The sequence below is a fragment of the Pseudomonas sp. P7779 genome (genome assembly GCF_013386315.1).
Lineage (GTDB): Bacteria > Pseudomonadota > Gammaproteobacteria > Pseudomonadales > Pseudomonadaceae > Aquipseudomonas.
Genome location: NZ_JACARZ010000026.1, coordinates 1 through 57,671 on the forward strand (window position 1 = coordinate 1; position 57,671 = coordinate 57,671).

General features: G+C 59.4%; 50 protein-coding genes and 2 tRNA genes (1 of these 52 running past the window's edge). 19 read left to right on the forward strand and 33 right to left on the reverse strand.

The window, feature by feature from the left end; translation table 11 throughout:
• Positions 1 to 139: 139 nt before the first annotated feature.
• The 9 genes from msrQ to mrcB all read right to left on the reverse strand — a co-directional run bounded on the left by msrQ (position 140) and on the right by mrcB (position 9,966).
• Complete coding sequence (gene msrQ, locus HX869_RS09335; protein WP_177021513.1) at positions 140 to 760, reverse strand: protein-methionine-sulfoxide reductase heme-binding subunit MsrQ; 621 nt, start codon at positions 758 to 760, stop codon at positions 140 to 142.
• Positions 760 to 1,773 carry a protein-methionine-sulfoxide reductase catalytic subunit MsrP gene (gene msrP / locus HX869_RS09340; RefSeq protein ID WP_003212121.1) on the reverse strand — a complete coding sequence of 338 codons (1,014 nt, stop codon included), beginning with the start codon at positions 1,771 to 1,773 and terminating at the stop codon, positions 760 to 762. Before msrP ends, msrQ begins: the two co-directional genes overlap by 1 nt.
• A 63-nt stretch (positions 1,774 to 1,836) precedes the next feature.
• The gene (gene pssA, locus HX869_RS09345) at positions 1,837 to 2,694 is read right to left on the reverse strand and encodes a CDP-diacylglycerol--serine O-phosphatidyltransferase (RefSeq protein WP_003212123.1); all 858 of its coding nucleotides are present in this window, start codon (positions 2,692 to 2,694) and stop codon (positions 1,837 to 1,839) included.
• Between the two features lie 144 nt (positions 2,695 to 2,838).
• Positions 2,839 to 3,855, reverse strand: coding sequence for a ketol-acid reductoisomerase (gene ilvC, locus HX869_RS09350; protein ID WP_003212125.1), 1,017 nt, complete (start codon positions 3,853 to 3,855; stop codon positions 2,839 to 2,841).
• Positions 3,856 to 3,905: 50 nt separating this feature from the next.
• Positions 3,906 to 4,397, reverse strand: coding sequence for an acetolactate synthase small subunit (ilvN, locus tag HX869_RS09355; protein WP_003176102.1), 492 nt, complete (start codon positions 4,395 to 4,397; stop codon positions 3,906 to 3,908).
• 2 nt (positions 4,398 to 4,399) lie between these two features.
• On the reverse strand, positions 4,400 to 6,124 hold the full coding sequence (locus HX869_RS09360) for an acetolactate synthase 3 large subunit (protein WP_008436892.1): 1,725 nt from the start codon (positions 6,122 to 6,124) through the stop codon (positions 4,400 to 4,402).
• Positions 6,125 to 6,555: 431 nt separating this feature from the next.
• Positions 6,556 to 6,885, reverse strand: coding sequence for a YqcC family protein (locus tag HX869_RS09365; protein ID WP_003212129.1), 330 nt, complete (start codon positions 6,883 to 6,885; stop codon positions 6,556 to 6,558).
• Positions 6,885 to 7,625: a M48 family metallopeptidase gene (locus tag HX869_RS09370; protein ID WP_177021514.1), complete on the reverse strand. Its 741-nt coding sequence runs from the start codon at positions 7,623 to 7,625 to the stop codon at positions 6,885 to 6,887. Before HX869_RS09370 ends, HX869_RS09365 begins: the two co-directional genes overlap by 1 nt.
• A 16-nt stretch (positions 7,626 to 7,641) precedes the next feature.
• The gene (gene mrcB / locus HX869_RS09375; protein ID WP_102604517.1) at positions 7,642 to 9,966 is read right to left on the reverse strand and encodes a penicillin-binding protein 1B; all 2,325 of its coding nucleotides are present in this window, start codon (positions 9,964 to 9,966) and stop codon (positions 7,642 to 7,644) included.
• A gap of 118 nt (positions 9,967 to 10,084) precedes the next feature.
• On the opposite strand from mrcB, the gene HX869_RS09380 reads away from it, so the two are divergent.
• From HX869_RS09380 to HX869_RS09390, 3 genes are all read left to right on the forward strand, one after another.
• Positions 10,085 to 11,641 carry a bifunctional aminoglycoside phosphotransferase/ATP-binding protein gene (locus HX869_RS09380; RefSeq protein WP_003212136.1) on the forward strand — a complete coding sequence of 519 codons (1,557 nt, stop codon included), beginning with the start codon at positions 10,085 to 10,087 and terminating at the stop codon, positions 11,639 to 11,641.
• A gap of 94 nt (positions 11,642 to 11,735) precedes the next feature.
• Positions 11,736 to 12,080 (forward strand): pentapeptide repeat-containing protein, encoded by a 345-nt coding sequence (locus tag HX869_RS09385; RefSeq protein WP_003212138.1) that lies wholly within the window; start codon positions 11,736 to 11,738, stop codon positions 12,078 to 12,080.
• Positions 12,081 to 12,280: 200 nt separating this feature from the next.
• Positions 12,281 to 12,553 (forward strand): TfoX/Sxy family protein, encoded by a 273-nt coding sequence (locus HX869_RS09390; protein ID WP_003212140.1) that lies wholly within the window; start codon positions 12,281 to 12,283, stop codon positions 12,551 to 12,553.
• 249 nt (positions 12,554 to 12,802) lie between these two features.
• On the opposite strand, the gene HX869_RS09395 is transcribed toward HX869_RS09390, so the two are convergent.
• Genes HX869_RS09395 through HX869_RS09405 form a run of 3 tightly spaced genes read right to left on the reverse strand, consistent with a single transcriptional unit; the run spans position 12,803 to position 15,482 of the window.
• Positions 12,803 to 13,570, reverse strand: a complete 768-nt coding sequence (locus HX869_RS09395) for a heme ABC transporter ATP-binding protein (RefSeq protein ID WP_134325723.1) — start codon at positions 13,568 to 13,570, stop codon at positions 12,803 to 12,805.
• Positions 13,570 to 14,607 carry an iron ABC transporter permease gene (locus HX869_RS09400; RefSeq protein ID WP_003212144.1) on the reverse strand — a complete coding sequence of 346 codons (1,038 nt, stop codon included), beginning with the start codon at positions 14,605 to 14,607 and terminating at the stop codon, positions 13,570 to 13,572. Before HX869_RS09400 ends, HX869_RS09395 begins: the two co-directional genes overlap by 1 nt.
• Positions 14,604 to 15,482: a hemin ABC transporter substrate-binding protein gene (locus HX869_RS09405; RefSeq protein ID WP_177040627.1), complete on the reverse strand. Its 879-nt coding sequence runs from the start codon at positions 15,480 to 15,482 to the stop codon at positions 14,604 to 14,606. The genes HX869_RS09400 and HX869_RS09405 overlap by 4 nt, the downstream gene beginning before the upstream one ends.
• Positions 15,483 to 15,689: 207 nt before the next feature.
• Between HX869_RS09405 and HX869_RS09410 the strand changes: the two genes are divergently transcribed.
• Complete coding sequence (locus HX869_RS09410; protein ID WP_003212149.1) at positions 15,690 to 16,007, forward strand: Rieske (2Fe-2S) protein; 318 nt, start codon at positions 15,690 to 15,692, stop codon at positions 16,005 to 16,007.
• On the opposite strand, the gene sfsA is transcribed toward HX869_RS09410, so the two are convergent.
• Both sfsA and HX869_RS09420 read right to left on the reverse strand, forming a co-directional pair.
• On the reverse strand, positions 16,004 to 16,717 hold the full coding sequence (gene sfsA / locus HX869_RS09415) for a DNA/RNA nuclease SfsA (RefSeq protein WP_178903011.1): 714 nt from the start codon (positions 16,715 to 16,717) through the stop codon (positions 16,004 to 16,006). The genes HX869_RS09410 and sfsA overlap by 4 nt on opposite strands.
• The gene (locus HX869_RS09420; protein WP_008436881.1) at positions 16,717 to 17,889 is read right to left on the reverse strand and encodes a pyridoxal phosphate-dependent aminotransferase; all 1,173 of its coding nucleotides are present in this window, start codon (positions 17,887 to 17,889) and stop codon (positions 16,717 to 16,719) included. The genes sfsA and HX869_RS09420 overlap by 1 nt, the downstream gene beginning before the upstream one ends.
• Before the next feature lie 321 nt (positions 17,890 to 18,210).
• Here HX869_RS09420 and dksA point away from each other — a divergent pair, with 321 nt between their 5' ends.
• The 14 genes from dksA to HX869_RS09490 all read left to right on the forward strand — a co-directional run bounded on the left by dksA (position 18,211) and on the right by HX869_RS09490 (position 37,683).
• The gene (gene dksA / locus HX869_RS09425) at positions 18,211 to 18,645 is read left to right on the forward strand and encodes an RNA polymerase-binding protein DksA (RefSeq protein WP_003212154.1); all 435 of its coding nucleotides are present in this window, start codon (positions 18,211 to 18,213) and stop codon (positions 18,643 to 18,645) included.
• Positions 18,646 to 18,729: 84 nt separating this feature from the next.
• Complete coding sequence (gluQRS, locus tag HX869_RS09430) at positions 18,730 to 19,617, forward strand: tRNA glutamyl-Q(34) synthetase GluQRS (RefSeq protein WP_177037051.1); 888 nt, start codon at positions 18,730 to 18,732, stop codon at positions 19,615 to 19,617.
• Positions 19,618 to 19,679: 62 nt separating this feature from the next.
• Positions 19,680 to 19,856, forward strand: coding sequence for a hypothetical protein (locus tag HX869_RS09435; RefSeq protein WP_003176118.1), 177 nt, complete (start codon positions 19,680 to 19,682; stop codon positions 19,854 to 19,856).
• Complete coding sequence (locus HX869_RS09440) at positions 19,840 to 22,794, forward strand: sensor histidine kinase (RefSeq protein WP_023659379.1); 2,955 nt, start codon at positions 19,840 to 19,842, stop codon at positions 22,792 to 22,794. Before HX869_RS09435 ends, HX869_RS09440 begins: the two co-directional genes overlap by 17 nt.
• A gap of 22 nt (positions 22,795 to 22,816) precedes the next feature.
• Positions 22,817 to 24,256 (forward strand): sigma-54 dependent transcriptional regulator, encoded by a 1,440-nt coding sequence (locus tag HX869_RS09445; protein WP_003212159.1) that lies wholly within the window; start codon positions 22,817 to 22,819, stop codon positions 24,254 to 24,256.
• Positions 24,257 to 24,966: 710 nt separating this feature from the next.
• Positions 24,967 to 26,373 carry a polynucleotide adenylyltransferase PcnB gene (locus HX869_RS09450; RefSeq protein WP_003212161.1) on the forward strand — a complete coding sequence of 469 codons (1,407 nt, stop codon included), beginning with the start codon at positions 24,967 to 24,969 and terminating at the stop codon, positions 26,371 to 26,373.
• A 4-nt stretch (positions 26,374 to 26,377) separates the two neighbouring features.
• Entirely contained in the window at positions 26,378 to 26,875 is a 498-nt protein-coding gene (gene folK / locus HX869_RS09455) for a 2-amino-4-hydroxy-6-hydroxymethyldihydropteridine diphosphokinase (RefSeq protein WP_177037053.1), read from the forward strand.
• Positions 26,876 to 27,090: 215 nt separating this feature from the next.
• Positions 27,091 to 27,891 carry a 3-methyl-2-oxobutanoate hydroxymethyltransferase gene (gene panB / locus HX869_RS09460; protein WP_008436874.1) on the forward strand — a complete coding sequence of 267 codons (801 nt, stop codon included), beginning with the start codon at positions 27,091 to 27,093 and terminating at the stop codon, positions 27,889 to 27,891.
• A complete protein-coding gene (panC, locus tag HX869_RS09465; RefSeq protein WP_178903012.1) occupies positions 27,888 to 28,739 on the forward strand; it encodes a pantoate--beta-alanine ligase in 852 nt (283 codons plus the stop codon). The genes panB and panC overlap by 4 nt, the downstream gene beginning before the upstream one ends.
• Positions 28,740 to 28,964: 225 nt before the next feature.
• Positions 28,965 to 30,629: a glucose-6-phosphate isomerase gene (gene pgi, locus HX869_RS09470; RefSeq protein WP_003212168.1), complete on the forward strand. Its 1,665-nt coding sequence runs from the start codon at positions 28,965 to 28,967 to the stop codon at positions 30,627 to 30,629.
• A 126-nt stretch (positions 30,630 to 30,755) separates the two neighbouring features.
• Complete coding sequence (gene acs / locus HX869_RS09475; protein ID WP_177122333.1) at positions 30,756 to 32,693, forward strand: acetate--CoA ligase; 1,938 nt, start codon at positions 30,756 to 30,758, stop codon at positions 32,691 to 32,693.
• Positions 32,694 to 32,699: 6 nt separating this feature from the next.
• A complete protein-coding gene (locus tag HX869_RS09480) occupies positions 32,700 to 33,575 on the forward strand; it encodes an oxygenase MpaB family protein (RefSeq protein ID WP_178903013.1) in 876 nt (291 codons plus the stop codon).
• 43 nt (positions 33,576 to 33,618) lie between these two features.
• Complete coding sequence (locus tag HX869_RS09485) at positions 33,619 to 34,635, forward strand: class I SAM-dependent rRNA methyltransferase (protein WP_102368082.1); 1,017 nt, start codon at positions 33,619 to 33,621, stop codon at positions 34,633 to 34,635.
• A gap of 108 nt (positions 34,636 to 34,743) precedes the next feature.
• A complete protein-coding gene (locus HX869_RS09490) occupies positions 34,744 to 37,683 on the forward strand; it encodes a DUF748 domain-containing protein (protein ID WP_003212176.1) in 2,940 nt (979 codons plus the stop codon).
• 330 nt (positions 37,684 to 38,013) lie between these two features.
• Here HX869_RS09490 and HX869_RS09495 read toward each other — a convergent pair whose 3' ends face one another.
• The 16 genes from HX869_RS09495 to rlmE all read right to left on the reverse strand — a co-directional run bounded on the left by HX869_RS09495 (position 38,014) and on the right by rlmE (position 54,284).
• Complete coding sequence (locus tag HX869_RS09495) at positions 38,014 to 38,634, reverse strand: BON domain-containing protein (RefSeq protein ID WP_003212178.1); 621 nt, start codon at positions 38,632 to 38,634, stop codon at positions 38,014 to 38,016.
• Between the two features lie 295 nt (positions 38,635 to 38,929).
• Positions 38,930 to 41,035: a polyribonucleotide nucleotidyltransferase gene (gene pnp, locus HX869_RS09500; RefSeq protein WP_003212180.1), complete on the reverse strand. Its 2,106-nt coding sequence runs from the start codon at positions 41,033 to 41,035 to the stop codon at positions 38,930 to 38,932.
• Between the two features lie 194 nt (positions 41,036 to 41,229).
• Positions 41,230 to 41,499: a 30S ribosomal protein S15 gene (gene rpsO, locus HX869_RS09505; protein ID WP_003177875.1), complete on the reverse strand. Its 270-nt coding sequence runs from the start codon at positions 41,497 to 41,499 to the stop codon at positions 41,230 to 41,232.
• A 159-nt stretch (positions 41,500 to 41,658) separates the two neighbouring features.
• Positions 41,659 to 42,576: a tRNA pseudouridine(55) synthase TruB gene (gene truB, locus HX869_RS09510; RefSeq protein ID WP_102368080.1), complete on the reverse strand. Its 918-nt coding sequence runs from the start codon at positions 42,574 to 42,576 to the stop codon at positions 41,659 to 41,661.
• Positions 42,577 to 42,579: 3 nt separating this feature from the next.
• Positions 42,580 to 42,981: a 30S ribosome-binding factor RbfA gene (gene rbfA / locus HX869_RS09515; RefSeq protein WP_003212184.1), complete on the reverse strand. Its 402-nt coding sequence runs from the start codon at positions 42,979 to 42,981 to the stop codon at positions 42,580 to 42,582.
• Between the two features lie 159 nt (positions 42,982 to 43,140).
• Positions 43,141 to 45,663, reverse strand: a complete 2,523-nt coding sequence (infB, locus tag HX869_RS09520) for a translation initiation factor IF-2 (protein WP_003212186.1) — start codon at positions 45,661 to 45,663, stop codon at positions 43,141 to 43,143.
• A gap of 27 nt (positions 45,664 to 45,690) precedes the next feature.
• Positions 45,691 to 47,172 (reverse strand): transcription termination factor NusA, encoded by a 1,482-nt coding sequence (nusA, locus tag HX869_RS09525; protein ID WP_003212187.1) that lies wholly within the window; start codon positions 47,170 to 47,172, stop codon positions 45,691 to 45,693.
• 47 nt (positions 47,173 to 47,219) lie between these two features.
• Positions 47,220 to 47,678, reverse strand: coding sequence for a ribosome maturation factor RimP (gene rimP, locus HX869_RS09530; RefSeq protein WP_003235029.1), 459 nt, complete (start codon positions 47,676 to 47,678; stop codon positions 47,220 to 47,222).
• A 140-nt stretch (positions 47,679 to 47,818) separates the two neighbouring features.
• Positions 47,819 to 47,895: transfer RNA gene (locus tag HX869_RS09535), tRNA-Met, on the reverse strand.
• Positions 47,896 to 47,991: 96 nt separating this feature from the next.
• A tRNA-Leu gene (locus HX869_RS09540) sits at positions 47,992 to 48,077 on the reverse strand.
• A 21-nt stretch (positions 48,078 to 48,098) separates the two neighbouring features.
• Positions 48,099 to 48,482, reverse strand: a complete 384-nt coding sequence (gene secG, locus HX869_RS09545) for a preprotein translocase subunit SecG (RefSeq protein ID WP_026078118.1) — start codon at positions 48,480 to 48,482, stop codon at positions 48,099 to 48,101.
• A gap of 4 nt (positions 48,483 to 48,486) precedes the next feature.
• Positions 48,487 to 49,242, reverse strand: a complete 756-nt coding sequence (gene tpiA / locus HX869_RS09550) for a triose-phosphate isomerase (RefSeq protein WP_003212194.1) — start codon at positions 49,240 to 49,242, stop codon at positions 48,487 to 48,489.
• Between the two features lie 66 nt (positions 49,243 to 49,308).
• Entirely contained in the window at positions 49,309 to 50,646 is a 1,338-nt protein-coding gene (gene glmM, locus HX869_RS09555; protein ID WP_003212196.1) for a phosphoglucosamine mutase, read from the reverse strand.
• Between the two features lie 16 nt (positions 50,647 to 50,662).
• Positions 50,663 to 51,514 (reverse strand): dihydropteroate synthase, encoded by an 852-nt coding sequence (gene folP / locus HX869_RS09560; RefSeq protein WP_178903014.1) that lies wholly within the window; start codon positions 51,512 to 51,514, stop codon positions 50,663 to 50,665.
• Positions 51,515 to 51,522: 8 nt separating this feature from the next.
• A complete protein-coding gene (gene ftsH, locus HX869_RS09565) occupies positions 51,523 to 53,433 on the reverse strand; it encodes an ATP-dependent zinc metalloprotease FtsH (RefSeq protein WP_008436840.1) in 1,911 nt (636 codons plus the stop codon).
• A gap of 200 nt (positions 53,434 to 53,633) precedes the next feature.
• Entirely contained in the window at positions 53,634 to 54,284 is a 651-nt protein-coding gene (gene rlmE / locus HX869_RS09570) for a 23S rRNA (uridine(2552)-2'-O)-methyltransferase RlmE (RefSeq protein ID WP_003212203.1), read from the reverse strand.
• A gap of 105 nt (positions 54,285 to 54,389) precedes the next feature.
• Here rlmE and yhbY point away from each other — a divergent pair, with 105 nt between their 5' ends.
• The gene (yhbY, locus tag HX869_RS09575; protein ID WP_003212205.1) at positions 54,390 to 54,698 is read left to right on the forward strand and encodes a ribosome assembly RNA-binding protein YhbY; all 309 of its coding nucleotides are present in this window, start codon (positions 54,390 to 54,392) and stop codon (positions 54,696 to 54,698) included.
• 8 nt (positions 54,699 to 54,706) lie between these two features.
• Here yhbY and HX869_RS09580 read toward each other — a convergent pair whose 3' ends face one another.
• The 3 genes in view from HX869_RS09580 to carB are tightly spaced (at most 28 nt apart) and all read right to left on the reverse strand, a layout consistent with a single transcriptional unit that may run on beyond the window.
• Positions 54,707 to 55,111 carry an MFS transporter gene (locus HX869_RS09580; RefSeq protein ID WP_178903015.1) on the reverse strand — a complete coding sequence of 135 codons (405 nt, stop codon included), beginning with the start codon at positions 55,109 to 55,111 and terminating at the stop codon, positions 54,707 to 54,709.
• A 28-nt stretch (positions 55,112 to 55,139) separates the two neighbouring features.
• On the reverse strand, positions 55,140 to 55,616 hold the full coding sequence (greA, locus tag HX869_RS09585; protein ID WP_003212209.1) for a transcription elongation factor GreA: 477 nt from the start codon (positions 55,614 to 55,616) through the stop codon (positions 55,140 to 55,142).
• Positions 55,613 to 57,671 carry the 3' portion of a carbamoyl-phosphate synthase large subunit gene (carB, locus tag HX869_RS09590; protein WP_003212212.1) on the reverse strand. 1,163 nt of this gene lie beyond the right edge of the window, so only the last 2,059 of its 3,222 coding nucleotides appear in the window; its start codon lies beyond the right edge, outside the window; its stop codon occupies positions 55,613 to 55,615. The genes greA and carB overlap by 4 nt, the downstream gene beginning before the upstream one ends.

Genomic DNA, 57,671 nt, shown 5'->3' on the forward strand with positions numbered 1-57,671 from the left:
CTCCTTCTGGGCTTCGATGACCTGAAGCAACTCGCTGTCGAAACCTACATAACTCTTTGTTTGCCAAGGAGTTTTCCGTTTCGACTGCGCCGGAAGTGGGGCGAATTATAGACTTCCAGAATCTGCCGTCAAGGGTTAATTACGCTTTTGTTGCAGAAGATGGTTTTTTAGCAATAAGACGGGGAATTCGGCGCGTCACCGGTGGTATACGCAGGACCAGAAGCAGCGCCCCTATAGATGCATAGATAGCCCACTCCTTGAGATCTGCCCGCACGATCCACAGCATATGCAGCAAACCAAGCCCGAGAATCACGTAAACCAAACGATGCAGTTTCTTCCAGCGCACACCAAGGCGACGCTGGCTGTATCGGTTGGAGGTGACTGCCAGCACCAATAGAGAAAGGAATCCCAAGGTACCCACAATAATGTAAGGCCGCTTCCGTAGCTCAACCCCCAACTGCGACCAATCCAACCCAAGGATAAACACGCAGTAAGCAGCGAGATGCAAAACCACATAGGCAAAGCACCACAATCCCAGTTGCCGTCGCACGGCGATCCACCCCGCCCAACCACTGAGCTTCTGCAACGGTGTCATACCCAGGGTTATTAACAACAGAATCAAGGTGCCAAGCCCGAGCCGATCCATCAGCACCTTGCCCGGGTCAGGTCCCAGCGCAAAGCTCCAGGCCTCGTACAGCCAGAACAGCGGCCACACCGCCGCTGCTATAAAGACGCCGATGCGCCAGATCGGATAGCGCATCAATAGTTCTTCCGCAGATCGAGGCCCGTATAAAGAGAAGCGACTTCATCGGCGTAGCCGTTGAACATTTGTGTCTCACGCACATTGGGACTGAACAGCCCGCTGGGCAACCGCCGCTCCCGCGCCTGGGTCCAACGCGGATGGTCGACGGTAGGATTCACATTTGCGTAAAACCCATACTCACTCGCGGCAATACTTTGCCAGGTGGTTTTCGGCTGCTCGCTGACCAGGCTGATGCGCACGATCGACTTGACGCTCTTGAATCCGTACTTCCACGGCACCACCAACCGCAACGGCGCGCCGTTCTGGTTCGGCAGCTCCCGCCCATACATGCCCACCGCAAGGATCGCCAGGGGATTCATCGCCTCATCCAATCGCAGCCCTTCTACATAAGGCCAGTCGATCAAGGCGAAGTTGGACCGCTGCCCCGGCATGCTCTTGGGGTCCTGCAGGGTTTCAAAACGAATGTACTTGGCGTTCGAGGTCGGCTCGACGTGCTTGAGCAGTTCCGATATAGGGAACCCTATCCACGGAATGACCATCGACCAGGCCTCTACACAGCGCAGTCGATAGATTCGCTCTTCCAACTGATAGGGCTTCATGAAGTCTTCAAGCGCATAGCGCCCAGGTTTGGCGACCTCACCATCTATCACCACACTCCACGGCTCAGTCTTCAGAGACCCGGCATTGGCTGCAGGGTCACCCTTATCCGTACCGAACTCATAGAAGTTGTTGTAGTGGGTTGCGTCCTTGAAAGGGGTGATGGCCTCGTCCTTGACGGTAATCGCCTGCCATTTGGTACCCGGGAGCTTTTCGGCAAACCAGCCAGGTGCATTGCCCGGCTCGACATCGGCATAACGTGCCGCATCATCCGCACTGGCCCAACGCGGCAGGCTGCTGGCAGCCAGGCCGGCAAGCGCACCACCGAGCAAGCTGCGGCGAGAGAAATAGAGGGATTCAGGCGTGACATCCGATTCTTGGCAATCAGACGCTTTGGGAAACTTGATTAACATGGCAACTCCGCAGCTTTGGAGGACAGATGCACCAATAGACTGCGGAGTATGGGGGAAATTACATTAAGGCAACGTTTTGCGCTGACGAAGATGCAGAAGGTACTGCACCGGGCCGGACGCGGCATACACAAGGAAAGCCAGCAGCAGGATTCGCGGCGGATCACTGAAGACCACGGCAAACACCAGCACCACTGCCAGGATAGCCACAAACGGCACACGCCCTTTGAGATCCAGCTCCTTGAAGCTGTTGTACTTGATATTGCTGACCATCAGCATGCCGGCCGCCGCAACCATCAAGGCCACCAGGAACGACATCTTGGAACCCTGGATACCGTAGTCGCTGAATGCCCAGACAATACCGGCTACCACACCCGCCGCAGCCGGACTGGCCAAGCCAATGAAGTAGCGCTTGTCGGCAGTCCCCACCTGGGTATTAAAGCGCGCCAGACGCAATGCCGCGCCCGCCACATAGATGAAGGCAACCATCCAGCCAACCTTGCCCATATCACCCAGCGCCCAGGCAAATGCGAGCAACGCCGGCGCCACACCGAAGGCAACCATGTCCGACAGCGAGTCATACTCGGCGCCAAAGGCACTCTGGGTGTTGGTCATCCGCGCAACCCGGCCATCCAGGCCATCAAGGACCATGGCGACGAAGATCGCTATCGCGGCAAAACCAAAGTACTTGCTGGCCCCGGCCGCATCGCCGGCCGCCAACGCACTCTGGGCACTCATGGAATTGATGATGGAGTAGAACCCCGCGAACAGGTTCGCAGTGGTGAACAGATTGGGCAGAAGATAGATGCCACGATGCCGGACTTTACGGCCTTCAGCATCGTGCCCTTCTTCGACATGTTCATCGATCGGTAGCAGGCTTTCGGCGTCAGAGGCCTGGTTTGGCTCTTCGGGACGTTCGCTCATGGACTTTACCTTGCAACGGTGTGAAAAATTTCGACAGAAACTTGCGGCGAGTGTTCGCCCGCAAACGATGCAGCTTTATACCAGAACCTGCCCCGCAAACGAAAAAACGCGGCCTAAGCCGCGTTTTCCCTTGATCCGTACGACTTAGTTTTTGGCTTTGTCGACGATCTTGTTGGCACCGATCCACGGCATCATGGAGCGCAGTTGCTCGCCGATGATCTCGATACCGTGAGCGGCGTTGTTACGACGCTTGGCGGTCATCGAAGGGTAGCCGGTTGCACCTTCGCTGATGAACATTTTGGCGTATTCGCCGTCCTGAATACGTTTCAGGGCGTTGCGCATGGCCTGACGGGACTCGGCGTTGATCACTTCCGGGCCAGTCACGTACTCGCCGTATTCGGCGTTGTTGGAGATCGAGTAGTTCATGTTGGCGATACCGCCTTCGTACATGAGGTCAACGATCAGCTTCAGTTCGTGCAGGCATTCGAAGTAGGCCATTTCTGGCGCGTAGCCAGCTTCAACCAGGGTTTCGAAACCGGCCTTGACCAGTTCAACGGTACCGCCACACAGAACGGCTTGTTCGCCGAACAGGTCGGTTTCAGTCTCGTCCTTGAAGGTGGTTTCGATGATGCCGGTACGACCGCCACCCACGCCAGCAGCGTAGGACAGTGCAACGTTCTTGGCGTTGCCCGAGGCGTCCTGGTAGATCGCGATCAGGTCAGGGATACCGCCGCCTTTGACGAACTCGGAGCGCACGGTGTGGCCCGGTGCTTTCGGCGCGATCATGATCACGTCGAGGTCGGCGCGCGGCACAACCTGGTTGTAGTGGATCGCGAAGCCGTGGGAGAAGGCCAGGGTGGCGCCCTTCTTGATGTTCGGCTCGATTTCGTTCTTGTACAGCGCGGACTGGAACTCGTCCGGGGTCAGGATCATGACCAGGTCGGCAGCAGCAACAGCAGAAGCAACGTCAGTCACTTTCAGGCCGTGGGCCTCAGCCTTGGCAACAGTGGCCGAGCCTTTGCGCAGGCCAACGGTCACGTCAACGCCGGAATCTTTCAGGTTGCACGCTTGAGCGTGGCCCTGGGAACCGTAGCCGATGATGGCGACTTTTTTGCCCTGGATGATCGACAGGTCACAATCTTTATCGTAATAAACTTTCATGAGGTTCCTCTATATATCCAGGCCGTTTAAGGCCATTCGCTAAATTTGAGTTAGATGCTGAGTACTTTGTCGCCACGAGCAATCCCGGTGACGCCACTGCGTACAGTTTCCAGAATCGAGGCCGTCCCGATCGACTGGATGAAGCTGTCCAGCTTGTCGCTTGTACCGGTCAGTTGAACGGTATAAACGCTGGCGCTCACATCGACGATCTGCCCGCGATAAATGTCGGTAGTGCGCTTGATCTCGGCCCGTTGTGCCCCCGTGGCCTTGACCTTGACCAGCATCAGCTCACGCTCGATGTGGGCACTCTCCGACAAGTCGACCAGCTTGACCACTTCGATCAGCTTGTTGAGGTTCTTGGTGATCTGCTCGATCACCTCATCATGGCCAACGGTGGTCAGCGTCAGACGCGACAAGGTCGGGTCTTCGGTCGGCGCCACCGTCAGGCTTTCGATGTTGTAGTTGCGTTGCGAAAACAGTCCGACCACACGTGACAGAGCGCCCGGTTCGTTCTCCAGAAGCAGGGAGATAATGTGCCGCATGATTAGGTACGCTCCGTCTTGTTCAGCCACATATCGCGCATGGAGCCGTCTTTGATCTGCATCGGGTAGACGTGCTCGCTGGTGTCGACCTGAATATCGAGGAACACCAGGCGGTCCTTCATGGCGAACGCCTCTTCCATCATCGGCTTCAAATCCTTCAGATCGGTGATGCGCATGCCGACATGGCCATAGGCTTCAACCAATTTGACGAAGTCAGGCAGAGACTCCATGTAGGAATGGGAGTGACGGCTGCCGTAGCTCATGTCCTGCCACTGGCGAACCATGCCCAGTACACCGTTGTTCAGGCAGACGATCTTCACCGGCAAGCCATATTGCAGGCAGGTCGACAGTTCCTGGATGTTCATCTGGATACTGCCTTCGCCGGTGACGCACGCAACGTCAGTATCCGGAAAGCTCAGCTTCACACCCATGGCCGCAGGGAAACCAAAGCCCATCGTGCCCAGGCCACCGGAGTTGATCCAGCGGTTAGGCTTGTCGAACTTGTAGTACTGCGCCGCGAACATCTGGTGCTGGCCCACATCGGAGGTCACAAAGGCATCGCCCTTGGTCACTTCGCACAGGGTTTCGATCACGGTCTGTGGCTTGATGACGCTGCCATCACCCTTGTCGTAAGGGAACAGGCCGCGATCACCGCGCCACTCGTCGATCTGCTTCCACCAGCTGGCAACGGAATCCTTGTTCGGGGCTTCGCCGATTTCCTTCAGCGCAGCGACCATTTCGGTCAGCACGCTTTCCACAGGACCAACGATAGGCACGTCGGCCTTGATGGTCTTGGAGATGGATGCCGGGTCGATATCGATGTGGATGATCTTGGCATTCGGGCAGAACTTGCTCGCGCCATTGATCACCCGGTCATCGAACCGCGCACCGACGGCGAGGATCACGTCAGCATGGTGCATGGCCAGGTTGGCGGTGTAGCTGCCGTGCATGCCGAGCATGCCGACGAACTGACGGTCCGAACCCGGGAACGCGCCAAGGCCCATCAAGGTGTTGGTGACTGGCAGGTTGAGCAGCTTGGCCAGTTCGGTCAGCGGTGCAGAACCGCCGCCCAGAATCACCCCACCACCCGAGTAGAGCACTGGACGCTTGGCCGCCAACAGCATTTCTGCCGCCTTGCGGATTTGCCCCGAGTGCCCGCGAACGGCCGGGCTGTAGGAACGCAGCTTGGCTTTCTTCGGGAAGATGTATTCGAATTTTTCCGCCGGGTTGGTCATGTCTTTCGGGATATCGACCACTACAGGACCCGGGCGACCGGACTGTGCGAGGTAGAACGCCTTCTTCATGACTTCCGGGATTTCCGAGGCATGCTTGATCATGAAGCTGTGTTTCACGATCGGCCGGGAAATACCGATCATGTCGGTTTCCTGGAATGCATCGGTACCGACCATGGTGCTCGCCACCTGGCCGGAAATGATCACCATCGGGATGGAGTCCATATAGGCCGTCGCGATGCCGGTAATGGCATTGGTCGCGCCAGGGCCGGAAGTCACCAGTACCACACCGGCTTTACCGGTGGCACGGGCGTAACCGTCAGCCATATGGGTAGCAGCTTGTTCGTGGCGAACCAGGATGTGGGTAACAGCCGGTTCCTTGAACAGTGCGTCGTAGACATGCAGCAGAGCACCACCTGGGTACCCGTAGATATAGTCGACGCCTTCGTCACGCAAAAAGCGGACGAGCATCTCACCGCCAGATAAAAGCTCCACGTTGTTCACCTCTAAAACGCCAGAATACCGTCCGTTAAAAACCGACGGGTCTTAATAGGTTTACTTCTCAGCAGAGCATGAGCGACGGTGGTCGCCGACTACGTCAGCACTGACTGAGCAAGTATTGGGAGCGTCCCAAGTGTTGCGGGATTTTCCCACCCAGCGCGAGGTAACGCGTTGCGGGTGTAACAGGTCGGCGCGGGTATGCGCCTCATGATCTGCTGAGTGGGTCTGCTTCTGGCAGTCCCTCTACAGCGGACTTTGGATTCTTCTGTTTCAGCCCCTCCAAGTCAAGCAATAATTGCGCTTTTTTCCAACTAAGCGCATGAGAACGTAGAAGAAAGGGGCTTGAGGAGGGATAAAACTCGCCTGAATGGCGCAAAGCGGTAGAAATATGCGCAAGACTGCCGGAAAAACCGGCAGCCAGGCAATTAACGAGCGTCGACGATCAGTTGATCGAACTTTTTCAGCGCAGTCCGCAGGCCAAGGCTCTCAAGTGGCCGATCGGCGTAAACCATCTCGGCCATCTCCAGAATTCCAGACGCATTGGGCAATGGCAGGTCCTGTTCGAGGATTTGCTTCATCCGTGTCAGGAAAATCCATTGCAGCCACTGGTGAAAGTCCAGTGTGTCGACGGAAAACGGCTCAACACTGCTCAAGGCTTCAGCACTGGGGGACACTTCGTCCCACCAGCCCTGCAAGCGCAGTTCGCGCTCGATCAACAACAACTGTTCGGCAATCGCCGGAAAGCGTGCATCCATCAGAGGCTTACCTTGGCTTTTTGCCGAGCCTGAGCGGCGCCGGCAGCATCGCCTTGCTTCTCGCGGGCATCACCGATCAAGTTCCACAGGCTGGCCTGCAGGTCTGGACGGCCATTGGCCAGGGTCAGGCCGCGACGGGCAAATTGTTCAGCTTGCGGGGCATCGCCCTGGGCCATGCGAACCTGAGCCAGGCGGTATAGCACTTGCGGTTCACGCGGTGCCACGCGCTGGGCGCGCTCAAGGCTCGACGATGCGCCGTTCAGATCGCCGCCCGACTGCTGCTGTTGGGCAGTGGTGAGCAACGCCAGCACCGGGCCATCCAACTGCTCATCGGCTGACAGGCCGCCGGCACTGCTGGCGGAAGGAATTCCACTCGGCGTCGACGGCATGTTGTAGGTGCCCTGGTTGATCGGTGCCGTTTGAATCGGCGTGGCGTCGATCGGGCCCGATGTACTTGGGCCTGGGGTCCACGGCTGAGTACTGATCGGAGCCGAGGTGGCAGCGCCGCCACCCGGGATCATCACCACTACACCAGAGTCCTGAGGCACGGCTTGCGCCTGGGGCCGGGCCTGGGCAGGGCGGTTGGTAACGGTTTGGCGGAAGCCGCCGTTGGCCGAGATCCGGTCGTTGTTGGACACCGTTGTACTGGAGTCCACCACCGGAATAGAGCCCCGCTCCACGCTGGCGCAACCACCGAGCAATGCCAAAACTGTAATAGCTGGAATCAACAACTTGTTCACGTGAAACCCTCTTTGCTTAATTCATCCAGCCCTTGACCCAATCCATCACCGATTCAGCACTGGCGGGCGCACTGGCTCCGCACGCTGCACCGGGTGGTGGCTCGCTGCCGCGAATATACGGCATCTGCACCGCGCCCGGACAGTTGGCATCGGAACCCTGGCCGGTGTGCGGATCGATCCAGGCCTGGACGATATTGTCCGGCTGCGGCATGTTCAGCGGCAGTGGATCGGCCTTTTTCATGAAACTGGTCCATACCTGCAACGCGCCGGTGGCACCGGTAAACGGCGTCTTGCCGTTGTCATCACGCCCCAGCCAAACCACTGCCAGCAGGTCCTGGCTGAAACCTGCGAACCAGCTGTCCCGCGAATCGTTACTGGTACCGCTCTTGCCAGCCAGTGTCAGGTTGGCCGGCAGCACGTTGTAGGCCGAGCGCCCGGTACCTTCGCGCATCACGCGCTGCATGGCGTTCTGGATCAGGTAGATCGAGGCCGGGTCAAAGCGTTGCTGAATCTGGAACGGATAGCGCTTGAGCGGTTCGCCTTCGGCCGTCAACACGCTCCGGATCCCACGCATCGGCGTATTGAAACCACCGTTGGCCAGGGTCTGGTACATGGTCGCCACTTCCATCGGACTCATCGCGCCCGCACCCAACAGCATCGATGGGAACGCCGGGAACTCACGAGTGATGCCCAACCGGCCGAGCGTCTTGAGCACGTTCGGCACGCCCAGTTCAAGGCCGAGGCGGGAAGTCGAGATGTTGTAGGAATGCGCCAAGCCCTGGTACAGGAAAATCGTACCGTGGGAGCGACGATCAAAGTTATGCGGCGTCCACATCTGGCCATCAGCCCCTTTGACCGACAGCGGGTCATCGGACAGCCAACTGGTCAGCGTGTACTTGCTCGGTTTTTCCAGCGCGGTCAGGTACACCGCCGGCTTGACCAGCGAGCCAATCGGCCGCACCGCGTCCAGCGCCCGGTTGAACCCGGCAAAGCTGGCCTGGCGACTGCCGATCATGGCCTGGACTTCGCCGGTTTCCGGGTTGGTCACCACCATCGCAGCCTCGACGTCGTCAGAGCCTTTACGACCTGTCAGGCGTTTGAAGGTGTCATTGACCGACGCTTCGGCCTTCATCTGCAGGATCGGGTCGAAACTGGTGAAGATCCGCAGGCCTTCTTCGGTCAAGTCTTCGTCGCGGTAGTCTTCACGCAGTTGGCGTTTGACCAGGTCGATAAAGCCCGGGAAGGAGCTGTCGGCGAGCTTGCCGCGGGTGGTTACACCCAGTGGCATTTTCTTCGCGGCGGCCACTTGTTCAGGGGTGGCGACACCTTGCTGCTCAAGTACATCCAGCACCAGGTTACGGCGCTCCAGCGCCCGCTCCGGGTTGCGACGCGGGTTGTAGTAGGACGGCCCCTTGACCATGCCCACCAGCAGCGCCACCTGGTGCAACTTCAGCTCGGACAACGGCTGGCCGAAGAAGAACTGGCTGGCCAGACCAAAACCGTGGACGGCACGCTGACCATCCTGGCCAACGAATACTTCATTGAGGTACGCCTCAAGAATTTCCTGCTTGCTGTAGTGCAGCTCCAGCAGCATCGCCATCATGGCTTCGGTCAGCTTGCGGGTCAGGCTGCGCTCGTTGGTCAGGTAGAAGTTCTTGACCAATTGCTGTGTCAGCGTACTGCCGCCCTGGGTCATCTTGCCGCCGGAGGTGTTGACCCAGATGGCGCGCGCGATGGACTTCGGTGATACGCCCCAGTGGCTGTAGAAATCCCGGTCTTCGACGGCGATCAGGGTATCCAGCAGGTAAGGCGGCACCTGATCGATCTTGATCAGGATGCGGTCTTCCAGGTTTTTCGGATAAATCCCACCGATCATTAAGGGTTCCAGGCGCACCACCGGCAACTTCGAGCCGTTGAGCGAGGACAGTTCGGCTACGTAGTCGCCAGAGAAACGCACGCGCACCGGCTGGGGTTTTTCCAGGCCTTCATAGAACTGGAAGCCGCGGGTGTTCAGGTCAACCGTGTTGCCGCTGACGGCAGCGGCGCCGGGGCCATTGCTCACGGGTTCGCGGCGATAGCCCAGGGCATCGAGCTCGGTGAGGAAGTCATCCTTGCTCAGCTTCTGGCCGCTGAACAGTTCCAGCGGGCGCGCGTAGACCTTGGCCGGAATGGTCCAGCGCTTGCCGGAGAACTTCTCCTGGACCACGGCATCGAGGTAAACCGCGAAGCCGGCGATCACGACAAGCCCTACCAGGCTGAGCTTAAGCGCCCAGCCCAGCCAAGGGCGCAGGCCGCGGGAAGGAGGTTTTTTACGGGAACGGGGAGATCGGGTACGAGTCATGGCGGCGGATTATACGCACTTTATTGATGACCAACATGAGCCGGACAGCGGTTTGCACGACCGCCTGTAGGAGCCATAATGCCCGCCATGAATTTTCCCAGACTCTGAAGGATCGCCCGTGAGCCAGTCCCTGATTGCTGCCCTGCAAAACCCGGCCCTGTTTCCCCATCCGGTGGATCAGTTCCAAGTCATCGAGACCCATATTTCCTGGGTCCTGCTCACTGGGCCCTATGCTTACAAGATGAAGAAGCCGGTGAATTTCGGCTTCCTCGATTTCACCACCCTGCAAGCCCGCGGACACTTCTGCAATGAAGAGCTGCGCCTCAACCAGCGCCTGACCGATGATTTGTATCTTGAAGTGTTGCCGATCACCGGTAGCGCCGAGGCACCGCAGTTGGGCGGCGACGGTCCGGTGGTCGACTACATGCTGAAAATGCGCCAGTTCCCGCAAAGCCAACTGCTCAGCACTCTGCAGGCCAACGGCGAACTGACCAGCGCGCACATCGACGAAATGGCCAGGCAGATCGCGCATTTTCACCTGAATGCCCCGAAAGTGCCGGCCACTAACTCTGCTGGCACGCCGCACGATGTCATGGCACCGGTGCTGCAGAACTTCGAGCAGATCCGTCCGTTCCTCAGCGACAAGGCCGACCTGGCACAACTGGACGCCTTGCAGGCCTGGGCCGAAAGCAGTTTCGAGCGCCTCAAGCCACTGTTCGAACAACGCAAGCTCAATGGCTTCACCCGTGAATGCCACGGTGATATCCACCTGGGCAACGCCACGATGATTGATGGCCACGTGGTGATCTTCGACTGCATCGAGTTCAACGAGCCGTTCCGCTTCACCGACGTGTATGCCGACACCGGCTTCCTGGCGATGGACCTGGAAGACCGCGGCCTCAAGAGCCTGGCACGACGCTTCATCAGCCAATACCTGGAGCTGACCGGCGACTATCAAGGCCTGGAAGTACTGAACTTCTATAAAGCCTACCGCGCTCTGGTACGCGCGAAGATCGCGCTGTTCAGCATGCCTTCCGAGGCGGACGCGGTGCAGCGCGCTACCACCCTGCGCCAGTACCGCAACTACGCCAACCTGGCAGAAAGCTACAGCACCATCCCGTCGCGCTTCCTGGCCATCACCCATGGGGTATCGGCCGTTGGCAAAAGCCATGTATCCATGCGCCTCGTAGAAGCATTGGGGGCGATTCGCCTGCGTTCGGACGTAGAGCGCAAGCGCCTGTTCGGCGAGCAGAAGGTCGAGAACACGCCGCAGGCCGGGATCTACGCCGCAGACGCCAGCGCCGCGACCTACGCGCGCCTGAACGAAATCGCCGACACCGTACTGCGCGCCGGTTTCCCGGTGGTATTGGACGCGACCTTCCTCAAGCGAGAACAACGCGACGCGGCGGCCAAGATCGCCGAGGCCACCGGCGCGCCATTCCTGATCCTTGACTGCAATGCGCCACAGGCGGTAATCGCCGCTTGGCTGGCACAACGTCAGGCAGACAAGAACGACCCCTCCGACGCCACCCTGGCCATCATCGAAGAACAGCAGGCCACCCGTGACCCGCTCAGCGCCGAGGAGTTGCTGCTCAGCAAGCGCGTGGAGACCAATGAAAGCGGGACCCTGGACGCATTGGTGGCACATATTCGCCAGCGTCTGCCGGGGCTGTAAGAAATATTTCTTGGTCGTGCAGCCTTCCGGGGCTCACGGCCGAGAAATAGTGGCACTATAATGGCGCCATAATTCCAACACGGGAGTCGCCATTGTGAGCCAGCCGAAGCTACTTGATACCCCGCTGTACGCGCTTCTGCATAAAGATGATATCCGCGGCTTCAACCAGGAGCGTCCGAAAGACGGCACCATCGATATGCGCGGTGGCGACTTTCGCGGCCTGGACCTGCGCGACCTGAATGCCGATGGCGTGGATTTCACCGACGCTTATTTCCGCTCCGCCGACTTGCGCGGCCTGGATTTGCGTGACTGCCCACTGGAAGGGGCGAGCCTGGCGCATGCCCAGATCTCCGGCACTTATTTCCCCCCTGAGTTAAGCGCCGATGAGATCCTGATGTCCGTCAATTTCGGCACACGCCTGCGCTACCGCACTCGCTAAGCCGCTGCATCGGCTCCCGGCTACGCACAGGGCGTACCGGGGGCTTCACCCTTTCCTACGCTAAAACCCCCGCCTGCCTTAGAAGCTTTTAGGTCGTTGCCGACCAAAGAACTACGCTTTTCCTACTGAGCGCTACACTCCTTTCAGGCTTGCCTGGTCACGATACCCACCGAACCATTCGGCCGTCGCAAGGAGGCTTGATGAATGATGAGCTGCAACACCTGAAAAACCTTGGCAAGACGTCGGCGCAATGGCTGCATGCGGTGGGCATCCACAGTGCGTCCGACCTACGCCGCCTGGGGGCAGTCGACGCGTACCGTGCCGTACGCACCCGCGGTTTCAGGGCATCCAAAGTGTTGTTGTATGCCATTGAAGGCGCGCTGATGGATGTGCACTGGAATGACATTCCCGTTGAACGCAAGGAAGCTTTAAATCGTCAGCTGGACGCTCTGACGGCACGCCAAAAGAATTGAGATGCCAACTTGCACCCGCGTTTACGGGGATTCCAAACAGAAGTTTGAGGAAATTCGAAGAGACCGCAAAAACAAATGTTGACTCTCAAATGAGAATCGTTATGATTATCACAACTGGTCGCGAGATCAGCCGATAACTGAAAGACCATTGGTTCGGACTCTCAGATTATCTCCTCATCAGGCTAATCACGGTTATTTGACCCGGCTCTTGCCGGGTCTTTTTTTGCCCATAAAAAACTGCGGCGATTTTCAGCGGGCAATGATCAACGGATGGCCGCGCTCCGGATGCGGCTGCACCAACACATCCAGCCCGAATACCGCCTTCAGCGGCTCAGGCCGCAACACCTGTGCCGGTGTGTCCAACGCATGGGGCCGGCCATCCTCCAGCAACAGGATGCGATCACAGTAGCGCGCCGCCAGGTTCAGGTCGTGAAGGATCACCAGCACCGCCGCGCCACGGTCGGCAAAGCGGCGGATCGCCTGCAAGGTGGTGTGCTGGTGCAGCGGGTCAAGCATTGACGTCGGCTCATCCAGCAACAAGGTCTGCCCCGCTTCACCCGGCCATAGCTGCGCCAGCACCCGTGCGAGGTGCACACGCTGCCGCTCGCCGCCCGACAACGCCAGATAGCTGCGCCCGCTCAAATGGCTAACGTCGGCAGCCTGCAAGGCAGCATTGATGATTTCATCGTCACGCACCCGGCCCGTCTGATGAGGCAAGCGCCCCATGCCCACCACCTCTTCGACGCGAAAGGCAAAGTCCAGGGTCGAGGTCTGCGGCAACACCGCCAGCCGCTGGGCACGCTGCGCTCCGCCCCAGTCTTTCAACTCACGCTGATCCAGCCACACACGGCCTTGGTCGGGCTGCAACTCGCCGCATAACGCACCGAGCAATGTACTTTTTCCCGCACCGTTGGGGCCCAATACGCCGAGCACTTCTCCTGGCAACAGGTCCAGGGTGATGTCCGCCAGCACAGTTTTGCGCCCACGGCAGATCTGCAGGTCTTCTACTCGCAGCATCAGGCGCGCCCTCGTAACAACAGGTAGAGGAAAAACGGCGCACCGATAAACGCGGTAACAATGCCGATCGGTAATTCCGCCGGCGCCAAGGCCAGGCGCGCCACCAGATCGGCAAACAACAGCAAACTCGCCCCCGCCAGCACCGAGGCTGGCAGCAGCACCCGATGATCCGGCCCCGCCAGCAGGCGTACCAGATGCGGCACCACCAGCCCGACAAAGCCGATCATCCCCGCAGCCGCCACGGCCGCGCCCACGCCCAGCGCGGTGCAGAACACCAGTTCGCGCTTGAGGCCTTCAACATCAATGCCCAAGTGACTGGCTTCCGACTCACCCAGCAGGAGTGCATTCAGCGCCTTGGCCCGGCGTGGCAGCCACAGTGCTACGCCGGCGCTGACCAGCAGCAGCGGCCATAAGCGCGAGTAGCTGGCGCCATTCAGGCTGCCCAGGTTCCAGAACGTCAGGGTGCGCAAGGTAGCGTCATCTGCCAGGTAGGTGAACAGGCCCACCGCCGAACTGGCGAGCGCCGTCAGGGCGATACCCGCCAGCAACATGGTCGCGACGTTGGTTTGGCCGTTGCGCCGCCCCAGGCGATAGACCAGCGCTGTTACCCCCAAACCGCCGAGGAAGGCACACAACGACAGCAGATAAGGCCCGAGGGCATCCGGCAAACCACCAAAAAACGAACCACCGACAATCGCAATCGCCGCGCCCAACGCTGCACCGCTGGAAACCCCGACCAACCCGGGATCAGCCAATGGATTGCGAAACAGCCCCTGCATTGCAACGCCGGAAAGTGCCAGAACCCCACCAACGGCCAAGCCCAGCAACGTACGCGGCAGGCGAATCTGCCCGAGGATCAACTCCGCCTGCTCCAGGCCTTGGGCCTCGATTGGCACACCCATCAAGCGTAAGGCTGCCCGCAGTGTGTCCATTAACGGCAAACTCACCGGTCCAAGGGCCAATGACAACCAGATCGCCAATACACACAGCAGACTCAAGCCGATAAAAAGGGTTCGCGGTTTAACCAGAGTGGTCATGGGGCGGTATTAGCCTGAGACGGATAGAACCCGGCAGACAGCCTCACCAGGCTTTGCGGCAAGCGTGGCCCAAGCCCACCCACCAGCAGCGTCGGGTCCAGTTCATAGACGCGTCCATTCTTGGCCGCTGGCGTCGAAGCCAGGATCGGGTTTTCCTTGAACAACGCGGCGCGGGCCGCATCCCCGGTCAAAGCGCGATCGGCAAACACCAGCACCTCAGGATTGAGCCCCGCCAGCGACTCTACGGAAAACGGCTTGTAACCATCGTGGGTCGCCAGGTTATGGCCGCCGGCCTGCTGCAACATCCAGTCAGCCGCCGTGTCTTTGCCCGCAATCAGCGGTTTGCCGCCGGCATGTCCCAGCAGCAACAGCACTCCAGGCGCCTTTTGAGTGGCCTGGGCCTTGGCCACCCAGTTCTTTTGGTGGTCAAGTTGTTGCTGATAGTCACTGAACAGTTCTGCAGCCTTCGCTTCGTTACCCAGCAGCTTGCCCAAATGCTGAAGGTTGCCCTGCAGCGTCGGCAGATCCGGCTCGGCTGAAAACAGCTCCACTTTCACACCGGCATTGCGGATTTGCGCCAACACCGGTGGCGGCCCCATTTCCTCGGTGCCCACCAGGATTTGCGGGCGCAGGCTCAGAATGCCTTCCGCCGACAACTGACGCTGGTAACCAATGCTCGGCAACGCCTTGAGGGATTCCGGATGCTGGCTGGTGGTATCCACGCCCACCAGCTTTGACTCACCGCCCAGGGCCGTCACCCATTCCGACAACGCACCACCGGCGCTGACCCAGCGTTGTGGCAGTTCAGAGGCCTGGGCCCCAGCGTTGACCAGCAGTCCGACAACGAGCGCGATAGCACTGGCACTCAGGCGCATAAAAGGGTTTCCTTCCAAGGGGTGAGCCCGCTGAAACACTCGCAATGTGACAGATCAAGGCTGCCGGACATCGTACAGAGCGCCCAGTCAGCTTACGGGCGAAGCCGGCATTTGATAATTGTTTGCATTTGCACGTCAAGCACCGGGCTCTGCGGCAAAAATCAGGATAGCCTTGCAGCCCGCAAACGGCGGCACTTAAGGATCGATATGAAGTTTCTCTGCGCCTCCAGCGAACTCGCACCCAACGCCAGCCTCGGTTTCGATATCGACGGCCGCAAGCTGTTTGCCGTGCGCCGCGAAGGCATTGCCTACTTCTATATCAACCGCTGCCCACATCGCGGGGTGCCGCTGGAATGGCAGCCGCACCAGTTTCTCGACCCCAGCGCCAGCCTGATCCAGTGCGCCACCCATGGCGCGCTGTTCCTGATCGAAAGCGGTGAGTGCGTCGCCGGCCCTTGCGCCGGCCAGAGCCTGACAGCCCTGCCCGGCCGCGAGGACGAACAAGGCCTGTGGGTACAACTCTAGTCGCCGAGCAATACTTCCAGCCGGCGATCGACGCAGATTTCCTCTGACGTCACTCGCACGCCATAGGCCAGCACCTCGACGCCCGCCGCCTTGGCCTCACGCAACGCTGCCGCATAACCGGCATCAATTTCTTCGGCAGGACGCACCGCATCGATCCCCGAGAGGTTGACGCAGTACAACTGCACTGCCCGTACACCTTCACGCGCCAGATGCGCCAGCTCACGCAGATGCTTGGCACCGCGCTGGGTCACGGCATCGGGAAACGCCGCCGTCGAGGTCCCGTCAAACCCGAGGGTGACGCTTTTGACTTCGACATACGCCGCGCCCGCCAGGTAGTCCAGGCGGAAATCGATCCGGCTGTTTTCCTGGCCGTAGGCGACTTCGCGTTTCAAGGCAGTAAAGCCATTGAGCTCGGTGATAACCCCCGCGCGCAGCGCTTCTTCAATCAACTGATTGGCCCGCGCCGTGTTCACACACGCCAGGCGCCCTTGTGGGGTTTCGCTGATTTCCCAGGTGCCTGGCAGCTTGCGCTTGGGGTCATTGGAGCGGCTGAACCAGACCTGGCCACCTTCCACCATGCAGTTGAACATCGAGCCGGTGTTCGGGCAGTGAATGGTCAACAACTCGCCGGTAACGGTTTCGATATCGGCGAGAAAACGCTTGTAGCGGCGGATCAGCCGGCCTTCTTCAAGGGGAGGATTAAAGCGCATCAGCCTTGCCAACTCCGCAGTCCGCGGGCAATCCGTTCAACGGCTTGCTGTAGGCGATCAAGGTTTTGCGTGTAGGCAAAACGCACATGGTGACCGGCTTGATAACGGCCGAAATCCAGGCCCGGCGTGAACGCAACGTGCTCGGTTTCGAGGAAGTGCCGGCAGAACGCGAAGGCATCGCCGCCGAATGCGCTGATATCGGCATACAGGTAGAACGCGCCTTCCGGCTCCACGGCAATACCGAAACCCAACTCGCGCAATGCTGGCAGCAGGAAGTCGCGACGCCGGCCAAACTCGGCCCGGCGATCTTCAAGAATGTTCAATGTTTGCGGGGTGAAGCAGGCCAGGGCCGCATGCTGGGCCATGCTCGGCGCGCTGATGTAGAGATTCTGCGCCAGTTTCTCCAGCTCACCCACCGCAGCAGGCGGCGCCACCAGCCAGCCCAGGCGCCAGCCGGTCATTCCGAAATACTTCGAAAAACTATTTAGAACGAAGGCTTCATCGTCAACTTCCAGCACGCTGGCGGCATCGGTGCCGTAGGTCAGGCCGTGGTAGATCTCATCCACCACCAAATGCCCATTGCGCGCCTTGATGGCGCTCGACAACCCCGCCAACTCGTCCCGCGTCAGGATGGTGCCGGTAGGGTTGGCAGGCGACGCGACCAACGCGCCCACGCTGTCCTGATCCCAATGGCGCGCCACCAGGTCGGCGGTCAGTTGATAACGCACCTCGGGGCCGACCGGGACCAGTTGGGCCGCGCCCTCCACCAGCCGCAGGAAGTGGCGGTTGCAGGGGTAGCCTGGGTCTGCCAGCAGCCAGTGCTTGCCAGGATCCACCAGCAGGCTGCTCGCCAGCAACAAGGCTCCCGAGCCGCCGGGAGTAATCAGAATTCGCTCGGGATCGATGCTCAACCCGTAGCGCTGCTGGTAGAAACCGCTGATGGCTTGCCGCAACTCCGGCAGCCCGCGGGCCGCGGTATAGCGGGTCTTGCCATTGGCCAGCGCCGCCTGCCCGGCCTTGATGATGGGCTCGGCGGTGGTGAAGTCCGGCTCGCCGATTTCCAGGTGAATCACGTCGTGACCGGCGGCCTGCAATTCATTGGCCCGCGCCAGCAACGCCATGACATGGAAAGGTTCGATAGCGCGGCTGCGCGCACTGTAGGGCTGAGCCATTAGCCTTCCTTAACTCTGAGGACAAACCCCGATTCTACCCAACCCGCCGCGCAAAACCTGCTCTATTGCCCCAAGACATGTAGCAAGCACGGCAAGCAACTACCTGCAAAACAGCTAAAATCAACATTCGAGACCGTACAAGCCCGCCCTGCTGGGGCCTGCGGCGGTTTGCAAGCCTCAGGAGACGGTGCCTCGACAACCGGGAGTGGCGCACCCCGAATCTATCTGGTAAGTTCGCCCGCTTGCAGCCGCAGGGCCGGCAGGTGTCGGTGATGTTGCAATCCTGCGCAATGGATTAGAAGAGTGAGAGGCGGTCCATTCATGCCCACCCAAGCAAAGCAACAGAGCATCAGCGGCTTCCAACCCTACGTCGAGGCGAAGGGTGAGGAATACATGGGCAAGCCCATGCGCGAACACTTCTCCAAGATCCTGAAGCAGTGGAAACAGGACTTGATGCAAGAGGTTGACCGTACCGTTGACCATATGAAGGACGAAGCGGCCAACTTCCCGGACCCGGCAGACCGTGCCAGCCAGGAAGAAGAGTTCGCCCTTGAACTGCGCGCCCGTGATCGCGAGCGCAAGCTGATCAAGAAGATCGACAAGACCCTGCAACTCATCGAAGACGAAGAGTACGGCTGGTGCGAGTCCTGCGGCGTCGAGATCGGTATTCGCCGCCTGGAAGCGCGTCCTACCGCCGACCTGTGCGTGGACTGCAAGACCTTGGCTGAAATCAAGGAAAAACAGGTCGGCAAGTAATCATTGCCGGGCTGAACAAATGGGGCGTGCGAACGCCCCATTTTTGTTTCTGGCGTTTGCTGGTTTTCCAGTAATATCCGGCCCATGACAGCCTCCTCCTATATCGGGCGTTTCGCCCCCACGCCCAGCGGACACCTGCACTTCGGTTCCCTGGTCGCCGCCCTCGCCTCCTACCTCGACGCCCGTGCCAACCAAGGCCGCTGGCTGATGCGCATGGAAGACCTCGATCCGCCACGGGAAGAGCCCGGCGCCCAGGCCGCCATCCTGAATGCCCTGGAACGCTATGGTTTTGAATGGGACGGGGAGTTGGTCCGACAAAGCGAGCGGCACGATGCCTACGCTGACGTGCTCAACCGCCTGTTCAATCACGGCCTGGCCTACGCCTGCACCTGTTCGCGCAAACAACTGGAACCCTACAACGGGATTTATCCCGGCCTGTGCCGCAATGCCGGGCATGACCAGCAAGATGCTGCCATTCGTCTGCGGGTGCCGGAGTTGGAGTACCACTTTACCGACCGTGTACAAGGCGAATTCCGACAGCATCTGGGTCGCGACGTAGGCGACTTCATCATCCGCCGTCGCGACGGCCTGTATGCCTACCAACTGGCGGTAGTCCTCGATGATGCCTGGCAAGGTGTGACCGACATCGTGCGTGGCGCCGACCTGCTCGACTCCACGCCACGCCAACTGTATCTGCAAGAATTGCTGGGCCTGCGCCAACCGCGTTACCTGCATGTGCCGTTGATCATCCAGCCGGACGGTAACAAGCTGGGCAAATCCTACCGCTCACCGCCCTTGACCACTGACCAGGCCACGCCTTTGCTGTTAAGAGCACTGCGCGCCCTGGGCCAGCCGGCGGGCGACGAACTGCACCACGCCAGCCCACGGGAACTGCTGGATTGGGGCATTCAACACTGGGATGCCACACAGATCCCGCGCACACTCACGCTGGCCGAAGCGCAATTGCGCTGAAGGCGCTTGCAGCTTGCGAGCCATCCGTTACCATCGCCGCAGTTTTTCAATCAGAGGCCAACATGTACATCTATCGATTGGTCCTGCTGCTGGTCGTCGGGATCTACCTGTTTTCTCCCGCCATCATGGATTGGTGGATCGACGCCACAGGCGCCTGGTACCGGCCCTATCTGCTTTGGCTGATTCTGATCGTCGTGACTTTCATCCTGCAGAGCCAAAAAGATGCCGATGAGCTTTAGCCTGACCGAGATGCTGCTGATCAGCGCCGCCTACCTGGCCGCGTTGTTCGGGGTAGCCTGGATCAGTGAACGTGGGATGATTCCGCGGGCGATCATTCGCCATCCGTTGACCTACACCTTGTCGTTGGGCGTGTACGCGAGTGCCTGGGCGTTTTATGGCACCGTGGGCCTGGCCTATCAGTATGGATACGGCTTTCTTTCGAGTTATCTCGGGGTGTCCGGCGCGTTCTTGCTGGCGCCGGTGCTGTTGTATCCGATCCTGAAAATCACCCGCACCTATCAGTTGTCGTCCCTGGCCGACCTGTTTGCGTTCCGTTTTCGCAGTACCTGGGCCGGTGCGCTGACCACGATTTTCATGCTGATCGGCGTGCTGCCGTTGCTGGCATTGCAGATCCAGGCCGTGGCCGACTCCATCAGCATCCTCACCCGCGAGCCGGTGCAACACCGCGTGGCATTGAGCTTCTGCGCGCTGATCACTCTGTTCACGATTTTCTTCGGCTCACGGCATATCGCCACCCGTGAGAAACATGAAGGACTGGTGTTTGCGATCGCGTTTGAATCGGTGATCAAGCTGATCGCCATCGGCGGTGTCGGTCTGTATGCGTTGTATGGCGTATTCGACGGCCCGCAACAGCTGGAACTGTGGCTGCTGCAAAACCAGACCGCCCTGGCCGCACTGCACACGCCGTTGCAGGAAGGCCCATGGCGCACGCTGCTTTTGGTGTTCTTCGCCTCGGCGATTGTGATGCCGCACATGTACCACATGACCTTCACCGAAAACCTCAACCCGCGCTCGCTGGTCAGCGCCAGCTGGGGCTTGCCGCTGTTCCTGCTGTTGATGAGCCTGGCGGTGCCGCTGATCCTGTGGGCCGGCCTGAAACTTGGCGCCACCACCAATCCCGAATACTTCACGCTGGGCGTGGGTATTGCCGCCAACAGCAAATCCCTCGCATTGCTGGCCTATGTCGGCGGATTATCGGCCTCCAGCGGGCTGATCATCGTCAGTACCCTGGCGCTGTCGGGGATGGCGCTGAATCACCTGGTGCTGCCGCTCTACCAGCCGCCGGCCGAAGGCAATATCTACCGCTGGCTGAAATGGACCCGCCGGGCCCTGATCGTCGCGATCATCATGGCCGGCTATGGCTTCTACCTGTTGCTGGGTGCAGAACAGGACCTGGCCAACCTGGGCATCGTTGCCTTCGTTGCCACCTTGCAGTTCCTGCCGGGCGTGCTGTCGGTGCTGTACTGGCCGACCGCCAACCGCCGAGGCTTTATCGCCGGTTTGCTCGCCGGGATCCTGGTATGGACCGTGACCATGCTGCTGCCGCTGGTGGGCAACCTGCAGGGCTTCTACATCCCGCTGCTGAACATGATCTACGTGCTGGATGACACCAGTTGGCACATGGCGGCAATTGCCTCGCTGGCGGCCAACGTGCTGATGTTCACCCTGATCTCGCTGTTCACCAACGCCAGCCCCGAAGAAACCAGCGCCGCCGAAGCCTGCGCAGTGGACAACGTCCGTCGCCCGCAACGCCGCGAACTGCACGCCGCCTCACCCCAGGAATTCGCCACGCAACTGGCCAAGCCGCTGGGCGCCAAGGCCGCACAAAAGGAGGTCGAGCAGGCCCTGCGCGATCTCTACTTGCCGTTCGACGAGCGCCGGCCTTATGCCCTGCGCCGCCTGCGGGACCGTATCGAAGCCAACCTTTCCGGCCTGATGGGCCCGAGCGTGTCCCAGGACATGGTCGAGACCTTCCTGCCCTACAAGGCCGGCGGCGAAAACTACGTGACCGAAGACATCCACTTCATCGAGAGCCGGCTGGAGGATTACCACTCCCGCCTCACCGGCCTTGCCGCCGAACTCGACGCCCTGCGCCGCTATCACCGCCAGACGTTGCAGGAACTGCCGATGGGCGTCTGCTCCCTGGCCAAGGATCAAGAGATCCTGATGTGGAACAAGGCCATGGAAGAGCTTACCGGCATCGCCGCCCAACGTGTGGTGGGCTCGCGCCTGAACACCATTGGCGACCCGTGGAAAGAATTGCTCCAGGGCTTCATCAACCTGCCCGACGAACACTTGCACAAACAGCACCTGGCGCTGGATGGCCAGACCCGCTGGCTCAACCTGCACAAGGCCGCCATCGACGAGCCACTGGCGCCCGGCAACAGCGGCCTGGTGCTGCTGGTGGAAGACCTGACCGAAACCCAGATGCTCGAAGACAAGCTGGTGCACTCCGAGCGCCTGGCCAGCATCGGGCGCCTGGCCGCGGGTGTGGCCCATGAAATCGGCAATCCGATCACCGGTATCGCCTGCCTCGCGCAAAACCTGCGGGAAGAGCGCGAAGAAGACGGCGAAATCATCGAAATCAGCGGGCAGATTCTCGAGCAGACCAAGCGTGTCTCGCGCATCGTGCAGTCGCTGATGAGCTTTGCCCACGCGGGCGCCCATCAGAATCACGACGAAGCGGTGTGCCTGGCCGAAGTGGCCCAGGATGCCATTGGGCTGCTGGCATTGAACCGGCGCAATTTCGAAGTACAGTTCTTCAACCTGTGCGACCCGGAACACTGGGTCGACGGTGATTCACAACGCCTGGCCCAAGTGCTGATCAACCTGCTGTCCAACGCCCGCGACGCATCGCCGGCCGGCAGCGCAGTACGGGTCAAGAGCGAGGCTTTCGAGCACACGGTCGATCTGATCGTCGAGGACGAAGGCAGCGGCATTCCACAGAACATCATGGATCGATTGTTCGAACCCTTCTTCACCACCAAGGATCCGGGTGAAGGTACCGGTCTGGGCCTTGCACTGGTCTATTCCATCGTTGAAGAGCATTATGGACAAATCACCATCGACAGCCCGGCTGACACCGAAAGCCAACGCGGCACCCGTATTCGGGTGACCTTGCCGCGTCATGTCGAAGCGACGTCCGCTGTGAACTGAGACCGTCGAGAGAGTTGAATCAATGCCGCACATTTTGATCGTCGAAGACGAAACCATTATCCGCTCTGCCTTGCGTCGCCTGCTTGAACGTAATCAGTACCAGGTCAGCGAAGCCGGCTCGGTGCAGGAAGCCCAAGAGCGTTTCAGCATTCCCACGTTCGACCTGATCGTCAGTGACCTGCGTTTGCCAGGCGCCCCCGGCACCGAGCTGATCAAGCTCGGCCAAGGCACTCCGGTGCTGATCATGACCAGCTACGCCAGCCTGCGCTCGGCCGTGGACTCCATGAAGATGGGCGCGGTGGACTACATCGCCAAGCCCTTCGACCACGACGAAATGCTCCAGGCCGTAGCGCGCATCCTGCGTGACCGTCAATCGGCCAGCAGCGCACCGGCTGAACGCCCGGCAGCGGGCAAGGCCGCCAATGGTTCTGAAAAACCCGGTATTGACAACAGTAACGGCGAAATCGGCATCATCGGCTCCTGCCCACCCATGCAGGACCTGTACAGCAAGATCCGCAAAGTGGCGCCAACCGACTCCAATGTACTGATCCAGGGCGAGTCCGGTACCGGTAAAGAACTGGTGGCCCGTGCCCTGCACAACCTGTCCAAGCGCGCCAAGGCACCGATGATCTCGGTAAACTGCGCCGCGATCCCCGAATCCCTGATCGAATCCGAATTGTTCGGCCATGAAAAAGGCGCCTTTACCGGCGCCAGCGCTGGCCGTGCGGGTTTGGTTGAGGCCGCCGACGGCGGCACGCTGTTCCTCGACGAGATTGGCGAACTGCCGCTGGAAGCCCAGGCACGCTTGCTGCGGGTACTCCAGGAAGGCGAAATACGTCGCGTCGGTTCGGTACAGTCGCAAAAGGTCGACGTACGACTGATTGCGGCCACTCACCGTGACCTGAAGAGCCTGGCCAAGATTGGCCAGTTCCGTGAAGACCTTTATTACCGCCTGCACGTGATAGCTCTCAAACTGCCGGCCCTGCGTGAGCGCGGCGCCGACGTCAACGAAATCGCCACGGCCTTCCTGGCGCGCCAGAGTGCGCGCATCAACCGTACCGACCTGAAGTTTGCTGCGGATGCCGAGCAGGCGATTCGTCACTACTCCTGGCCGGGTAACGTGCGGGAGCTGGAAAACGCGGTAGAGCGTGCGGTGATTCTGTCGGAGAGCCCGGAAATTTCCGCCGAGCTGCTGGGGATCGATATCGAGCTCAGCGACCTGGATGATGATGACTTCATCGGTTTGCCACCGCAGCAAGGTGGCGGCAGTAACAACAGCCACGAGCCGACAGAAGATTTGTCACTGGAAGATTACTTCCAGCATTTCGTGCTGGAGCACCAGGACCACATGACCGAGACCGAACTGGCGCGCAAACTGGGCGTCAGCCGTAAATGCCTGTGGGAACGGCGCCAGCGCTTGGGTATCCCGCGGCGCAAGACCGGGGTTGCCAGCGAAAGCTGAGTGGGTCGCCCCCACAGGTAACACCCGCAGATGTGAAAAAACTGTTACCGCTGATTTTTCACGTAACAAAAGCCGGGGCTTACGGTAACGAAGCCCCGGCTTTTTTTCGCCTACAAAAAACCCGAAAACGCCCCAAACCCTTATTTTGCTGGGCCTCGCAAAAGTTGGCACGCACCCTGCTATATGCTTAGTACAAAAACAATAACAAGCAAATGTACAAGACAATAAAAATAAGACGAATCGACTCACGCATAACAAAAACAACACGGCGGAGGCGCAGCTAACTGATTCTTTTGGAGAGGCGTTGCATTTGGGGCTTGCCCCGCAACCAGGCCGAGAACAACAAAAACTGCCCTAAGGCAGAGCCTGAACTGGTTGGATCGTAGATCAGCAACACAGCGACCAAAGCAATCCGTTTGCTCTTGGCTCCCGATTGGGAGTGTCATGAAGGTGAAGCTTCATGGCGAGGGCGATCAACAAAAACAAGAAGCCCGAAACCAATAATAAAAATAGAGCACGCAACTACTTCTGGGGGAGCTTCGGCTCCCCTTGTAGTTTCCGCGATTTGGCACCTGCCACCCTTCTTTTAAGCTTCTGGCTCAAGCCTTGCAGCTAGTTCCTACACCATCCCCTGACTAAATGCTAGAATCCCGGCCCATCATGCGGTCATTCTTCGTTATGGCCGAACATTCCTTCAAACAGTGCATCCCATGCTGAAGAAGTTGTTCCAGTCATTCCGTTCTCCCTTGCGTCGTACGCAACACAAACGCAGCACGCCTGAAGTGCTCAATAGCAGCCAGCATTCGCTGCAACGCGCCCAGTTCAGCCGTTATGCGGTGAACATCGTCGAACGTTTGCAGAACGCCGGCTACCAGGCCTACCTGGTTGGCGGTTGCGTGCGCGACATGTTGCTCAATATCACTCCCAAGGATTTCGACGTCGCCACCAGCGCCACGCCGGAACAAGTGCGTGCCGAATTCCGCAATGCGCGGATCATCGGCCGGCGCTTCAAGTTGGTGCACATCCACTTTGGTCGCGAGATCATCGAGGTCGCGACCTTCCGCGCCAACCATCCGCAAAACGATGAAGAAGAAGACACTAACCAGTCTTCCCGCAATGAAAGCGGGCGCATCCTGCGGGACAACGTCTATGGCACCCTGGAAGAAGACGCGCAACGCCGCGACTTCACCATCAACGCCTTGTATTACGACCCGGTCAGCGAGCGCATCCTCGATTACGCCAATGGCGTACACGACATCCGCAACAACTTGCTGCGCCTGATCGGCGACCCGACGCAACGCTACCAGGAAGACCCGGTGCGCATGCTGCGGGCCGTGCGTTTCGCCGCCAAGCTGAACTTCGGCATCGAGAAGCACACGGCCGCGCCGATTCGCGACCTGGCGCCGATGCTGCGGGAAATCCCCTCGGCACGCCTGTTCGAAGAGGTGCTCAAGCTGTTCCTCTCCGGCTATGCTGCCGACACCTTCGAAATGCTGGTTGACCTGCAGTTGTTCGACCCACTGTTCCCGGCCAGCGCCGAAGCACTGGAGTACAACCCGACCTACACCCACACGCTGATCAGCGAAGCCTTGATCAACACCGACCTGCGCATCAAGCAGAACAAACCGGTAACCCCGGCGTTCCTGTTTGCCGCCCTGTTGTGGCCAGCGCTTCCAAAACGCGTCATGCGCTTGCAAGACCGTGGCATGCCGGCAATTCCGGCCATGCAGGAAGCCGCTCACGAGCTGATCGCCGAGCAATGCCAGCGCATCGCTATCCCGAAACGCTTCACCATGCCGATCCGCGAGATCTGGGACATGCAGGAGCGCCTGCCACGCCGCAGCGGCAAACGCGCCGACCTGCTGCTGGACAACCCGCGCTTCCGTGCCGGCTATGACTTCCTGCTGCTGCGCGAAAGCGCCGGCGAGCAGACCGACGGCCTGGGCGAATGGTGGACCGACTACCAGGACGCCAACGACAGCCAGCGCCGCGAGATGATCAAAGAGCTCAGCAGCAAAGGCGAAGCCACCGGCGATGGCCCGAAAAAACGTCGTCGCAGCAGTGGCAGCAAGCGCAAACGCAGCGCTGGCGATTCATCGAGCGCGTCGGGCGAGTAAGCACGTGGAACGTATCTACGTCGGCATGGGCAGCAACCTGGCTGCCCCTGAACAACAATTGCGCGACGCCATCGAGGCCCTCGCGCAATTGCCGGACACCACGCTGGCGGGCGTCTCCGCCTTCTATCAAAGTGATTCCCTGCTCCCGGGCCAGCCGCGCTATACCAATGCGGTCGCGGCCCTGGACAGCGCCCTGGCACCACTGGAACTGCTCGATGCGCTGCAAGCCATCGAGAATGACCAGGGCCGCGAGCGTCTTGAGCGTTGGGGCCCGCGCACCCTGGACCTGGATATCCTGGTGTTTGGCGACCGGCTGATCGATGAGCCGCGCCTGAAGGTGCCGCACTATCAAATGCACCTGCGTGCATTCGTGCTTTACCCGCTGGCAGAACTGGCCCCGGCGAGCCTGCAACTGGCCGATGGCCGCCTGCTCGGCGACCTGCTGGATGCCTGCCCGTTTGTCGGCCTGGAACGCCTGGCGCCTGCTGAATCGCATCAGTAACAGCGGTAACACCACCGCCGTAACAATGCGGTAACACATCCAATTGACTTCCAGAGTCCTCCTCACGACTATAGGCGTCCCGCTGCCGCCTACCCGGCGCTAAAGGGCGCAATCCAGGCCTTATAAGCACTGATCCTTAAGAAAGTGCGCCTGTATAAACGAAGACTCACGCGCGTTACTCGCTGTTTCCAAGCGCCTGAATGAGGACCCTTTTCATGCCAAACGTTACCCTGAGCACCTTGCAGAGCCTCAAGCTCAAAGGTGAAAAGATCACCATGCTGACCTGCTACGACGCCACTTTTGCCCAGGCCAGCAGCCAGGCAGGAGTTGAAGTGTTGCTGGTGGGGGACTCCCTGGGCATGGTTCTACAAGGGAATGATAGCACCCTGCCCGTCACCAACGATGAAATCGCTTACCACACGGCCTGCGTCAAGCGCGGCAACGAAGGCGCCTTCATCATTGCCGACCTGCCCTTCATGGCCGATGCCACCATCGAACAGACCCTGACCAACAGTGCTCAACTGATGCGTGCCGGTGCACACATGATCAAGGTTGAAGGTGCCGCCTGGCTCGCCGAGTCGATTCGTTTGCTGGCTGAACGCGGCGTGCCGGTTTGCGCGCACATGGGCCTGACGCCACAGTCGGTGAATATCCTCGGCGGCTACAAGGTACAAGGCCGCGGCGAAGCCCAGGCGCGCCAGATGCGGGCCGATGCCATCGCCCTTGAACAGGCCGGTGCGTGCATGATTCTGCTCGAATGCGTGCCAAGCGAGCTGGCAGCGGAAATCACCCAGGCCGTTAAAGTACCGGTGATCGGTATCGGCGCCGGTTCTGCCACAGACGGCCAGGTATTGGTACTGCATGACATGCTGGGCCTGTCCCTTACCGGCCGCGTACCCAAGTTCGTGAAGAACTTCATGGCGGGCCAGGACAGTATCCAATCAGCCCTCGCCGCCTACGTCAGCGAAGTCAAAGCCGTCACCTTCCCGGGCGCCGAACACGGATTCTCCGCATGAACACCGTCAAGACCGTGCGCGAACTGCGCGCCGCCGTTACCCATGCCCGCAGCGCGGGCAAACGCATCGGCTTCGTGCCCACTATGGGCAACCTGCACAGCGGCCATGCCACGCTGGTCACCAAGGCTGCGCAACAAGCCGACTTCGTGGTGGCGAGCATTTTCGTCAACCCGCTGCAATTTGGCGCCGGCGAAGACCTGGACAAATACCCGCGCACCCTGGCGGCCGACCAGGAGAAGCTCTTGCAAGCCGGTTGCAACCTGCTGTTCGCCCCGACCGTCGACGAAATGTACCCCGACGGCATGGCCGGCCAGACACGCGTCAGCGTGCCGCAACTGTCCGAAGGCCTGTGCGGCGCCAGCCGGCCCGGGCATTTTGAAGGCGTGGCCACGGTGGTCAGCAAGCTGTTCAACATGGTCCAGCCGGACCTGGCGATCTTTGGCCAGAAGGACTACCAGCAACTGGCGGTGATTCGCGCCATGGTCCATGACCTGAACATGCCGATCCAGATTATCGGCGAGCCGACCGTGCGCGCCGACGACGGCCTCGCGCTGTCGTCGCGCAATGGTTACCTCACCGACGAACAGCGCGCGATCGCACCGGTGCTGTACCGCTGCCTCAGCCAGATTGCCGCCGCCATTGAAGCGGGCGACCGCGACTTCGCCAAACTGCGCGCCGCACAGGTCCAGCAGATCGAAGCGGCAGGTTTTCGCATGGACTACCTGGAGGTTCGCCAGGGCCTGCACCTGCGTCCGGCCACCGCCGAAGACAAGGACCTGGTGATCCTGGTCGCCGCCTACCTGGGCGCCACCCGGCTGATCGACAACCTGCATCTGCACCTGAACTGACCCCGCCGCACACCCCGCCTGTTGCACTGCCTGATCGGCCGGTATAAAAAAGTACCGGCCACAGCGCAGACAAAGCCAAGACAGATCGACACGCTAGGTTTAATGTATTCGCCCTACGCTCTTCGTTGGCGTTGACCGGAGCCTGTCATCTTCACAAAGACAGGACATTCCCGGCTTTCAAGTGTCCTAAAAGCAGTCCCAGCAATAAAAAGGAAACCCGCAGCGATGGCGTACTACCGCACTCCTCATGACGTTACCGCTCTGCCCGCCTGGCAAGCGCTCAATCAACATCGCCAAGCCATGCAGGATTTCAGCATGCGCGAAGCCTTTAATGCCGATCCCCAGCGCTTTACCCAGTTCACCTTGAGCAGCTGCGGACTTTTCCTCGATTACTCGAAAAACCTGATCACCAGCGAAACCCGCGACCTGCTGGTAGGCCTGGCCAAGGAAGTCGACCTTCAGGGCGCGATCAAGTCGCTGTTCAACGGCGAGCCGGTCAACTCCTCCGAAGGCCGTCCGGCGCTGCACACCGCATTGCGTCGCCCGGTGGGTGACAAGCTGTCCGTCAACGGCGTGAACATCATGCCGGACGTGCACAAGGTGCTGAACCAGATCACTGACCTGGTCGGCCGCATCCACGACGGCCTGTGGCGTGGCTACACCGAGAAGCCGATCACCGACGTGGTGAACATCGGTATCGGTGGCTCGTTTCTCGGCCCGGAGCTGGTGTCTGAAGCGCTGTTGTCCTACGCCCACAAAGGCGTGCGCTGCCATTACCTGGCAAACATCGACGGCAGTGAGTTCCACGAGCTGACCATGAAGCTGCGCGCCGAGACCACGCTGTTCATCGTCTCGTCAAAATCCTTCAACACCCTCGAAACCCTGAAAAACGCCCAGGCCGCCCGCGCCTGGTACCTGGCCCAGGGTGGCTCGGAAGCCGAGCTGTATCGCCACTTCATCGCCGTCTCGAGCAACAATGCGGCGGCCGTGGCCTTCGGTATCCGCGAAGAGAACATTTTCCCGATGTGGGACTGGGTGGGCGGTCGTTACTCGCTGTGGTCGGCCATCGGCCTGCCCATCGCGCTGGCCATCGGCATGTCCAACTTCAAGGAACTGCTGTCCGGCGCCTACACCATGGACCAGCATTTCCAGACCGCTCCATTCGAGGCGAACATGCCGGTGCTGCTCGGCCTGCTGGGCGTGTGGTACGGCAACTTCTGGGGCGCGCAGAGCCACGCAATCCTGCCGTACGATCACTACCTGCGTAACATCACCAAGCACCTGCAACAGCTGGACATGGAATCCAACGGCAAGAGCGTGCGCCAGGACGGTACGCCGGTTTCCACCGACACCGGCCCGGTTATCTGGGGCGGCGTAGGCTGCAACGGCCAGCATGCTTACCACCAGCTGCTGCACCAGGGCACCCAACTGATCCCGGCCGACTTCATCGTGCCGATCGTCAGCTTCAACCCGGTCTCCGACCACCATCAGTGGCTGTACGCCAACTGCCTGTCCCAGAGCCAGGCCCTGATGCTCGGCAAGACCCGCGCCGAGGCTGAAGCCGAGCTGCGCGACAAGGGCATGGACGAAGCCGAAGTGCAGAAGCTGGCACCGCACAAGGTGATCCCGGGCAACCGTCCAAGCAACACCATTGTGGTTGAACGCATCAGCCCTCGCCGTCTTGGCGCACTGGTGGCGATGTATGAACACAAAGTGTTCGTGCAAAGCGTCATCTGGGGCATCAACGCGTTCGACCAGTGGGGCGTGGAGTTGGGCAAGGAGCTGGGCAAAGGCGTCTACAACCGCCTGACCGGCACCGAAGAACAGCCTGCGGACGATGCGTCCACCCAGGGGTTGATCAACTACTTCCGCGGCCGTCACCGCGGTTGATGGTATCAGCACTACAATGAGGGTCTGAACCTGCGGGAGCGGACCCTTGTAGGAGCTGGCTTGCCAGCTCCTACGAGGGTCGCAAAGCTCCCCTCTTGTCGCAAAAAACAAGAATAAGGATCCCTCATGTTCGATATCAGCACGTTCCCCGCCGCCGATGCCGTCCGCCGGGCTGCGCAACTCAGTCAAGAGGACTACCAGCGCCTCTACCGCCAATCCGTCGAGCAACCCGATACGTTCTGGGCCGAACAGGCCAAGCGTTTTCTCGACTGGACCACGCCCTGGCAGACCGTCCAGAAATCCGACATCAAGACCGGCGCCGCGCAATGGTTTGCCGGAGGCCAACTGAACGTCAGTTACAACTGCATCGACCGTCACCTCGCGCAACGCGCTGATCAGCCGGCCTTCATCTGGGAGGGCGATGATCCTGCGACGTCTTCCAAAATTACCTACCGCCAGCTCCACCAAAACGTCAGCCGCCTGGCCAACGTGCTGAAAAGCCGTGGCGTAAAGAAAGGCGACCGCGTGTGTATCTACATGCCGATGATTCCCGAGGCGGCCTACGCGATGCTGGCCTGTACGCGGATTGGTGCGGTGCATTCGGTGGTGTTTGGCGGATTCTCGCCGGACGCCCTGCGCGACCGCATTCTCGACGCCGATTGCCGCACGGTGATCACCGCCGATGAAGGCGTGCGCGGCGGCAAGCCGGTGGCGCTGAAACAGAATGTCGACAAGGCTCTGGCCAGTTGCCCGGGTGTCAGCACGGTACTGGTGGTGCAGCGCACTGGCGCGGCAGTCAATTGGACTGAAGGGCGCGACCTCAAGTATCAACAGGCCCTGGATGCAGCCAGCGACGACTGCCCGCCCGAGCCGATGGATGCGGAAGACCCGCTGTTTATCCTCTACACCTCCGGCAGCACCGGCAAACCCAAAGGTGTGTTGCATACCACCGGCGGTTACCTGCTGCAGGCTGCGATGACCTTCAAGTACGTGCTCGATTACCGCGAAGGCGAAGTGTTCTGGTGCACCGCCGATGTCGGCTGGGTCACCGGCCACAGCTATATCGTGTACGGGCCACTGGCCAATGGTGCGACCTCGCTGATGTTCGAAGGCGTGCCGAGCTACCCGGACAGCTCGCGGTTCTGGCAGGTGATCGACAAACACAAGGTCAACATCTTCTACACCGCGCCGACCGCGTTACGCGCGCTGATGCGGGAAGGCCACGGGCCACTGGAAAACACTTCCCGCGCCAGCCTGCGCCTGCTGGGCAGTGTCGGCGAGCCAATCAACCCGGAGGCCTGGGACTGGTACTTCAACGCGGTCGGCGAACAACGCTGCCCGATTGTCGACACCTGGTGGCAGACCGAAACCGGCGGCATCATGCTCAGCCCGCTGGTCAGCGCCCAGCGGATCAAGCCTGGCTGCGCCACCCAGCCGATGTTTGGCGTGGTGCCGGTGCTGCTCGATGAGCAAGGCAAGGAAATCAGTGGCGCCGGCAGCGGCGTGCTGGCGATCAAATCCAGCTGGCCGGGGCAGATCCGCAGCGTGTACGGCGACCCTCAGCGGATGATCGACACCTATTTCAAACCCTACCCCGGCTACTACTTTACCGGCGACGGCGCGCGGCGCGACGAGGACGGTGACTACTGGATCACCGGCCGCATCGACGACGTGATCAACGTTTCCGGGCACCGCATCGGCACCGCCGAAGTCGAAAGCGCCCTGGTGCTGCATGATCAGGTCGCAGAAGCCGCGGTGGTCGGTTATCCACACGACGTAAAAGGCCAGGGCATCTATGCCTTCGTCACGCCCATGAATGGCGTCGAGCCCGACGACGCGCTGAAAAAACACCTGCTGGACCTGGTCAGCAAGGAAATCGGCAGCTTCGCCAAGCCCGAGCTGATTCAATGGGCGCCGGCCTTGCCGAAAACCCGCTCAGGCAAGATCATGCGGCGGATCCTGCGCAAGATTGCCTGCAACGAGCTGGACAGCCTGGGAGACACATCCACACTGGCCGACCCGAGCGTGGTGGACGGCCTGATCGACAAGCGCCTCAACCGCTAGGAACCCATGGAATTCATTCGCAGCCGCATCGAAAACCAGCTGATGAGCCTGACCGGCTTGTCGCTGGGCCAACTCGACCTGGAGAACCCCAAGGGCGATCCGGGTCTCTTTGGGCCGAACTCGGTGAGCTGGAAGGTCCATGGCGACTTCAGCAGCATGTTGATCGGCGGCATCAGCGCGTTGATGTTGCAGGCATTGCACCCGCTGGCGTTGGCCGGCGTGTGGGACCACTCGAACTTTCGGCAGGACATGCTGGGGCGGTTACGACGCACCTCGCAGTTCATTTCCGGCACCACGTTTGGTTCGCGGCGTGACGCCGAATGGCTGATCGAGAAAGTGCGCACCATCCACCTGCAAGTGGTCGGCCATGCACCGGACGGCCGACCGTATGCCGCCAGTGATCCCGAGTTGCTGACCTGGGTGCATGTGGCGGAGGTCAGCAACTTTCTCGCGGCCCACCTGCGTTATCGCAACCCGGATTTATCTAAGAGGGATCAAGACCGGTACTACAGCGAAATCGCCCTGGTGGCCGAGCAATTGGGCGCGCGCCATGTGCCGCGTTCGCGCCAGGAAATTTCCGATTACCTTGAGCGTATCCGCCCGCAACTGCTGTGTGACCAGCGCAGCCACGAAGTCCTGCGCCTGCTGCTCAATGCGCCGTCTCCGAGCACCCTGGCCAAGCCGTTTGGCTCGCTGATGATGCAGGCCGGTATCGACCTGCTGCCGGACTGGGCCAGCGACATGCTCGGGCAGAAGCAAAGCCCGATCCAGCGCCAGATGATTCGTGCCGGGGTCAGGCGCAGCGCGCCGTTGTTGCGCTGGGCCATGCGCAATGGTTCGGTGCAGCGGGCCCACAGGCGAATGGGCCTGCTGGAGCCATAACTGTTAAACTCCCGCGCCCCAATTACTCTGCAAGGCGCGCACTATGTCTTCCTTGAATCAGGCGCTGCGCGCCGCCCTCGATCATCGCCAGGACCTGCTCGCCGAGCTGCATGCACAAGGTACCGATTGCTATCGCCTGTTCCACGGCAGCCAGGAAGGCGCCGGCGGCCTGACGATCGACCGCTACGGCCCGCAACTGCTGGTGCAGAGTTTTCACCAGTCGCTGGAAAGCGACGACCTGTTGCACCTGCATCAAGCAATCAACCAGCACCTGGGGCTTGAACTGCTGCTGGTCTACAACGACCGCTCCCGGGGCAACTCGCGCATCGACCGTGAAGACACGGTTTACCGTGCCGAGCCCGCAGCCCTGGAAGACCTGGTCGGCCACGAATGGGGCCTCAATTACCGCGTGCGCGGCCGCCATGCCGGGCAAGACCCGCTGTTGTTCCTGGACCTGCGCAACACCCGCGGCTGGGTCAAGGCACACAGCGCCGGCAAAAGCGTGCTGAACTTGTTTGCCTACACCTGCGGCGTAGGCCTGAGTGCTGCTGCCGGTGGCGCTCGTGAGGTGTGCAACCTGGACTTTGCCGAGGGCAACCTGGCGGTCGGTCGCGAAAACGGCCAGCTCAACCCGCAATTGCCGACGATGGAATTCATCCAGTCCGACTACTTCCCGGCAATCCGCCAACTGGCCGGCCTGCCCATCAGCCAGCGTCGGGGGCAGAAGCTGCCGAGTTACCCGCGCCTGGAGCAGCGTCAATACGATCTGGTACTGCTCGACCCACCCGCCTGGGCCAAGAGCGCCTTCGGTACCGTCGACCTGCTGCGCGACTACCAGAGCCTGCTCAAGCCGGCGCTGCTGGCCACGGCCGACAACGGCGTGCTGATCTGCTGCAACAACCTGGCGAAAGTCGGCATGGACGACTGGCGTGACCAGGTCCTGCGATGTGCGGAAAAGGCCGGGCGCCCGGTGCGCGACTGGCAGGTCATGACACCCGGCGCAGACTTCCCGTCCCACGACCAGCAACCACCGCTGAAGACCCTGATCCTGCAACTGTAGGACTTGTCCCAAAAGGGTCAGGGCGCAGTAATAAAGGCCCGGCTCTTCGGAACCGTAAACCCGTGCCATACTCCAAGGCACTCTTGATTGACATAGATGGCGTCACATATGCCCAAAGGATTGATTCGCGCCGCTGGCGCCTTGCTGACCGCCCTTGCCCTGTACAGTTTGCTGGGCTTCCTGATTCTCCCCGGTATTGCCCTTCGCGTGGCCAACCAACAGTTGGCCAACTACGCCACGGTGCCGGCGCGTGTCGAGCGTATCGAGCTCAACCCGTTCAGCCTCGAACTGACCGTGTGGGGCCTGAATATCGGTGAGCCGGGCAAGGAGCAAGTGGCCTTTGAACGCCTCTATGCCAACCTGCAGATCGACAGCCTGTGGACCCGCGCCCTGCACCTGGCCGACGTACAACTCGACAAGCCCAAGACCGAGCTGCTGTTCGACAAATCCGGCCAGCTCAACCTGGCGCAGCTGTTCAAACTCCCGGCCAGCGAACCGACACCAACCGATCCGAACGCCAAGCCATTCCCGCTGCGCATCGATAACATCAAGCTGGCAGGCGGCTATGTGCACTTCCAGGATTTGCGCCCGAGCGAGCCGATCGAGTTTCTCTACGACAAACTCGATTTCGAGCTGAAAAACCTCAGCACGCTGCCCGATGACAACGCCGACATGACCCTGGTAGCAGCCGGCCCTGAAGGCGGCCAGATCGACTGGACCGGCAACTTCAGCCTGATCCCGATCGCCTCCGAGGGCAAACTCAAGGTTACCGACGGCAAGATGAAAGTCTGGTGGCCGTATGTGCGTGACGCGGTGCCGCTGGTTCTGGAAGACGGCATCCTCAACTTCAGCACCGACTACAAGCTGAGCCTGGCCAAGGAAACCGAGCTGAACCTGACCAACGTCGCCCTGAGTGTCGCGCCGTTTGCGATCAAGGCACCGGATGGCCGGCCGCTCGCGCGCCTGCAGAAGCTGGACGTCAGCGAAACCACCGTGGACCTGGCCAAACAGCAAGTGATCGTCGGCAAGATCCGCAGTAATAAACTCGAAACCTGGGCCGCCCTTGAAGCCGACGGCCAGCTGGACTGGCAGAAGCTGTTTGCCAGCCAACCGAGCAAACCTGCAACTGCACCCGCAGCCGAGCCAGCCACCGCACCCGCTACCGCCGACTCGCCAAAACCTGCACCGGCAGCGCCGAGCAAGCCTTGGCAAGTGCTGCTCAAGGACGTGCAACTGCGCGACTATCAAGTGCATCTGGCTGACCGCTCGGCCAAACCGGCAGTCGCCCTGGAAGTCGGGCCGCTGAACCTTGACCTGCAGGGTTTCGACAGCCTTAACCAGAGCCCTTTTACCCTCAAGCTCGATACCGGCGTAGGCAAACAAGGCAAGCTCGAGGCGACCGGCCAGGTCAACCTGAGCCCGGTCAGCGCCAAGCTGAAAGTGGACACCAAAGACATCGACCTGCGCGTCGCCCAGTCGTATATCAGCCCGTTTATCCGCCTGGAACTGCGTAGCGGCATGCTCGGCAGCAACCTCGACGTGAACCTGAAAAGCACCGCCCCCCTGGCATTCCAGGTGACCGGCCGGGCCCAGGTCGACCAGTTGCACACCCTGGACACCATGAAGACCCGCGACTTCCTCAAGTGGCAGCGCCTGGTGCTGGAAGGCGTGAATTATCAACACGGCGACAGCCTGTCGATCGACAAGGTCAACCTGTTGCAGCCCTATGCGCGCTTCATGATCAACGATGACCGCACCACCAACATCGATGACCTGCTGATCCCGCAGCCGGCCAACAGCCCCGGCAAGTCCGCGGCGAAACCTGCGGCCAGCAAAGAAAAGCCCCTGGGCATTCATATTGGTCAAATTGCGATCAACGACGGCTCGGCCAACTTCGCCGACTTCAGCCTGACCCCGAACTTCGCCACGGCCATCCAGCAGCTCAACGGCCAGATCGGCACCATTGACAGTCGCCAGGCCAAACCGGCGAGCGTCGACGTCAAGGGCAAGGTTGACCGTTATGCACCGGTCACCATCAAGGGCAGCGTGAATCCGTTTGACCCGATGGCCGCACTGGATATCGCCACCAGCTTCAAACGCGTCGAACTGACCACCCTGACGCCATACTCGGGCAAGTTTGCCGGGTTCCGCATCCGCAAGGGTCGGCTCAACCTGGACCTGCATTACGTCATCACCAAGGGCCAGTTGAAGGCCGAAAACAAGGTGGTAGTCGAGCAACTGCAACTGGGTGAGAAGGTCGACAGCGCCGACGCCGTGGACCTGCCGATTCGCCTGGCGATAGCCCTGCTCAAGGACTCCGACGGCAAGATCTCGATCGAACTGCCGGTGACCGGCGACTTGAACAACCCGCAGTTCAGCGTCATGCCGATTGTCTGGCAGACCCTGCGCAACCTGGTAGTGCGTGCGGCCACGGCGCCATTCAAGTTCATTGGCGGCCTGATCAGCGGTGGTGGTGCCCAAGACCTTGGCAACGTGTCGTTTGCGGCAGGCTCCAGCGAGCTGAGCAAGGATTCCCAGTCGGCCCTCGACAGCCTGGCCAAAGCCCTCAAGGAGCGCCCTGCGCTGCGCCTGGAGATCGAAGGCACCGCCGCTGCCAGCAGCGACGGCCCGCTTTTGGCCGCACAACGGCTGGAACGCGAATACCAGTACAACTACTACAAGATCCTCCAGCGCCGTGGCGACAAGGTACCGGCCCAGGCGTCGCTGCTTGAAGTACCGGAAAAGGAAAAGGCGCCGCTGCTGGAAGGCATCTACCGCACCCGCCTGAAGCAACAGCCTCCGGCCGAATGGAAAGACCTGAGCAATGACGAGCGCACCGCCAAGCTGCGGGACGGTGTGATCAAGTTCTGGAGTGGCAGTGACGTGTTGCTGCGCCAACTGGGCCAGGACCGCGCCAGCGCGATCAAGGACTACCTGGTAGACAAGGCGCAGCTGGAAGATGAGCGGGTTTACTTTATCGATGCAAACCTTGGGGAAGCGGAGAAAGATGGTCGGGTGGTAACACCGATGCATCTGGATGCCGAATAAACCGGCACCCGCTGAGTACCTGTGGCGAGGGGGCTTGTCCCCCGTTGGGCTGCGTAGCGGCCCCAATGAGGGCGTCGCGGTCATTCAGGCGGATCACCGTCGTCATACCAAGGGGCCGCTACGCAGCCCAACGGGGGCAAGCCCCCTCGCCACAAGAGCCTCGCTGACCTCCCCACTTTTCTACCCACAATAGAACAGGCCCCGACACAAGTGCCTGGGCCTGTAATGACCACATCCGTGTGGTCGGTCGCATGAACCTGTGAGGTGCATTGAGCGGATATCTAACTCGCTCGTGGCCGCCTCCGCCTAGCTCAGGCGATTCGTTAAGCGTTACTCTGCTTTCAGGCCGTCGGCCGATACAGCTTTAACGCCTTTGATTTTCTTGGTGATGTTCACCGCGGTGGTTTTCTGCGCTTCAGTCACTGCGACGGTCGACGACAGGGAAACTACACCTTTGTTGGTTTCGACTTTGATGTCGGTGCCAGGAATACCTTTCTCGGTTACCAGGTCAGCTTTCACTTTGGTGGTGATCCAAGTGTCCGAGGTGGACTCTTTGGCACCAGCAGCTGCGCTTTTGGTTTTGTCGACGTTATCAGCCTTGGTAGCGCCGCCAGCCATCAGGCCGTCAGCCGAAACTGCGGTTACGCCTTTGATTTTCTTGGTGATCGCTACAGCAGTAGCTTTCTGAGCGTCGGAGATAGCAACTGTCGAGGACAGGGAAACCACACCTTTGTTGGTCTCAACCTTAATGTCCGAACCAGGAATACCTTTCTCGGTCAGCAGGTCAGCTTTGACTTTGGTGGTGATCCAGGTATCCGAAGTGGACTCCTTAGCCTTGGTGACTTCACCGGCCGCCAGCGTCATAGGGGCTTGGGAAGTCTGAGCAAAGGCTACGTTAGCACCCATGGCCAGGGTCAGAGCGGTAGCAGTAGCGAGAGCGAACTTCTTCATACGAGTAACTCCTGTTTTATTAAAAGTCTGCAGTACGTAAACCTTGATGCTGCAGCGTTAACAGGGATATTGCAGACAGTGTGCCAACTCGATGCGACCAATTAAATCCTTATAAAACAATACGTTATGAAAACAGGTGATTTTCGGAATCGTGCAACTTGCATGAAGACGAACGTGCCTGCATGCAAGTTGCGGCTTTTGGGGTATGGCTAAACGCCTGATTTCGCGACAGTTTCCCGCAGGCATAAAAAAAGGACTCCGAAGAGTCCTTTTTCAGCTTGCAGCGACGGGGTGATTAAACGCCCGAAGCCTTGGCTGCTGCTACGTCCTTGATGGACAGCTTGATACGGCCGCGGTTGTCCACGTCCAGTACCAGCACTTCCACTTCCTGGCCTTCTTTCAGGATGTCGGTCACTTTCTCAACGCGAGCATCGCTCAGCATGGAGATGTGAACCAGACCGTCCTTGCCCGGCAGGATGTTGACGAATGCGCCGAAGTCGACGATGCGCTCAACCTTACCGACGTAGATCTTGCCGATCTCGGCTTCAGCAGTGATACCCAGGACGCGCTGACGTGCCGCTTCAGCCGCTTCCTTGGTTTCGCCGAAGATCTTGATCGAGCCGTCGTCTTCGATGTCGATCGAAGCCTTGGTCTCTTCACAGATCGCACGAATGGTCGCGCCGCCTTTACCGATAACATCACGGATTTTGTCGGTGTCGATTTTCATCGCGATCATGGTCGGAGCATTTTCCGACAGTTCGGTACGGGACTGGCCAATGATCTGGTTCATCTGACCGAGGATGTTCAGGCGCGCTTCCAGGGCTTGGCCCAGAGCGATTTCCATGATTTCTTCGGTGATGCCCTTGATCTTGATGTCCATCTGCAGCGCGGTAACACCTTTGGCGGTACCGGCTACTTTGAAGTCCATGTCGCCCAGGTGGTCTTCGTCGCCCAGGATGTCGGTCAGGATGGCGAACTTCTCGCCTTCTTTAACCAGGCCCATGGCGATACCGGCAACCGGTGCCTTCATCGGAACGCCGGCATCCATCAGAGCCAGGGAAGCGCCGCAGACCGAAGCCATGGAGCTGGAACCGTTGGACTCGGTGATTTCCGACACAACACGAATGGTGTACGGGAACACGTCGGCGGCAGGCAACATGGCTGCAATCGAACGACGGGCCAGACGGCCGTGACCGATTTCGCGACGACCAGCGCCACCCATGCGACCACACTCACCTACCGAGAACGGAGGGAAGTTGTAGTGCAGCATGAACGGGTCTTTTTTCTCGCCTTCCAGGGTGTCCAGCAGCTGTGCGTCACGGGCAGTACCCAGTGTTGCAACAACCAGGGCCTGGGTTTCACCACGGGTGAACAGGGCCGAACCGTGGGTTTTTGGCAGAACGCCGACTTCGATGTTCAGCGGACGTACGGTGCGGGTGTCGCGGCCGTCGATACGTGGCTTGCCGTTAACGATGTTTTCGCGAACGGTGCGGTATTCGATTTCGCCGAAGGCTGCTTTGACTTCGCTGGAAGAAGGCTGGCCTTCTTCACCGGACAGCTTGGCAACAACCTGGTCCTTCAGTTCACCCAGGCGAGCGTAACGGTCGGCCTTGATGGTGATGGTGTAGGCGTCGGAGATAGCGGTGCCGAACTCGGAGCGGATAGCGCCCAGCAGTGCGGTAGCTTCTGGCTGAGGAGCCCAGGTCCAGGTTGGCTTGGCAGCTTCAGCGGCCAGTTCCTTGACAGCGTTGATCACAACCTGGAACTCGTCGTGAGCAAACAGTACAGCGCCCAGCATCTGGTCTTCGGTCAGCTCTTTGGCTTCCGATTCAACCATCAACACGGCTTCCGAAGTACCGGCAACGACCATGTCCAGGCTCGAAGCTTTCTGTTGTTCGTAAGTCGGGTTCAGCAGGTAGCCGGTGCTTTCGTGGAATGCAACACGGGCAGCGCCGATCGGGCCATCGAAAGGAATACCGGAGATGGCCAGGGCCGCCGAGGTACCGATCATCGCAGCGATGTCCGGATCGGTCTTCTTGCTGGTGGAAACGACGGTGCAGACAACCTGCACTTCGTTCATGAAGCCTTCTGGGAACAGCGGACGGATCGGACGGTCGATCAGTCGGGAAGTCAGGGTTTCTTTCTCGGAAGGACGGCCTTCACGCTTGAAGAAACCACCAGGGATCTTACCGGCAGCGTAAGTCTTTTCCTGGTAGTGAACGGAAAGAGGGAAGAAGCCTTTGCTTGGGTCAGCGGTCTTGGCGCCTACAACGGTCACCAATACGGTGACGTCGTCGTCAACGGTAACCAGCACTGCGCCGGAGGCTTGACGGGCGATACGGCCTGTCTCGAGGGTAACGGTCGACTGACCGAACTGGAATTTTTTGATAACCGGGTTCACGGTGTCCTACCTTCTTTGTGGCTCTTGGGGAACTTGTCTTCTTGCGAAATTCTTGGGCAATGTCGGGAATCGGCCCAACGCCTGTCCAGGGTAAAACGTGTATCCAGATAAAACTTGAGGCTGGAAGCCTGCCATGGGCCAGCGGGAAACCCACTGACACACGACAGCCAACCAACCTCTAGCGCAATCGCTTATTAGCGACGCAGACCCAGGCGACCGATCAGAGTCTGATAACGACCCAGATCCTTGCCTTTCAGGTAGTCCAGCAGCTTACGGCGCTGGTTTACCATGCGGATCAGACCACGACGGGAGTGGTGATCTTTACCGTTGGCCTTGAAGTGACCTTGCAGCTTGTTGATGTTGTGGGTCAGCAGTGCAACTTGCACTTCTGGCGAACCAGTGTCACCAACAGCTTGCTGATAGTCAGCAACGATTTGTGCTTTTTCTTGAACGTCGAGAGCCATGAGGCAATCCTTTTTTCAGGAAACCACCCAAAGGGCAGTTTCAACAGGCCAGGGACAAATCCCTGTATCTAAAAATGAGTAGTGACCATGCCTGCTAACAGCCACCCTCGTTCCAGTTTGAGTAAAAGCTACTGCGCTTTTACCACAAACTGGTTTCGGTCATTCTGACCGAATCAGTCGACGCGGCGCGATGCGCCCGTCTTCGCTCACTTCACCGATACCGATAAAGCGACCGTTGTGATCTTGTACCCGCACCATGCCGAACTTCGGGGCATCCGGTGCACGTACCGGCTGGCCGTTAAGCCAGTAGAACGCGCTGTGCTCCGAGAAGTGCAGCAATGGCCAATCCAGTAAACCGCTGTCCGATGGCATCAGGAAGCGATCAACCGCTTCGTTGCCGCCTTCGGCATGCACTGCTTCCAGCTCTTCCAGCGTGACCGTCTGGGCCAGGGTGAAAGGGCCTGCCTGGGTGCGTCGCAGTTCTGCAACGTATGCGCCACAGCCTAGTTGCTCACCGATATCTTCCACGAGGGTGCGGATATAGGTGCCTTTGCTGCAGTCCACCGCCAACCGGGCAGTGTCGCCTTCAACGGCGAGCAATTCCAAGCGCGCAATAGTAACAGAACGCGGTTCGCGCTCCACCACTTCCCCTGCACGTGCCAGCTTGTAAAGAGGCTGGCCATCACGCTTGAGAGCCGAGTACATCGGCGGTATCTGACTGATTTGCCCACGAAAAGCAGGTAAGGCAGCTTCGATATCAGCACGACCAACGGTCACCTCGCGAACCTGCAAAACATCACCTTCGGCGTCTGCCGTGGTGGTGGTCTTGCCCAGTTGCATCAGGGTCTCGTAGCCCTTGTCGGAATCGAGCAGGTATTGCGAAAACTTGGTGGCCTCGCCGAAGCACAACGGCAACACGCCGGTGGCCAAGGGGTCGAGGCTGCCGGTGTGCCCTGCCTTCTCGGCATTGAGCAGCCAGCGAACCTTCTGCAACGCCGCATTGGAGGTAAAACCAATGGGCTTGTCGAGCAGAATGATGCCGCTGACATTACGACGGATACGTTTGACCTGAGCCACCGATTACTCCTTGGCGTCTTCAGGCGTGGCGGATTCCGGGTGCTGATTGTCTTCAGCCACGGCCCGCTCGATCAGTGCCGACAGGTGCGCGCCACGCACGACGCTTTCGTCGTAGTGGAAGTGCAACTGAGGAACGCTGCGCAGCTTCATTTCACGGGCCAACTGCATACGCAGGAAACCTGCGGCGGAGTTGAGCACCTTGATGCTTTGCGCGATTTCTTCGCTGTTGTCCTGGCCCATTACGGTGATGAAGATCTTGGCGTGACCAACGTCACGGCTGACTTCAACGGCGGTGATGGTGACCAGGCCAACACGTGGGTCTTTTACTTCACGACGGATCAGCTGTGCCAGCTCACGCTGCATCTGATCGCCGATACGTTGGGTACGGCTGTATTCTTTTGCCATGTCTTGTTACCTGTTGCTGCCACACGGTGAAACCCGTGGGGTCTGAAAGCGGCAAACGCCCGGCCTGACAAAAGCCAGACCGGGCGTTGCGTTTAGAGTCCGGACACAGCGCCAGGCATTTGCATGCCCGGGCGCTGCGTGGCCCTTGAAGTACGCGAGTTAGAGGCTGCGAGCAACCTGGACCTTCTCGTAGACTTCGATCTTGTCACCCGCCTTGACGTCGTTGTAGCTCTTGACGCCAATACCGCATTCCATGCCGGCACGTACTTCGGAAGCGTCATCCTTGAAGCGGCGCAGGGATTCCAGCTCGCCTTCGAAGATAACGATGTCTTCACGCAGTACACGGATTGGACGGTTACGGTGCACAACACCTTCGATAACCATGCAACCGGCGATCGCGCCGAATTTCGGCGAGCGGAACACGTCACGCACCTCGGCCACACCCAGGATGTTCTCCCGGACGTCGCTGCCAAGCATGCCGGTGAGGGCTTTCTTGACGTCTTCGATGATGTCGTAGATGACGTTGTAGTAACGCATGTCCAGGCCTTCCTGCTCGACGATCTTCCGTGCGCCAGCATCGGCACGCACGTTGAAGCCGAACAGTACAGCGTTGGAGGCCAGCGCCAGGTTGGCATCGGATTCGGTGATACCACCGACACCGCCGCCGACCACACGCACTTGCACTTCGTCGTTACCCAGGCCATTCAAGGCGCCGTTCAACGCTTCGAGGGAACCACGAACGTCAGATTTGAGGACGATGTTAAGCGTCTTCTTCTCTGCCTGGCCCATGTTCTCGAAGATGTTTTCCAGCTTGCCGGCGTGAGCACGGGCCAGCTTGACTTCGCGGAACTTGCCTTGGCGGAACAGAGCCACTTCACGGGCTTTCTTCTCGTCCGACAGCACGCTCATCTCGTCGCCAGCGTCCGGGGTACCGTCCAGGCCGAGGATCTCGACAGGGATGGAAGGACCGGCTTCCTTGATTGGCTTGCCGTTCTCGTCGAGCATGGCACGTACACGGCCATAGTTCGAACCGACCAGGACCATGTCGCCTTGGCGCAGGGTACCGTCTTGAACCAGAACGGTTGCAACCGGGCCACGACCCTTGTCGAGACGCGATTCAACCACAACACCACGACCCGGGGCCGATGGAGTTGCTTTCAGTTCGAGAACTTCGGCTTGCAGCAGGACAGCTTCGAGCAGTTCGTCTACACCGGTACCGACTTTCGCCGAAACCGAAACGAATGGCGTATCACCGCCCCACTCTTCGGAAGTCACGCCGTGAACCGACAGTTCGCTACGGATGCGATCGAGATCGGCGCCCGGCTTGTCGATTTTGTTCACTGCAACAACCAGAGGAACACCAGCGGCTTTAGCGTGCTGGACAGCTTCAATGGTCTGCGGCATTACGCCGTCGTCCGCTGCAACTACCAGGATCACGATGTCAGTCGCCTTGGCACCACGGGCACGCATGGCGGTAAACGCGGCGTGACCAGGGGTGTCGAGGAAGGTGACCATGCCGCGTTCGGTTTCAACGTGGTATGCACCGATGTGCTGGGTGATGCCGCCGGCTTCGCCTGCAGCTACCTTGGCACGACGGATATAGTCGAGCAGCGAGGTCTTACCATGGTCAACGTGGCCCATTACGGTCACGACTGGCGCACGGGAGAACGTCTCGCCTTCAAACTTCAGGGACTCGGCCAGGGAATCTTCCAGGGCGGTGTCGCTGACCAGGGTCACTTTGTGGCCCAGCTCCTCAGCAACCAGTTGGGCAGTTTCCTGGTCCAGTACCTGGTTGATGGTCGCTGGGGTACCCAGTTTGAACATGAACTTGATGATTTCAGCAGCCTTGACCGACATCTGATTGGCGAGGTCGCCAACAGTGATGGTCTCGCCGATCTGCACATCACGCACGACAGGGCCGGTTGGGCTCTGGAAACCGTGGGCATTGCGCTTCTTCAGCTTGGCCTTGCCGCGACCACCGCGACGGAAGCTGTCGCTTTCTTCGTCGGTAGTACGTGGGGCAACGCGTGGCGCTGGCGCCTTCTCTTTGACCGAAGCACGATGTGGAGCGTTTTTGCGCTCACCATCGCCACTGCCACGACGATTGTTATCGTCGGCACGTGGTTTGTCCGGGCGGCGAGGTTCTTCGCGTTTGCGAGCGTCGGCTGCAGGAGCTGGCGCGGCGGCAACCGGAGCGGCCTCACGAACAGCTTCAACAGGCGCGCTAGGCGCAGCAACGGCCTCAGTGTTAGCAGGTTGCGCAGCAGCAGGCTGGCGACGCGCTTCTTCTTCGGCGCGACGCTTGGCTTCTTCTTCAGCCTTCTGACGAGCAGCATTTTCTACTGCGCGACGTTCTTCCAGTTCGCGTTTGCGCTCGGCTTCGATTTCTTCCGGGCTGCGCTGTACGAAGACTTTCTTCTTGCGTACTTCAACGCTGATGCTCTTGCTGCCAGCAACACGCAGGGTGCTGGTGGTTTTGCGCTGCAATGTAATCTTGCGCGGTTCTTCCACTTTCGCCTTGTGGCTGCTCTTCAAGTGAGTCAGCAAAGACTGCTTCTCACTATCGCTCACACCTTCATCGGCGGCGGTGTGCGGCAGACCTGCCTCACGCATCTGCTGCAACAGGCGCTCTACCGGTGTTTTGACCTCATCGGCCAGTTGTTTCACCGTGACTTGCGTCATGCACTTCTCTCCTCAGGCCGCGCCTAATTACTCGAACCAATGGGCTCGGGCGGCCATGATCAACTTGCCGGCACGATCATCGTCAATGCCGTCGATGTCGAGCAGGTCGTCAATAGACTGCTCGGCCAGGTCTTCGCGGGTAATTACGCCGCGCACCGCCAGTTCCATCGCCAAATCCTTGTCCATACCCTCAAGCGAGAGCAGGTCTTCGGCCGGATGGGCGTCTGCCAGCTTTTCCTCAGTAGCGATGGCTTTAGTCAACAAACGATCCTTGGCCCGAGCGCGAAGCTCGTTGACGGTGTCTTCGTCAAAGCCGTCGATGTTGAGCATTTCTTCCAACGGTACGTAGGCAATCTCTTCCAGGCTGGTGAAGCCTTCATCTACCAGCACCTGTGCCAGGTCTTCGTCGACTTCCAGCTCGTCGATGAAGTTGCGCAGGATGTCACCGGTTTCTGCTTGCTGCTTAGCCTGGATGTCCGATTCGGTCATCACGTTCAGGGTCCAGCCGGTCAACTGGCTGGCCAAACGTACGTTCTGACCACCGCGACCGATGGCCTGAGCCAGATTGTCTGCGCCAACGGCGATGTCCATTGCATGGGCATCCTCGTCAACGATAATTGCCGCCACTTCAGCAGGCGACATTGCGTTGATCACGAACTGCGCAGGGTTATCGTCCCACAGGACGATGTCCACACGCTCACCGCCCAATTCGCCCGACACTGCCTGGACGCGCGAACCGCGCATACCAATGCAAGCGCCTTGCGGGTCGATGCGTTTGTCCTTGGAGCGGACCGCGATCTTGGCGCGTGAACCCGGATCGCGGGACGCAGCCATGACTTCGATCAGGCCTTCGGCAATTTCCGGCACTTCGATGCGGAACAGCTCGATCAGCATTTCCGGCGCGGTACGCGACAGGATCAACTGAGGGCCGCGGTTCTCGGTGCGGATTTCCTTGAGCAGCGCACGCAAGCGCACGCCAACCCGGAAAGTTTCGCGGGAAATGATGTCTTCGCGGGCCAGCAACGCTTCAGCGTTGTTACCCAGGTCGACGATCACGTTGTCGCGGGTGACTTTTTTCACGGTGCCGGAGATGATTTCCCCCAGGCGCTCGCGATAAGCGTCAACGACTTGAGCGCGCTCGGCTTCGCGGACCTTCTGCACGATGACTTGCTTGGCAGTCTGTGCAGCGATGCGGCCGAACTCGATGGATTCGATCTTTTCTTCGACGACATCACCGACCTGGGCGCCCGGATGCGTTTCAGCAACCTTGCTCGGCCAGGTTTCGATGGCCGGATCATCAAGATCGGCTTCTTCGACGACCGTCCAGCGACGGAAAGTCTCGTAGGCACCGGTGTGGCGGTTGATTTCCACACGCAGATCAACTTCGTCTTCAAAACGCTTTTTGGTAGCAGTGGCCAGGGCCAGCTCCAGCGCTTCAAAAATCACGTTTGCCGGTACGCCCTTTTCATTGGATACCGACTCAACAACCAGCAGTACTTCTTTGCTCATCGTACGCCTCGCCTTTCGCAAGCCATTGGATCCGCGGGATCCGCGTCTCAGTCAAAACTGGGAATAATGTTGGCCTTGTCGATCATATCGATCGGCAACAGGAACTCATGGTCTTCTACCTGCACCACGACGTCCTGCTCTTCTACACCGCGCAGAAGGCCCTGAAAGTTGCGTCGCCCTTCAAAGGGAGAGCGCAGCTTGATCTTCACTTGTTCACCGGCAAATTTTGCAAACTGATCAATAGTGAACAGTGGGCGTTCCATGCCAGGCGAGGAAACTTCGAGGGTGTATTCAACGGAGATCGGATCTTCAACATCCAGGACACCGCTGATCTGACGGCTGACAATGGCACAATCGTCCACCAGCACGCCGCCCTCTTTATCGATATAAACGCGCAACATTGAGTGGCGACCTTGAGCCGAAAACTCAATACCCCAGCATTCATAGCCTAGGGCCACGACCACCGGGGCCAACAAGGCCTGCAACTCTTCTAGCTTGCTCGACACCTGAACCCCCTCGTGCATGTATGTGCATGCTGTGCAAAATAAAAAAATGGGCGAAACGCCCATCCTTGAAACGCCGTCGAACAGCGGCGTTGAAAGTGTCCAGCTAACAAAAAGCCCCTTAAAAGGGGCTCCGCTAAAACTGGTTGCGGGGGCCGGATTTGAACCGACGACCTTCGGGTTATGAGCCCGACGAGCTACCAGACTGCTCCACCCCGCGACAAAGCTGGGGCGGAAGTATACGACCGATCCCTTACAGGGTCAATGTAACCTTCCACCTACAAGAAAGCCCGCAACAGCGGGCTCTCCTGATAATTGGTACCGAGAAGGGGACTCGAACCCCTACACCCTATGGGCACAACCACCTCAAGGTTGCGTGTCTACCAATTCCACCACCTCGGCAATACAGCGTTTACAACCTTCTTACTTCTGCTCTTGAGCTGGAGGTACGTCAGTCGCTGGAGTAGCCGACTTTTGCTCTTGAAGCACCGGGACATCATCAGAAGCCGGTTTTGCTTTTGGTACTTCCAACACTGCTGGGTTTGGGAGACCTACCTGAGTCAGCACATGAGCTTTCTCTTTAGCAAAGTAACCTAACCCCAAGCTGGTTATGAAGAAACCGGCGGCAAGTATAGCAGTAAACTTACTAAGAAAGGTAGAGGAACCTTGGCTTCCGAACACAGTATTTGAAGCACCTGCCCCGAAAGACGCACCAGCGTCCGCACCTTTACCCTGCTGCAGCAAAACCAGAGCAACTACGCCCAGTGCACCCAGCAGATGAAAAACAACGATGACTGTTTCCAGCATTTTTTCAGTTTCCCGCGGCGCGACAGATCGCACCGAACTCATCTGCATTCAGGGAAGCTCCACCAATGAGCCCCCCATCGATATCCGGCATGCCGAACAGTTCGACCGCATTGGCCGCCTTCACGCTGCCGCCGTATAGAAGCCGCACACCTCGTGCGACCTCAGAATTCTCTGCCGCCAACTGCGCGCGGATGGCTGCGTGCACATCCTGCGCCTGTTGCGGCGAAGCAGTCAGCCCGGTGCCAATGGCCCAGACCGGCTCGTAAGCAATTACTGCATTTGCAAAGGCACCGACTCCCAGCTCCTCGATGATGCTGCCCAGCTGACGCCCGACAACCTCAAGAGTTTTACCGGACTCACGCTGCTCAAGGGTCTCCCCTATGCACAACACCGGAACCAAGCCGCAAGCCTGTGCCGCCGCGAATTTGCGATTGAGTGTCCCATCACGCTCGCCCATGATCTGGCGGCGCTCGGAGTGCCCAACAAGCACCAGGGAACAACCCGCATCAACCAGCTGACTCGGTGCAATCTCACCGGTCAACGCACCTTGCATGGATTCCACCGCAGAGTTCTGCGCGCCGACCTGGATCGACTTGCCTTTCAAGCCATCAATCACTTGATTGATATACAAGCAAGGCGGGAATACCGCGACATCAACACCGCTAGGCAAGGCCAAATGACGAAGGCCATTGATCAGCTCAGCGACACTGGCGCGGGTACCGTGCATCTTCCAGTTACCAGCTACCATAGTGCGACGCATGCTGTACCTCGTCGGTCAAAGTGGGCGCAGATGTTACCCAACCACATCATCACTGGCAAGCCGAATTCAGGCGCAAACTTCAGTTACCAGTTTTGCCAGCTCTTCGGCATAGCCGCGAACCTGTGTTTCGTCCTCGCCCTCGACCATTACACGCACCAAAGGCTCGGTACCCGACTTGCGCAGCAAGACCCGACCACGCCCCGCCATGGCGGCAGTCACGCGCTCACTGGCCTCTTTGACAGCCGGATGCTCGATAGGGTTGTCACCGCCTGCAAAGCGCACGTTGAGCAGCACTTGCGGGCACTTGCGCAACGCCTGCCGCGCCTGGGCCAGGCTTTCTTCACGGCGACGCAGCGCCAGCAGCACCTGCAGCGCCGCAATGATCGCATCCCCGGTAGTCGTGTGCTGGAAGCAGACGATATGACCGGAATTTTCGCCACCCACCTGCCAATTACGCTCCAGCAGGTCGGCAATCACGTAGCGGTCACCGACATTGGCGCGCACAAACGGGATCCCCAGATCTGCCAGGGCCAGCTCCAGGCCAAGATTGCTCATCAAGGTACCGACGACGCCGCCTTGCAGCTTGTTACGCTCATGCAGGTCACGGGCGATGATGAACAACAGGTCGTCGCCATCGACGATCGCGCCAGTGTGGTCGACCATCAATACGCGGTCGCCATCACCATCGAACGCGATGCCCAAGTCGGCATGCTCAGCCAGGACAGCCGCCTGCAACTGCCCCATGTGGGTTGAGCCGCAGTTGTCGTTGATGTTCAGGCCGTTCGGCTGCGCCGACAGTACAGTAACGTCTGCGCCAAGCTCCTTGAACACACTCGGTGCGACTTTGTAAGTCGCGCCGTGGGCGCAGTCGATGACGACCTTCAACCCGGCAAAATTGGTGCTGCTAGGCACGCTGCTTTTGCAAAACTCGATGTAACGGCCGGAAGCGTCGTTAATCCGCGAAACCTTGCCCAGCTTGCTCGATTCGACGACGGTCATCGGCGCATCCAGCAACTCTTCGATCATGTGCTCGATCTCATCCGGCAGCTTGGTGCCCTGGCCTGAGAAGAACTTGATGCCGTTGTCATCGTGGGGATTGTGCGAAGCGCTGATCACGATACCGGCTTCAGCATGAAAGGTACGCGTCAGGTAAGCGATCGCCGGCGTAGGCATCGGCCCCAACAGCATCACATCAGCGCCAGCAGCAGACAGACCTGCCTCCAGCGCAGACTCAAACATATAACCCGAGATACGCGTGTCCTTACCCACCAGGATACGGCAGGCCCCCATGCTGCGGAACGCCATGCCGGCGGCCCAGCCCAGCTTGAGCATGAAATCGGGAGTAATCGGGAATTCGCCGACCCGACCGCGAATGCCATCGGTGCCAAAATACTTTTTAGTCATAAGTGCTCCATCATTCTTATTCGGCTGATTCAACCGCTGCGATCATCCGCACTACATCTATCGTCTCGGCCACGTCATGCACGCGCAAGATGCGCGCACCCTTGACCACGGCAAGTGCCGCAAGTGCCAGGCCGCCATGCAGCCGCTCACCCACGGGACGATTCAACGCCAGACCTATCATGCTCTTGCGCGAAACCCCGACCAACAAGGGGCGACCAAGGGCATGCAGGGATTCCATATGCTTGAACAGGCTTAAATTGTGCTGCAAGGTCTTGGCAAAGCCAAATCCCGGGTCGAGGATTATCCGCTCGGGAGCAATCCCCGCCGCCGCGCATTGAGCCATGCGCTCGGCAAGGAAGCCTTTCACTTCACCGACCAGATTGTCGTAATGAGGGTCGTCCTGCATCGTGCCCGGCTCGCCAAGCATATGCATCAGACAAACCGGCAGCCCCGTCGCGGCGGCCGCATCCAGAGCGCCATCGCGCTGCAAAGAGCGCACATCGTTGATCAACCCTGCACCCAGCCGCGCAGTTTCGCGCATAACGGCAGGGGTCGAGGTGTCGACAGAGATGATGACGTCCAGCTCTTGATGGATGCGCTCGACAATCGGAGCAACCCGCTCCAGCTCCTCCAGGGGAGAAACTGTGCGCGCGCCGGGCCGGGTTGATTCGCCACCGACGTCAATCAGAGTCGCACCGGCAGCCACCATCGCTTCCGCATGGCGCAACGCAGCATCAAGCTGACTGAAGCGACCACCATCGGAAAAGGAATCAGGGGTTACATTAAGAATGCCCATAACGTGTGTATGGGCCAAATCAAGAACCCGGCTGCCGCAAGGCAACCGGGTCGAGGACAACGCAGAAGTCATTTCAAACCTTAATGGTCAGCAGCCGGGCCGCCGATCGGGGCTTCAGGGCGTTCGTTCTGTACCACTGGCGGCGTGCCGGAAGTACCCGAACCACCTTCCCAATCGCGAGGCTCGCGAGGCGTACGACCGGCCATGATGTCGTCAATCTGCTCGGCATCAATGGTCTCGTACTTCATCAGGGCATCAGCCATGGCGTCGAGCTTGTCGCGATTGTCGGTGAGGATCTGCTTGGCCGTGCCGTAGCACTGGTCAATGATGCTGCGCACCTCGGAGTCGATCAGCTTGGCTGTCTCGCCGGAGAAGCTGGCAGCTTGACCACCACCACCGCGACCCAGGAATACTTCGCCTTCTTCCTCGGCATACATCAAAGGACCGAGTTTCTCCGACAGACCCCACTTGGTCACCATGTTCCGTGCAATCTGGCTGGCACGCATGATGTCGTTGGAGGCACCGGTGGTAACACCATCGAAGCCCAGGGTCATCTCTTCGGCGATCCGGCCGCCATACAGCGAGCAGATCTGGCTGATCAAGGCACGCTTGGAGAGGCTGTAGCGATCCTCTTCCGGCAGGAACATGGTGACGCCCAGCGCCCGGCCACGAGGAATGATCGATACCTTGTAGACCGGGTCATGCTCAGGCACAACGCGACCAACAATGGCGTGACCGGCTTCATGATAAGCGGTGTTCTGCTTCTCTTTCTCGGACATGACCATGGATTTGCGCTCGGCGCCCATCATGATCTTGTCTTTCGCCAGCTCGAACTCCTTCATTTCAACGATGCGCTTGCCGGTACGGGCGGCAAACAGCGACGCCTCGTTCACCAGGTTGGCAAGGTCGGCACCGGAGAAGCCTGGAGTACCACGGGCAATCACGGCCGGAGCCACGTCGTCGCCCATTGGCACTTTGCGCATGTGCACTTTCAGGATCTGCTCACGACCACGGATGTCTGGCAACCCGACAACGACCTGACGGTCAAAACGGCCCGGACGCAGCAAAGCGGGGTCGAGTACGTCTGGACGGTTGGTTGCAGCGATCACGATGATGCCGTCGTTCATTTCAAAGCCGTCCATCTCAACCAGCAACTGGTTAAGCGTCTGCTCACGCTCATCATGACCGCCGCCCATGCCGGCGCCACGATGGCGACCAACGGCGTCGATTTCATCGATGAAGATGATGCACGGAGCGTGCTTCTTGGCCTGTTCGAACATATCGCGAACACGGCTGGCACCTACACCGACGAACATTTCGACGAAGTCGGAACCGGAAATGGTGAAGAAAGGTACTTTGGCTTCGCCGGCAATGGCCTTGGCCAACAGGGTTTTACCGGTACCTGGCGGGCCAACCATCAGCACACCGCGAGGAATACGGCCACCCAGGCGCTGGAACTTGCCCGGATCGCGCAGGAATTCAACCAGTTCGCCCACTTCTTCCTTGGCTTCGTCGCAACCGGCAACGTCAGCCAGGGTGGTTTTCACCTGATCTTCGGAAAGCAGGCGTGCCTTGCTCTTGCCGAAGCTCATCGGCCCGCCCTTGCCTCCCGCACCACCTTGCATCTGGCGCATGAAGAACATGAACACGGCGATAATCACCAGTATCGGGAAGCTGGCCACCAGGAGCTGGGTCCAGATGCTCTGCTGCTCAGGCTGCTTGCCTTCGACAACCACGTGGTTATCCACCAGGTCGCCGATCAGGCCATTGTCCTGGATTGCCGGACGGATGGTCTTGAAGCTGTCGCCATCGTTGCGCTTGCCGGTAATCACGTAGCCATCAACTGCTACGCGCTCGACCTTGCCATCCTTAACTTGCTGGATGAAGTCGGAATAGTTGAGGGTCTGCGGCTCGTTAGGGCTGGAGAAGTTGTTCATCACCGTCACGAGGACAGCCGCGATGATCAACCACAGGATCAGATTCTTTGCCATATCGTTCAATTAACTACCCTCTGAAGCAAGCTCCGCTACTGGCGCGTGCTTCGCATGATATTCACCGGCCTAACTTACTACATTACCTACAACTCTGGCAGGCGCCGTCTGTAACCCTTTGTGAAACTTTGACTACACAATATTCGTAAAGCTTCATGACGAAAGCGATATAAAAAAACCTATCGCCTCCGTCAAATTTCTCAAAAACGCTCTTCACTGGCAGCGCCTTCAATGCCACGGAAGCCGCGACCCAGCAAATACTGCTCGCGAGACCTGTCCCGGGAAGAGTCAGGCTTGCGTGTCTGTACCTTGTCGAACAGTTTGCGGATGTTCTTGTGATACTCGTCGAAGCCTTCACCCTGGAAGACCTTGACCAGGAAGTCACCACCCGGACGCAGTACCCGTCCTGCCAGGTCCAGTGCCAATTCGCACAGGAACATGGCTCGCGGCATATCAACAGCCGGTAATCCACTCATATTGGGGGCCATATCGGAAATCACAAGGTCTACCTGCGAATTTCCGACGGCCTCAAGGATCTGTGCCAGCACTTCATCCTGGGTAAAATCGCCGTGAACAAAGGTCACGTCAGGGATGCTGTCCATTTCCAGGATGTCGGAAGCGATCAAACGACCTTGTCCACCAATCAGACGACTGGTCACCTGGGACCAGCCACCCGGGGCGGCACCCAGGTCGATAACGCTCATGCCAGGACGGATCAACTTGTCCTTTTCCTGGATCTCCAGCAGTTTGTAGCTGGCCCGGGAACGGTAGCCATCCTTTTGCGCCATTTTGACGTAAGGGTCGTTGAAATGCTCTTGCAGCCACTTAAGGCTAGTTTTGGAACGGGCCACGGGCCACCTCGAAAATAAAACGGGTCGTGATTAACTGGGCGGTCCCGGACTCGCTCGGGTAAACTGGCCGCCGCTTTTTACAAGATCAGACGCAGGGGTCAGATTATGCCGCTCACTCAAGAGCAGAAGAAACAGTACAAATCCATTGGCCACCATCTGAAACCAGTTTTGATTGTGGCTGACAACGGTTTGACTGAAGGTGTGTTAGCCGAACTTGAACGCGCATTGGGCGATCACGAGCTAATCAAGATCAAGGTCAGCATCCTTGATCGCGAGGCGCGCCTGGCAGCTATTGCAGAACTGTGCAAGGCTGGCAAAGCGGACCTGGTTCAGGTCATCGGCAAGATGGCGCTGCTGTATCGCAAGAACTTCAGCGCCAACAAGCAACTGTCGAACGTACACCGCTTCAAGTGAAACAAGGGTCACGGGCGTGCTTCGCACGCCCTGCCACTCCATCCTGGCGCCGGCTGTACAACCAGCACCAACCCGGAAAACCCTAGCACAAGATAGCTGAACAGCTGCCAGCGCAACGCCTCCGGCAGAAAGATGCGCACCACGTAAAACATTGCGCACGCATACAGCGCCATCAACAGCAGTTGCCCGCGAATATCCCGCCACAGACTCCCCAAGCCTTCGGCCTTGATCAGCACCAGCGCCTGAAGCGTCACGCACGCCGCTGCAAAACCTACCAGCAACGCATTTAATAATCCGCTGACCTCATCGATCAGCAACGGTGCCAGGCCAATCAGGCCCAGCGCCGGCAGCACACCAATATGTAACAGCCATAGGCCGCCAACCCAAAGCATCTGGGCAAACTGCCAAAGCATGGCGCCCGCACGAAGCGGGCGCCGTCTTTCAGATGTGACGAACTTCGACAATCTCGTACTCGATCACGCCACCAGGCGTCTTGACGGCCACCACGTCACCCTCTTCCTTGGCAATCAAGGCGCGGGCCAGCGGCGAACCGACGGAGATCTTGCCGAGTTTGAAGTCGGCCTCGTCTTCACCCACGATGTGGTAAACCACGCTTTCGTCAGTCTCGACGTTGGCGATTTCCACGGTGGTGCCGAAAATCACCTTGCCGGTATGCGGGATAGTCGTGACGTCGATAACCACCGAATTCTGCAGGCGGCCTTCGATGTCACGGATCCGCGCCTCGACCATACCTTGCTGCTCGCGGGCAGCATGGTATTCAGCGTTTTCCTTCAGGTCACCCAATTCCCGGGCCGTACCGATGTCCTGGCTCAGCTTTGGACGGACGACCTTGGTCAGGTGGGCGTGCTCTTCTTCCAGGGCTTTTGCGCCCTGGACGGTCATTGGGTATTTGATCATGCCTTCAATCCTGCGTGTAGATCCTGCAAGCGACGCACGGTTTTTTCAGGACCGAACTTCAGCGCTTCGCAGATAGCTTCGCCAGCAGCAATGGTGGTGGTGCAGTAGATCTTGTGCTGCAAGGCGTTACGACGAATGGAGTAGGAGTCCGCGATCGACTGGCGACCTTCGGTGGTGTTGATGATCAAGGTGACTTCGTCATTCTTGATCATGTCGACCACGTGTGGACGGCCTTCCGTCACCTTGTTCACGCGACGCACTTTCAGGCCGGCAGCCTCGATCAGCTTGGCGGTCCCGGCAGTGGCCACGACTTCGAAGCCCAAGTTGATCAGATCACGGGCCACGCCTGCAACCAGCGGCTTGTCATCATCGCGCACGCTGATGAACGCAGTACCGCCGGTAGGCAGCACTTCGCTGGCGCCCATCTGGGCTTTGGCGAATGCTTCACCGAAGGTATCGCCCACGCCCATCACTTCACCGGTGGACTTCATCTCCGGGCCCAGGATCGGGTCCACACCAGGGAATTTGGCGAATGGGAACACCGCCTCTTTCACACTGTAGAAGTTCGGAATGATTTCCTTGGTGAAGCCGATTTCCTTCAAGGTCTTACCGGCCATCACACGGGCAGCAATCATTGCCAGGGAAACTCCGATGCACTTGGAAACAAACGGCACGGTACGCGAGGCGCGCGGGTTGACTTCGATGACGTAGATGTCTTCGCCTTGCAGCGCCAACTGTACGTTCATCAGGCCGACCACGCCCAGCTCCAGGGCCATTTTCTTGACCTGTTCGCGCATCTCGTCCTGGATGTGTGCAGGCAGCGAGTATGGCGGCAGCGAGCAAGCGGAGTCACCGGAGTGAACGCCAGCCTGTTCGATGTGCTGCATGATCGCGCCGATCACCACGTCGGTGCCGTCGCAGACCGCATCCACGTCCATCTCGATGGCGCAGTTGAGGAAGTGGTCCAGCAGCACCGGGCTGTCGTTGGACACTTTCACCGCATCACGCAGGTAACGCTTGAGTTCGTCTTCTTCGTAGACGATTTCCATCGCCCGGCCACCCAGTACGTAGGACGGACGCACCACCAGCGGGTAACCAATCTTGCTGGCCGCGCGGATCGCTTCGTCTTCGCTGCGCACAGTGGCGTTTGGCGGCTGACGCAGGTTCAGGCGCTCAACCATCTGCTGGAAGCGCTCACGATCTTCAGCGCGGTCGATAGCGTCAGGGCTGGTGCCGATGATTGGTACGCCAGCAGCTTCAAGTGCGCGAGCCAGTTTCAACGGGGTTTGGCCGCCGTACTGGACGATCACGCCTTTTGGCTTCTCGACGCGGCAGATTTCCAGTACGTCTTCCAGCGTTACCGGCTCGAAGTACAGACGGTCGGAAGTGTCGTAGTCAGTAGAAACAGTTTCCGGGTTGCAGTTGACCATGATGGTCTCGTACCCGTCTTCGCGCAGGGCGAGAGCGGCGTGTACGCAGCAATAATCGAACTCGATGCCTTGGCCGATACGGTTTGGACCGCCGCCCAGGATCATGATCTTGTCGCGGCCCGACGGCGCGGCTTCGCACTCTTCCTCGTAGGTGGAGTACATGTATGCAGTGTCGGTGGCGAACTCGGCCGCACAGGTATCAACGCGCTTGTAGACCGGGAAGATGTCCAGCTTGTGGCGATGGGTGCGCAGGTTCTTCTCGGTCACGCCCAGCAGCTTGGCCAGACGCATGTCGGAGAAACCTTTGCGCTTGAGGCGGAACATCAGGTCGCGGTCGATGGAGGACAGACCGAGGGTCTTGACCTTCTCTTCTTCCTTGATCAGATCTTCGATCTGCACCAGGAACCACGGGTCGATCATGTTCATGCCGAAGATGTCTTCGACGGTCATGCCGGCGCGGAAAGCATCGGCCACGTACCAGATACGCTCGGCACCCGGCACGGTCAGCTCGCGCTTGAGCACGCTCATGCTTTCCGGGTTGCTCAGGTCGAGCTTCTCGTCCAGGCCGCAAACGCCCACTTCCAGGCCGCGCAGGGCTTTCTGCAGGGACTCCTGGAAGGTCCGG

Excerpts from the sequence above, each read along its gene's own strand:
- rbfA (WP_003212184.1), bottom strand. The coding sequence starts at position 42,981 with ATGGCAAAAGAATACAGCCGTACCCAACGTATCGGCGATCAGATGCAG.
- pssA (WP_003212123.1), bottom strand. The coding sequence starts at position 2,694 with ATGAGCGAACGTCCCGAAGAGCCAAACCAGGCCTCTGACGCCGAAAGC.
- greA (WP_003212209.1), bottom strand. The coding sequence starts at position 55,616 with ATGATCAAATACCCAATGACCGTCCAGGGCGCAAAAGCCCTGGAAGAA.
- pgi (WP_003212168.1), top strand. The coding sequence starts at position 28,965 with ATGGCGTACTACCGCACTCCTCATGACGTTACCGCTCTGCCCGCCTGG.
- panC (WP_178903012.1), top strand. The coding sequence starts at position 27,888 with ATGAACACCGTCAAGACCGTGCGCGAACTGCGCGCCGCCGTTACCCAT.
- sfsA (WP_178903011.1), bottom strand. The coding sequence starts at position 16,717 with ATGCGCTTTAATCCTCCCCTTGAAGAAGGCCGGCTGATCCGCCGCTAC.
- ilvC (WP_003212125.1), bottom strand. The coding sequence starts at position 3,855 with ATGAAAGTTTATTACGATAAAGATTGTGACCTGTCGATCATCCAGGGC.
- HX869_RS09440 (WP_023659379.1), top strand. The coding sequence starts at position 19,840 with ATGCCGATGAGCTTTAGCCTGACCGAGATGCTGCTGATCAGCGCCGCC.
- mrcB (WP_102604517.1), bottom strand. The coding sequence starts at position 9,966 with ATGACTCGTACCCGATCTCCCCGTTCCCGTAAAAAACCTCCTTCCCGC.
- HX869_RS09495 (WP_003212178.1), bottom strand. The coding sequence starts at position 38,634 with ATGAAGAAGTTCGCTCTCGCTACTGCTACCGCTCTGACCCTGGCCATG.
- rpsO (WP_003177875.1), bottom strand. The coding sequence starts at position 41,499 with ATGGCTCTCGACGTTCAAGAAAAAGCACAAATCGTTGCTGACTATCAG.
- HX869_RS09395 (WP_134325723.1), bottom strand. The coding sequence starts at position 13,570 with ATGCTGCGAGTAGAAGACCTGCAGATCTGCCGTGGGCGCAAAACTGTG.
- HX869_RS09480 (WP_178903013.1), top strand. The coding sequence starts at position 32,700 with ATGGAATTCATTCGCAGCCGCATCGAAAACCAGCTGATGAGCCTGACC.
- nusA (WP_003212187.1), bottom strand. The coding sequence starts at position 47,172 with ATGAGCAAAGAAGTACTGCTGGTTGTTGAGTCGGTATCCAATGAAAAG.
- acs (WP_177122333.1), top strand. The coding sequence starts at position 30,756 with ATGTTCGATATCAGCACGTTCCCCGCCGCCGATGCCGTCCGCCGGGCT.
- HX869_RS09400 (WP_003212144.1), bottom strand. The coding sequence starts at position 14,607 with ATGACCACTCTGGTTAAACCGCGAACCCTTTTTATCGGCTTGAGTCTG.
- dksA (WP_003212154.1), top strand. The coding sequence starts at position 18,211 with ATGCCCACCCAAGCAAAGCAACAGAGCATCAGCGGCTTCCAACCCTAC.
- yhbY (WP_003212205.1), top strand. The coding sequence starts at position 54,390 with ATGCCGCTCACTCAAGAGCAGAAGAAACAGTACAAATCCATTGGCCAC.
- tpiA (WP_003212194.1), bottom strand. The coding sequence starts at position 49,242 with ATGCGTCGCACTATGGTAGCTGGTAACTGGAAGATGCACGGTACCCGC.
- HX869_RS09445 (WP_003212159.1), top strand. The coding sequence starts at position 22,817 with ATGCCGCACATTTTGATCGTCGAAGACGAAACCATTATCCGCTCTGCC.
- HX869_RS09410 (WP_003212149.1), top strand. The coding sequence starts at position 15,690 with ATGAAGTTTCTCTGCGCCTCCAGCGAACTCGCACCCAACGCCAGCCTC.
- msrP (WP_003212121.1), bottom strand. The coding sequence starts at position 1,773 with ATGTTAATCAAGTTTCCCAAAGCGTCTGATTGCCAAGAATCGGATGTC.
- HX869_RS09490 (WP_003212176.1), top strand. The coding sequence starts at position 34,744 with ATGCCCAAAGGATTGATTCGCGCCGCTGGCGCCTTGCTGACCGCCCTT.
- msrQ (WP_177021513.1), bottom strand. The coding sequence starts at position 760 with ATGCGCTATCCGATCTGGCGCATCGGCGTCTTTATAGCAGCGGCGGTG.
- folP (WP_178903014.1), bottom strand. The coding sequence starts at position 51,514 with ATGACTTCTGCGTTGTCCTCGACCCGGTTGCCTTGCGGCAGCCGGGTT.
- HX869_RS09450 (WP_003212161.1), top strand. The coding sequence starts at position 24,967 with ATGCTGAAGAAGTTGTTCCAGTCATTCCGTTCTCCCTTGCGTCGTACG.
- HX869_RS09365 (WP_003212129.1), bottom strand. The coding sequence starts at position 6,885 with ATGGATGCACGCTTTCCGGCGATTGCCGAACAGTTGTTGTTGATCGAG.
- gluQRS (WP_177037051.1), top strand. The coding sequence starts at position 18,730 with ATGACAGCCTCCTCCTATATCGGGCGTTTCGCCCCCACGCCCAGCGGA.
- panB (WP_008436874.1), top strand. The coding sequence starts at position 27,091 with ATGCCAAACGTTACCCTGAGCACCTTGCAGAGCCTCAAGCTCAAAGGT.
- HX869_RS09485 (WP_102368082.1), top strand. The coding sequence starts at position 33,619 with ATGTCTTCCTTGAATCAGGCGCTGCGCGCCGCCCTCGATCATCGCCAG.
- HX869_RS09435 (WP_003176118.1), top strand. The coding sequence starts at position 19,680 with ATGTACATCTATCGATTGGTCCTGCTGCTGGTCGTCGGGATCTACCTG.
- ilvN (WP_003176102.1), bottom strand. The coding sequence starts at position 4,397 with ATGCGGCACATTATCTCCCTGCTTCTGGAGAACGAACCGGGCGCTCTG.
- HX869_RS09580 (WP_178903015.1), bottom strand. The coding sequence starts at position 55,111 with ATGCTTTGGCAGTTTGCCCAGATGCTTTGGGTTGGCGGCCTATGGCTG.
- secG (WP_026078118.1), bottom strand. The coding sequence starts at position 48,482 with ATGCTGGAAACAGTCATCGTTGTTTTTCATCTGCTGGGTGCACTGGGC.
- HX869_RS09420 (WP_008436881.1), bottom strand. The coding sequence starts at position 17,889 with ATGGCTCAGCCCTACAGTGCGCGCAGCCGCGCTATCGAACCTTTCCAT.
- HX869_RS09405 (WP_177040627.1), bottom strand. The coding sequence starts at position 15,482 with ATGCGCCTGAGTGCCAGTGCTATCGCGCTCGTTGTCGGACTGCTGGTC.
- infB (WP_003212186.1), bottom strand. The coding sequence starts at position 45,663 with ATGACGCAAGTCACGGTGAAACAACTGGCCGATGAGGTCAAAACACCG.
- HX869_RS09390 (WP_003212140.1), top strand. The coding sequence starts at position 12,281 with ATGAATGATGAGCTGCAACACCTGAAAAACCTTGGCAAGACGTCGGCG.
- glmM (WP_003212196.1), bottom strand. The coding sequence starts at position 50,646 with ATGACTAAAAAGTATTTTGGCACCGATGGCATTCGCGGTCGGGTCGGC.
- ftsH (WP_008436840.1), bottom strand. The coding sequence starts at position 53,433 with ATGGCAAAGAATCTGATCCTGTGGTTGATCATCGCGGCTGTCCTCGTG.